50 protein-coding genes and 3 pseudogenes are annotated in these 40,434 nt (G+C 68.9%); 15 read left to right on the top strand and 38 right to left on the bottom strand.

The genetic code is table 11. The annotated features are described in order from the left end of the window. The coding region (locus ACWF79_RS30660; protein WP_453731434.1) for a hypothetical protein at positions 1-302 on the top strand (302 nt) is incomplete at its 5' end. An 889-nt stretch (positions 303-1,191) separates the two neighbouring features. On the opposite strand, the gene ACWF79_RS30655 is transcribed toward ACWF79_RS30660, so the two are convergent. Together ACWF79_RS30655 and ACWF79_RS30650 are read right to left on the bottom strand one after the other, a co-directional pair. Next, positions 1,192-1,425 (bottom strand): hypothetical protein, encoded by a 234-nt coding sequence (locus ACWF79_RS30655; RefSeq protein ID WP_453731433.1) that lies wholly within the window; start codon positions 1,423-1,425, stop codon positions 1,192-1,194. 295 nt (positions 1,426-1,720) lie between these two features. After that, on the bottom strand, positions 1,721-2,056 hold the full coding sequence (locus ACWF79_RS30650) for a lysine transporter LysE (RefSeq protein ID WP_453731432.1): 336 nt from the start codon (positions 2,054-2,056) through the stop codon (positions 1,721-1,723). Between the two features lie 150 nt (positions 2,057-2,206). Here ACWF79_RS30650 and ACWF79_RS30645 point away from each other — a divergent pair, with 150 nt between their 5' ends. Continuing rightward, entirely contained in the window at positions 2,207-2,896 is a 690-nt protein-coding gene (locus tag ACWF79_RS30645; RefSeq protein ID WP_453731431.1) for an SMI1/KNR4 family protein, read from the top strand. Here the strand turns inward: ACWF79_RS30645 and ACWF79_RS30640 are convergent. The 17 genes and pseudogenes from ACWF79_RS30640 to ACWF79_RS30560 all read right to left on the bottom strand — a co-directional run bounded on the left by ACWF79_RS30640 (position 2,866) and on the right by ACWF79_RS30560 (position 16,792). After that, positions 2,866-3,303 (bottom strand): transposase, encoded by a 438-nt coding sequence (locus tag ACWF79_RS30640; protein ID WP_453731430.1) that lies wholly within the window; start codon positions 3,301-3,303, stop codon positions 2,866-2,868. The genes ACWF79_RS30645 and ACWF79_RS30640 overlap by 31 nt on opposite strands. A gap of 274 nt (positions 3,304-3,577) precedes the next feature. Then, a complete protein-coding gene (locus tag ACWF79_RS30635) occupies positions 3,578-3,865 on the bottom strand; it encodes a hypothetical protein (protein WP_453731429.1) in 288 nt (95 codons plus the stop codon). A gap of 420 nt (positions 3,866-4,285) precedes the next feature. After that, positions 4,286-4,996 carry a mucin-2 gene (locus tag ACWF79_RS30630; RefSeq protein ID WP_453731428.1) on the bottom strand — a complete coding sequence of 237 codons (711 nt, stop codon included), beginning with the start codon at positions 4,994-4,996 and terminating at the stop codon, positions 4,286-4,288. A 14-nt stretch (positions 4,997-5,010) separates the two neighbouring features. Further along, positions 5,011-5,535: a DUF3560 domain-containing protein gene (locus ACWF79_RS30625; RefSeq protein ID WP_453731427.1), complete on the bottom strand. Its 525-nt coding sequence runs from the start codon at positions 5,533-5,535 to the stop codon at positions 5,011-5,013. A gap of 211 nt (positions 5,536-5,746) precedes the next feature. Then, positions 5,747-5,944 (bottom strand): hypothetical protein, encoded by a 198-nt coding sequence (locus ACWF79_RS30620; protein WP_453731426.1) that lies wholly within the window; start codon positions 5,942-5,944, stop codon positions 5,747-5,749. A gap of 305 nt (positions 5,945-6,249) precedes the next feature. After that, positions 6,250-6,627, bottom strand: a pseudogene (locus tag ACWF79_RS30615) (single-stranded DNA-binding protein); the annotation flags it as partial. Beyond that, positions 6,627-7,034, bottom strand: coding sequence for a hypothetical protein (locus ACWF79_RS30610; RefSeq protein WP_453731425.1), 408 nt, complete (start codon positions 7,032-7,034; stop codon positions 6,627-6,629). The gene ACWF79_RS30610 and the pseudogene ACWF79_RS30615, both read right to left, overlap by 1 nt. 11 nt (positions 7,035-7,045) lie before the next feature. Further along, positions 7,046-7,306, bottom strand: coding sequence for a hypothetical protein (locus tag ACWF79_RS30605; RefSeq protein WP_453731424.1), 261 nt, complete (start codon positions 7,304-7,306; stop codon positions 7,046-7,048). A 339-nt stretch (positions 7,307-7,645) separates the two neighbouring features. After that, positions 7,646-8,905: a ParB/RepB/Spo0J family partition protein gene (locus ACWF79_RS30600; RefSeq protein WP_453731423.1), complete on the bottom strand. Its 1,260-nt coding sequence runs from the start codon at positions 8,903-8,905 to the stop codon at positions 7,646-7,648. Further along, entirely contained in the window at positions 8,902-10,143 is a 1,242-nt protein-coding gene (locus ACWF79_RS30595) for a ParA family protein (RefSeq protein ID WP_453731422.1), read from the bottom strand. The genes ACWF79_RS30600 and ACWF79_RS30595 overlap by 4 nt, the downstream gene beginning before the upstream one ends. Before the next feature lie 172 nt (positions 10,144-10,315). Continuing rightward, a complete protein-coding gene (locus tag ACWF79_RS30590; RefSeq protein ID WP_453731421.1) occupies positions 10,316-10,573 on the bottom strand; it encodes a hypothetical protein in 258 nt (85 codons plus the stop codon). A 139-nt stretch (positions 10,574-10,712) separates the two neighbouring features. After that, complete coding sequence (locus ACWF79_RS30585) at positions 10,713-11,507, bottom strand: DciA family protein (protein WP_453731420.1); 795 nt, start codon at positions 11,505-11,507, stop codon at positions 10,713-10,715. Further along, the gene (locus tag ACWF79_RS30580) at positions 11,500-12,852 is read right to left on the bottom strand and encodes a helix-turn-helix domain-containing protein (RefSeq protein WP_453731419.1); all 1,353 of its coding nucleotides are present in this window, start codon (positions 12,850-12,852) and stop codon (positions 11,500-11,502) included. Before ACWF79_RS30580 ends, ACWF79_RS30585 begins: the two co-directional genes overlap by 8 nt. A gap of 890 nt (positions 12,853-13,742) precedes the next feature. Beyond that, positions 13,743-14,531, bottom strand: a complete 789-nt coding sequence (locus ACWF79_RS30575) for a hypothetical protein (RefSeq protein ID WP_453731418.1) — start codon at positions 14,529-14,531, stop codon at positions 13,743-13,745. Continuing rightward, on the bottom strand, positions 14,531-15,199 hold the full coding sequence (locus ACWF79_RS30570; protein ID WP_453731417.1) for a DNA cytosine methyltransferase: 669 nt from the start codon (positions 15,197-15,199) through the stop codon (positions 14,531-14,533). Before ACWF79_RS30570 ends, ACWF79_RS30575 begins: the two co-directional genes overlap by 1 nt. Continuing rightward, the gene (locus tag ACWF79_RS30565; protein WP_453731416.1) at positions 15,199-16,218 is read right to left on the bottom strand and encodes an ERF family protein; all 1,020 of its coding nucleotides are present in this window, start codon (positions 16,216-16,218) and stop codon (positions 15,199-15,201) included. The genes ACWF79_RS30570 and ACWF79_RS30565 overlap by 1 nt, the downstream gene beginning before the upstream one ends. 79 nt (positions 16,219-16,297) lie before the next feature. Next, complete coding sequence (locus tag ACWF79_RS30560) at positions 16,298-16,792, bottom strand: hypothetical protein (RefSeq protein WP_453731415.1); 495 nt, start codon at positions 16,790-16,792, stop codon at positions 16,298-16,300. 231 nt (positions 16,793-17,023) lie between these two features. On the opposite strand from ACWF79_RS30560, the gene ACWF79_RS30555 reads away from it, so the two are divergent. The 3 genes from ACWF79_RS30555 to ACWF79_RS30545 all read left to right on the top strand — a co-directional run bounded on the left by ACWF79_RS30555 (position 17,024) and on the right by ACWF79_RS30545 (position 18,752). Beyond that, positions 17,024-17,473, top strand: coding sequence for a hypothetical protein (locus ACWF79_RS30555; protein ID WP_453731414.1), 450 nt, complete (start codon positions 17,024-17,026; stop codon positions 17,471-17,473). Between the two features lie 131 nt (positions 17,474-17,604). Then, a complete protein-coding gene (locus ACWF79_RS30550) occupies positions 17,605-18,537 on the top strand; it encodes a hypothetical protein (RefSeq protein WP_453731413.1) in 933 nt (310 codons plus the stop codon). Positions 18,538-18,554: 17 nt separating this feature from the next. Next, a complete protein-coding gene (locus ACWF79_RS30545) occupies positions 18,555-18,752 on the top strand; it encodes a DUF6011 domain-containing protein (protein WP_453731412.1) in 198 nt (65 codons plus the stop codon). 152 nt (positions 18,753-18,904) lie between these two features. Here ACWF79_RS30545 and ACWF79_RS30540 read toward each other — a convergent pair whose 3' ends face one another. Then, complete coding sequence (locus ACWF79_RS30540; protein ID WP_453731411.1) at positions 18,905-20,071, bottom strand: hypothetical protein; 1,167 nt, start codon at positions 20,069-20,071, stop codon at positions 18,905-18,907. Positions 20,072-20,158: 87 nt separating this feature from the next. On the opposite strand from ACWF79_RS30540, the gene ACWF79_RS30535 reads away from it, so the two are divergent. Continuing rightward, complete coding sequence (locus tag ACWF79_RS30535) at positions 20,159-20,752, top strand: hypothetical protein (RefSeq protein WP_453731410.1); 594 nt, start codon at positions 20,159-20,161, stop codon at positions 20,750-20,752. A 10-nt stretch (positions 20,753-20,762) separates the two neighbouring features. Here the strand turns inward: ACWF79_RS30535 and ACWF79_RS30530 are convergent, their stop codons facing one another. Together ACWF79_RS30530 and ACWF79_RS30525 are read right to left on the bottom strand one after the other, a co-directional pair. Continuing rightward, entirely contained in the window at positions 20,763-21,800 is a 1,038-nt protein-coding gene (locus ACWF79_RS30530) for a site-specific integrase (protein ID WP_453731409.1), read from the bottom strand. Between the two features lie 2 nt (positions 21,801-21,802). After that, positions 21,803-22,042 (bottom strand): hypothetical protein, encoded by a 240-nt coding sequence (locus tag ACWF79_RS30525; protein WP_453731408.1) that lies wholly within the window; start codon positions 22,040-22,042, stop codon positions 21,803-21,805. Between the two features lie 937 nt (positions 22,043-22,979). Between ACWF79_RS30525 and ACWF79_RS30520 the strand changes: the two genes are divergently transcribed. Beyond that, the gene (locus ACWF79_RS30520) at positions 22,980-23,177 is read left to right on the top strand and encodes a hypothetical protein (protein ID WP_453731407.1); all 198 of its coding nucleotides are present in this window, start codon (positions 22,980-22,982) and stop codon (positions 23,175-23,177) included. Positions 23,178-23,377: 200 nt separating this feature from the next. On the opposite strand, the gene ACWF79_RS30515 is transcribed toward ACWF79_RS30520, so the two are convergent. Further along, entirely contained in the window at positions 23,378-23,671 is a 294-nt protein-coding gene (locus tag ACWF79_RS30515; RefSeq protein ID WP_453731406.1) for a hypothetical protein, read from the bottom strand. A 104-nt stretch (positions 23,672-23,775) separates the two neighbouring features. On the opposite strand from ACWF79_RS30515, the pseudogene ACWF79_RS30510 reads away from it, so the two are divergent. After that, a pseudogene (locus tag ACWF79_RS30510) lies at positions 23,776-24,126 on the top strand (transposase); the annotation flags it as partial. Here the strand turns inward: ACWF79_RS30510 and ACWF79_RS30505 are convergent. Beyond that, the gene (locus ACWF79_RS30505; protein ID WP_453731405.1) at positions 24,116-24,472 is read right to left on the bottom strand and encodes a hypothetical protein; all 357 of its coding nucleotides are present in this window, start codon (positions 24,470-24,472) and stop codon (positions 24,116-24,118) included. The pseudogene ACWF79_RS30510 and the gene ACWF79_RS30505 sit on opposite strands and share 11 nt — an antisense overlap. Before the next feature lie 122 nt (positions 24,473-24,594). Here ACWF79_RS30505 and ACWF79_RS30500 point away from each other — a divergent pair, with 122 nt between their 5' ends. Further along, positions 24,595-25,077 (top strand): hypothetical protein, encoded by a 483-nt coding sequence (locus ACWF79_RS30500; protein WP_453731404.1) that lies wholly within the window; start codon positions 24,595-24,597, stop codon positions 25,075-25,077. Positions 25,078-25,325: 248 nt separating this feature from the next. Here the strand turns inward: ACWF79_RS30500 and ACWF79_RS30495 are convergent, their stop codons facing one another. The 3 genes from ACWF79_RS30495 to ACWF79_RS30485 form a co-directional block, all read right to left on the bottom strand. After that, a complete protein-coding gene (locus ACWF79_RS30495; RefSeq protein ID WP_453731403.1) occupies positions 25,326-25,952 on the bottom strand; it encodes a hypothetical protein in 627 nt (208 codons plus the stop codon). 4 nt (positions 25,953-25,956) lie between these two features. After that, complete coding sequence (locus ACWF79_RS30490) at positions 25,957-26,238, bottom strand: hypothetical protein (RefSeq protein ID WP_453731402.1); 282 nt, start codon at positions 26,236-26,238, stop codon at positions 25,957-25,959. A 344-nt stretch (positions 26,239-26,582) separates the two neighbouring features. Continuing rightward, a complete protein-coding gene (locus ACWF79_RS30485; RefSeq protein WP_453731401.1) occupies positions 26,583-26,813 on the bottom strand; it encodes a hypothetical protein in 231 nt (76 codons plus the stop codon). 750 nt (positions 26,814-27,563) lie between these two features. Here ACWF79_RS30485 and ACWF79_RS30480 point away from each other — a divergent pair. Next, a pseudogene (locus tag ACWF79_RS30480) lies at positions 27,564-27,918 on the top strand (restriction endonuclease); the annotation flags it as partial. 170 nt (positions 27,919-28,088) lie between these two features. Here the strand turns inward: ACWF79_RS30480 and ACWF79_RS30475 are convergent. The 3 genes from ACWF79_RS30475 to ACWF79_RS30465 form a co-directional block, all read right to left on the bottom strand. Then, the gene (locus ACWF79_RS30475; protein ID WP_453731400.1) at positions 28,089-28,604 is read right to left on the bottom strand and encodes an NUDIX domain-containing protein; all 516 of its coding nucleotides are present in this window, start codon (positions 28,602-28,604) and stop codon (positions 28,089-28,091) included. 143 nt (positions 28,605-28,747) lie between these two features. After that, entirely contained in the window at positions 28,748-29,005 is a 258-nt protein-coding gene (locus ACWF79_RS30470; protein ID WP_453731435.1) for a DUF6225 family protein, read from the bottom strand. Between the two features lie 275 nt (positions 29,006-29,280). Then, a complete protein-coding gene (locus tag ACWF79_RS30465; protein WP_453731399.1) occupies positions 29,281-30,393 on the bottom strand; it encodes an NAD-dependent epimerase/dehydratase family protein in 1,113 nt (370 codons plus the stop codon). 323 nt (positions 30,394-30,716) lie between these two features. Between ACWF79_RS30465 and ACWF79_RS30460 the strand changes: the two genes are divergently transcribed. Beyond that, positions 30,717-30,842: a hypothetical protein gene (locus ACWF79_RS30460; protein WP_453731398.1), complete on the top strand. Its 126-nt coding sequence runs from the start codon at positions 30,717-30,719 to the stop codon at positions 30,840-30,842. A 76-nt stretch (positions 30,843-30,918) separates the two neighbouring features. Here ACWF79_RS30460 and ACWF79_RS30455 read toward each other — a convergent pair whose 3' ends face one another. Together ACWF79_RS30455 and ACWF79_RS30450 are read right to left on the bottom strand one after the other, a co-directional pair. Beyond that, on the bottom strand, positions 30,919-32,235 hold the full coding sequence (locus ACWF79_RS30455; RefSeq protein ID WP_453731397.1) for a hypothetical protein: 1,317 nt from the start codon (positions 32,233-32,235) through the stop codon (positions 30,919-30,921). Next, on the bottom strand, positions 32,236-32,700 hold the full coding sequence (locus ACWF79_RS30450) for a hypothetical protein (RefSeq protein ID WP_453731396.1): 465 nt from the start codon (positions 32,698-32,700) through the stop codon (positions 32,236-32,238). It abuts the gene before it with no gap. Between the two features lie 347 nt (positions 32,701-33,047). Between ACWF79_RS30450 and ACWF79_RS30445 the strand changes: the two genes are divergently transcribed. After that, entirely contained in the window at positions 33,048-33,461 is a 414-nt protein-coding gene (locus ACWF79_RS30445; protein ID WP_453731395.1) for an HIT domain-containing protein, read from the top strand. Between the two features lie 226 nt (positions 33,462-33,687). On the opposite strand, the gene ACWF79_RS30440 is transcribed toward ACWF79_RS30445, so the two are convergent. The 3 genes from ACWF79_RS30440 to ACWF79_RS30430 form a co-directional block, all read right to left on the bottom strand. Beyond that, positions 33,688-33,855: a hypothetical protein gene (locus ACWF79_RS30440; protein WP_453731394.1), complete on the bottom strand. Its 168-nt coding sequence runs from the start codon at positions 33,853-33,855 to the stop codon at positions 33,688-33,690. Positions 33,856-33,872: 17 nt separating this feature from the next. Further along, positions 33,873-34,304 carry a hypothetical protein gene (locus tag ACWF79_RS30435; protein ID WP_453731393.1) on the bottom strand — a complete coding sequence of 144 codons (432 nt, stop codon included), beginning with the start codon at positions 34,302-34,304 and terminating at the stop codon, positions 33,873-33,875. A 199-nt stretch (positions 34,305-34,503) separates the two neighbouring features. Then, positions 34,504-35,193 (bottom strand): transferase, encoded by a 690-nt coding sequence (locus tag ACWF79_RS30430; RefSeq protein ID WP_453731392.1) that lies wholly within the window; start codon positions 35,191-35,193, stop codon positions 34,504-34,506. 92 nt (positions 35,194-35,285) lie between these two features. Here ACWF79_RS30430 and ACWF79_RS30425 point away from each other — a divergent pair, with 92 nt between their 5' ends. After that, entirely contained in the window at positions 35,286-36,164 is an 879-nt protein-coding gene (locus tag ACWF79_RS30425) for a glycosyltransferase family 2 protein (RefSeq protein ID WP_453731391.1), read from the top strand. On the opposite strand, the gene ACWF79_RS30420 is transcribed toward ACWF79_RS30425, so the two are convergent. The 3 genes from ACWF79_RS30420 to ACWF79_RS30410 form a co-directional block, all read right to left on the bottom strand. Continuing rightward, positions 36,161-37,258: an NAD-dependent epimerase/dehydratase family protein gene (locus ACWF79_RS30420; RefSeq protein ID WP_453731390.1), complete on the bottom strand. Its 1,098-nt coding sequence runs from the start codon at positions 37,256-37,258 to the stop codon at positions 36,161-36,163. The genes ACWF79_RS30425 and ACWF79_RS30420 overlap by 4 nt on opposite strands. Before the next feature lie 79 nt (positions 37,259-37,337). After that, positions 37,338-37,868: a hypothetical protein gene (locus tag ACWF79_RS30415; RefSeq protein WP_453731389.1), complete on the bottom strand. Its 531-nt coding sequence runs from the start codon at positions 37,866-37,868 to the stop codon at positions 37,338-37,340. Further along, positions 37,865-38,263: a hypothetical protein gene (locus ACWF79_RS30410; RefSeq protein WP_453731388.1), complete on the bottom strand. Its 399-nt coding sequence runs from the start codon at positions 38,261-38,263 to the stop codon at positions 37,865-37,867. The genes ACWF79_RS30415 and ACWF79_RS30410 overlap by 4 nt, the downstream gene beginning before the upstream one ends. Before the next feature lie 160 nt (positions 38,264-38,423). Between ACWF79_RS30410 and ACWF79_RS30405 the strand changes: the two genes are divergently transcribed. Both ACWF79_RS30405 and ACWF79_RS30400 read left to right on the top strand, forming a co-directional pair. Further along, the gene (locus tag ACWF79_RS30405) at positions 38,424-39,695 is read left to right on the top strand and encodes an XRE family transcriptional regulator (protein WP_453731387.1); all 1,272 of its coding nucleotides are present in this window, start codon (positions 38,424-38,426) and stop codon (positions 39,693-39,695) included. Beyond that, positions 39,692-40,222: an N-acetyltransferase family protein gene (locus ACWF79_RS30400; protein ID WP_453731386.1), complete on the top strand. Its 531-nt coding sequence runs from the start codon at positions 39,692-39,694 to the stop codon at positions 40,220-40,222. Before ACWF79_RS30405 ends, ACWF79_RS30400 begins: the two co-directional genes overlap by 4 nt. Positions 40,223-40,434: the final 212 nt, after the last annotated feature.

Raw genomic sequence — 40,434 nt, 5'->3', positions numbered from 1 at the left:
CGATCTCCCTCCCCCTGGCCGGCCAGGCGTGCTCGGTCGCCCTCTCCCTCCCCGTCACCGAACACCACCGGCTTCTGGACGCCGCGCAGGCCCTCCGCGACCGTTCCACCGGCCTCCTCCTCGCCCTGGTCCTCGCCACCAACCCAACCTCCAGCACCATGCCCACGCCTGGGCCACCATCCGAGCCCGAAGCCCCGCGGCCGAGCGCGCTATGGACACCCAGCCCTGCCCTGGCAGCGCCCCCCTCCCTCGGCCTGCATCGCGTCGGCTACGTCCCACACCTGATCATCACCAGCCGCTAGGCGGCGGGGTGATAGGCGCGAACCCGCACCGAACACCAGCTCATCTCCCCAGGACAACAGACAACCGAACAGGAAAGCCGACATGATCAACGGCCTCGGGAGCAAACCCCGATCGCCCAACGACCCACCTCCGCCGCCCTCCATCAGCGACGCCATAACCAGCTGGCTGGTACCTGCGCTTCTCGTCTTGGAAATCATCGGACGGGCCGTGGCCATCTTGGACGGCTGATACCGGTGGACCAGTACGTGTCCCTCGCCGCGATACTCTGCCGGAAAGCCGTGCAGCTCTTCGGTGATCTGCTCGCCATCCACGACTCACTGTGCGCCGCCCACACCTAGCCCACGCGACCGAGCCGACGGCGGCTCCGCCAGATGCCTGGTCAGGTCACACGCCCGGCTCGAGCAAGCCCGCACCGCAGGCCTCTCCGGGCACCGCGACGTTTGGTCGGAGCACGGCATCCGACAAGACGGAGCCCGAAGGACCGGACGCCCGCAGACACGCCCCGAGCGCGGGTGGCCGGTGCGGCGCGCCACCGGATACCCGCGGCAGCCGATGCGCGGCCAGCGCCTGGTGGAAGCCGGGTGATGCCATGGCGCGGGTCCTCACCGGCGCCTCGGGCACGGCTGCAGGCACCGGGACCGCGGGCGGCTCACGAAGTGCCGGGCCCGCCTTGCCGACGAGCAGGACGCGCATGGTGCCGCACCGCGACGAGGCCGACCGCGTCGTTCGCCGCGGCGACGACCCGGGCGCCGAGCAGCCGGAGCTGGGGCGTACGCGGGCGAGTCCGGGCGCAGGTCCAGCTGCCCGGACTTGCGGGCCTGGTGCAGCGCGACCCGGGCGAGGTCGACGCCGGACAGTTCCCCGGCCGGCGCCGCCTGGTCCTGCTGCTTACGGGTGCCCGAGGGTCATCAGCGAACTGCGGATGCCGTTCGCAAGGCGAATTGCGCGCTGCACCAGGTCAGCGCCGTAGATCCGCTCAGCGGCCAGCAGCCCATAGGCCTCGACCGTGGACGTGACGAGCGCCGTCTCGCCGTGCATGAACTCGCTGCGGGCCTGCTCCCGCAGAATGGCCCGCTCCTCAGCGCTGAGGTCGTCAACGCCCATCACGGCATCGGCGGCCACGACGTCGCCACCGTCTTCGTACGGCTGCTGCGGGCGGGGAGCGAAGGCTTCGGCAACAAGGCGGCGGACCGACTCGCTGCGCGGGGCCTGCCAGTCGCCCTCCCACTCCTGGTGGCGTGCCTGCTCCGCGCGGCGGGAATCCCGGTACGCCTGGACGGCGCGCGCCCGGGCCTCAGCGGGCGGGCTGGTCGGGCATGTAGGTCTCCTGGGTCAGAGCGTGTTTTTGAAGGCTGGCCTGCCTTTCTTCGTAGCCCACTCCGCGGCCAGTTGAGCGCGGGTGGGAGCCAAGACGGCCTCACAAGCAGCCGCAGCCTGTGGCGTAGAGCAGGAGGAGGAGGGCGGTCATGCCGACCAGAGTGAAGCTGGCAGCGGTCAGGGCGGCGAGGCCCCGACGGTGCCCCTTCGCGGGTGTGCGGAAGGTCTGCCAGGCGCCGTGGGCGAGGAAGAGGCTGAGCAGGCCGGCCCCCGCGATGGTCAAGCGCGGGCTGAAAGACCAGCTCAGGTAGGCGATCAGAGCCAGGCAGCCGAGCAGGGCGCAGGTGAGCAGGCTGAGGATCACCTCGGCGACGGCTTCTCCTACTGTCTCGATGAGGAAGTCGCCGACGCCTTTCGCTGCGCTGCGGACCCCCATGGCGACTCTCCATCCTCGCGTCCGATGGCCCCGAACGGCGCCTGGTATGAAGGACCCCTGCCGAGCTGGAATGGTTGCCGAGGTGCTCAGGAGTGGCCGACTACCGCGCACAGTCACATCGGCCATGCTGGTCGCGCATAGGCTCGGCTCATGGATGACTCGATATGGGTGGGGGTGCGGGGGCGGGTGCAGGCTCTCATCGCCGCGCGAGCCGGCGACCGCGTCTTTGGCGCGATAGGGCACAAGTTCTTCCTCGAGGACCCTTTGACCCCGGCGGAACTGGCGGACCTCGAAGGTCAGATGGGTGTGTCGCTGCCCGGGGAGTACCGCGACTTCCTCCTCCACGTCGGCGCTGGCGGTGCCGGGCCCTCATATGGGGTGTATCCGGTACGACTCATTCAGGGTCGCTGGCGGTGGGAGGGCGACGGAGCCGACCTGGCTGACCTGTCCCGGCTGGCCGAGCCGTTCCCACGTGAAGGCGCCGATCCTCAAGCTGTCCAGCTGCTGCTGTCCGAGCGCCCGGAAGAGGAAGACTTCGAGGAGATCGAGGACTTCGATGACGCCATTGAGGCGTGGGAAGAGCGCTGGGAACTCGTGATGTGGTCGGAGGACCGCACGGTCGGCGCGGTCGTGATCTCAACGCTGGGTTGTGCCGCCCGCGAGTGGCTGATCATCAGCGGCCCGGAGCGTGGGCGCATCTGGTCCGACAACAGGGTGGATGACGAGGACCTAAAGCCCCTCCTCGACGACAGCGGCGCGCCGATGACCTTCACGCGCTGGTATCTGACGTGGCTTGAGAAGGCTGAACGTCAGCTGGCATCGGTCCCAGCGGCAGACTGAGTTGCGCTCTCGGTAGAACTCACCCTGGGCTTCCTTGTCCAGCTGTCGGTGCGAGGGCCTTTGCGGGTCAGACGCCTGGTCATGACGGTGATGAGCGTCCAGTTGATATGGGCTTCGCCGTGTTGGGGCAGCCGCTCGTAGTCGCGGACATTACGGCGGGCATTCATGATCCAGCCGATAGTGCGTTCGACACGCCAGCGCCGCGGCAGGACGACGAAACCCTTCGCGTCCTTGGGACGGGAGACGGTCCGGAGGGTGATGCCGAGGAAGCTGCGGGCCCAGTCGACGAGCTGGCCAGCGTAGGCGGAGTCGGCCCAGACCTGGGTGATCTCAGGATGGGTAAGGCGGAGGCGGAAGAGCATCTCGCGGGCGGCATCACGGTCGGTCATATCGGCCGGGGTCACCATGATGACGCTCCACCCCCACCGTCCAACACCGCCCACACACCGGACATACGGCTTGCTCGCCCCGCTGGATCGCCACCACCCGCAGCCGAGTCCGGCGCAGCCGCCGCCACCGCCTTGACCTGCACCGACCCGAGCAGAACACCGCCTCCGCCACCATCGACGACGGCAGCGGACCGCCACACTCCCGGCAGTACCGCCGGACCACCCCATCCGAGCCCACAACCCGGATCATCCAGGCCTACAGACTCCCAGGCCAGCCATCAAAAACACGCTCTCAGGCGGCGGGGGTGTGGGCGGGTGCGTCGGTGACGGGGTGGCCGTTGAGGGTGACGTCTGGTGCGACCCGGCGGGCGATGGCGAGGGCGGCGTCCAAGTCGGCGTGCACGGGCGCGTCTTCGAACGTGGCGCGCTGGCCGTCCGGGCCGTAGGTGCTGTCGGAGTCGTGCACCATCCAGCCGTCCGGGGTGCGGGCGACGATCGCGGACCAATAGCGGCGGTCCGGGTGGGTGTCGGGCAGGACGGACACCACGTACTGGGTGGCCGTGACGGTGGGCTCGGGCATTCAGGTCTCCTTCAGGCGGCGGGGAAGGCGAGTTGCTCGTCAGGTAGGTGGACGTCGGTGACCGGTCGTGCAGTGGGCCGGCTCTGCTGTGGAAGGCTTGCCCGGGGGTGGCGCCTCGTTCGCCACAGGCGTCTCAGCGAAGTCGCAGACAGCGACCTCCACCCGCGGGGAGACACCCCGCCACTTGCCCCGGTAGATCGCCGTGTCGAAGCCGACCCCGGGACCGAGGCGGATGCCCGTCTCTTCCTCGAACCGGGCGCATTCGCGGTCGGGCTCCTCGCGGTAGTAGCGCTCACCGCTGTACCGGAACGGTGCGCTGTTCTGCGGGACGATTTGGCGGCTTCCTTGCTGAGGCGTGCCATGCGGTACTCCCCTTCAGGCCGTGGGGATGTCGGCGATGAGGACGGTGGCGTTGTCGGCTTACGGATCGTTCGGGGACGCGGCGCGGGAGACCTTCACGGCGCCGTCGGCGAACCGGCGGGCGACCGTGCGCAGCGACGTCCCATCGAGGAGCGGGGCTAGGGCGTGTCCGGCGTCCTCGTACGGCTCGTAGGCGCCGTCGGAGGCGAGGAGCAGCCGAACAGGGCCGCACTGGAGGGTGTGGGTCTCGATGGCGGGGTGGTTGACGGCGGCCATGGCCTCAGCGTCGGTGTAGGTCGCCCCGAGGTAGGAGGTGATCCGGTTACGGCTGCCGCCGGGTGAACCGTCCCGGGCAGGGAAGACGCGGCGGAGGTTGTGGTCGCGGGTGAGGCAGGTGGCAGTGCCGTCGGTGAGGGCGTAGGCGCGGGAGTCACCACACCAGGCAATGGTGGTCGGCTTGCCGGGGGTGACGACGGCGACGATGGCGGCGGCCGTGCCGCGGTCTTCGCGGTAGTACGGGTTGGCACGGTCGGGCTCGGCGGCGTACTGGGCGTAGAGGGCGCGGAGGCCGGTCTCGGCGTCGCCGTGGCGGGCGGCAGCCCGGGCGAGGCGGCGCGCGGCGGCGCCGGTCCACTTCTGGATGGCGGGGGTGGAGCCGATGCCGTCGAGGAGGGCGTAGGCGGTGACGCCGTCGGGGGTGGTGTGAACGGCGGTTGCGTCGCACTGGTGGCTGCGGTCGCCGAGGTTCTGGGCGGTGGCGTACGTGCGCACGAGGCGGCTCCTGGTCAGTCGAGGTCGGACGGGTTGGTGACGGTGACGCCGTCGCGGGTGCGGGAGAGAACCCGGTCGTACTCGCGCTTCGGGTCGCCGTAGCCGCCGCCAGGGCCTTCGAGGGTCAGGGTCTTCGCGTTGACGCGCTTGACCCGGTAGGTGTCCGTGCAGGTGTGGAAGGTGCGGACCTCGACGATGTCGCCGGGCTGGAAGTCGGATCGCTGCCAGGCGCGGTCGCGGGCTGCGAGACGCTCCGCCATGTCGGCCTCGTGCTTCGCCTTGTTGGCCTTGCCCTGAGCGCGTTCGGCGTCCTTACGGGCCTCGATGGCGCGGCGGGTGGCGTTGTCGGCACGGGTCCGGTCGCGGACGGCGGACCGGTAGGAGTGGTGGCCGACGAGGAGGGGCTGTCCGCCGGCGAACCGGTTGTAGAGCGCCGAGGCGCGCCCGGTGCGGGCGTCGGCTTCGGCAGCGAGGCGGTCGGCCTGCTTCTGGGCGTCCTCGGCGCGGCGGCGGGCGGCGTTCGGGTCGTTCTCAGGCATGGCGAAGCCTCCGTGCGGTGGTTGGTGGGGCCGCGCGCCCCGGGAAGGGGGTGTCGGGGCGCGCGGCCGGGGTGGGCGGCTCTCGGCGGACAGGGGCGGCACGGAAGGGGGCTCGTGCGCCGGGTCCGGGTGCCTGCCCGGGGTGCCGCCCCCGGGTGGGGGGTTGGGGGGCGGCGGGGCTCCCCGGGGGCCGGGGAGCCGTCTGGGGTGCCTACAGGGCGGAGGCGATGTCCTCGGCGAGCCGCTCGACGGTGAGGGCTTCGGAGGCGTGGCCGTCGTGGGGGCGGGAGATGGACCGCTCGTGGACGGCGTCGATGAACCGGTCGTACAGGCCGTCGTCCTTCGCGAGGAGGGCGATGACGTCGGCGAGGGTGTCGGCGGTGAGGCGGTTGTAGGTGGCGGCTGCCATTGGTTTCCCCTTCCATCCCTGGGCTTTCGCCCGGTTGGGTCGTTGTCGGCTCTGCCACTCTAACCCATAACCTATTGCGAGCGCAATGGGTTATGGCTCTCGTTCGGCCCACGCAAAAGGGCCCGATCCCACCCGGGACCGGACCCCAACACACCAACACCCACCTCAGAACGGAGGCTCGTCCTGCCCTCCCCCACCCCACGACCCGCCACCCTGCCCGCCGGCGCCCTGCGTACCCGGCGTCGACGACGACCACGGATCCTCCGCCGACACCGCACCCTGCTCCCGACGCGCCGACTGGTACGCATCCTGCCCCCGCCCGCCGGCCTTCGTCACCCGCGCCGTAGCCGACTTCAACGACGGGCCGATCTCTTCGACGTCCAGCTCGTACACCGTGCGCTTCACACCCTCACGGTCCTCGTACGACCGCTGCTTCAGCCGGCCCTGCACGATCACCCGCATCCCCTTCTGCAGCGACTCCGCGACGTTCTCCGCCGCCTGCCGCCACACCGCACACGACAGGAACAGCCCCTCCCCGTCCTTCCACTCGTTCGTCGCCTTGTCGAAGACGCGCGGCGTCGACGCGATGCGGAACTTCGCTACAGCGGCCCCACCGGGGTTAACCGCAGTTCCGGGTCGTCCACCAGGTTGCCCACCACAGTGATTACGGTCTCTCCAGCCATCACGCAGCCCTCTCCATGTCGTCCTGCCTCATCTGCTTCTGCTGCTCCGTCGTCGGCATCGTCAGCTGCAAGTACGCCTTGCGTACGCCCTCCCGGTTCAGCCCCAACTGCTCGGCCACCTGGCGCAGCGGCGTGCCGCCCCCGTGGAGGGCGAGAATCCGGCTCCCCGCGATCTCGATGACATCCTGAACCGTCAGGCCCACCCGGGACTCACGGCGCACCCGCGTCTCGGCGGCCTGGAGCCGCTTCACCGCATCCTCGATGCCCTTGCGGGACACCCGGCTCAGAGCGGCATCACGCTGCTGGAGCACGCGCAGGCCAGCGCTCACCACGTTCTGCGACGTCCCCAGGGATCGAGCGATCTCCTCGTGGGACCGGCCCATCCGCTCCAGCGTCCGCAAGGTCAAGGAGGACTCGCTCAGGACTCGCTCGATAGCGGACGGCTGGTGTTCCCGCTCCTGCGCCGGGCGACCCAGTCGCCGTGGGCGACGAGCAGGTCCGAGTACGACACGTAGACGACGCCGTCGTACCGGGCTACGGAGAGGCGCTTGTCCCGGACCCATCGCCTCATGGTGGACTCAGAGACCTCGTGGTCGGTCTCGGCGAAGAGCTTCCGCGCCTCCTTGTAGGTCACCAGGTCCTGGTCGAGCGGGTAGGGCTGGATGGTGCTGACGGCCATTTGGACGGCTCTTCGTAGCCGTCTCCACAATTCACGCACACGATTCGGTCAGTTCTACTGATGCCTTCCGACCCGAAGACGGGCAAGACCGAACACCGGGAAAAGAGCGACCCCCGCAGCGCGTGGGGACGGAGTTTTGCCGACAACGACCACAGCGCCCTACGGGGGCCAGAGACCTCACGAGCGCGTGCCCGTCAGATAACGGTGATTGTAGTGACCGAGCTCGCCAGCCGGGTAGAGGCATCCCCCGTCTGGATGCCCGATCTACCCCCTCAAGACGAAAGCGGCCCCGCTCCTCCCAAGGTTCGGGAGGGACGGGGCCGCAGAGGGATGCCAGGTTCAGTCCTGCTTCAGGAGGTCCGCCACCTTGGCCAAGACGCTGGCAAGCTCCTCGCGCTTGGCCTGGTCGCAGCTCTCGCGCAGGGCCCTCGCGAGTGTGTCCGGGTCGCCGGCCTCGAAGTATCGGCTCACCAGGCGGCCGCGTTGGTGTTCGTCCATCGCCCGCGTGGCGATGTCCATCACCGCGCGGCCGTCCCCCCACGGCATGACCGGTACGGCGCTAGCCGCTGGCGCGGAGTCTCGCCCGGCTCCGGGGCTGGCCGCTTCGTCAGCGACAGGGCTGTTCGGCTCGGGCTCGGTGCTCGGACGGGGATCGGGCAGCGTGAGAGTCCCCTCCAGACCAGACCCGCCGCTGCTGACCGCCGGGTTCCCGGTCAGTGCGCCGACTTGGCCAGTGGCCTCAGAGGGACCGGGCTCGTGGGAGCTGATGGACTCGGCGGAGGAGGGGTCAGCAGGAGGCTGCCCGTCGTTCTTCGTAGTCGCCGGGCCGGTTCCGTCGCCCGGTTTCGTGGAGACCTCTGAGGGCTGCACCCTCTCTTTGCGGGAGGTGGCGGCCTCCCGTTGCTGCTTCAGCTTGGCGAGGTGCTCCTCTTGCTGTTCCGGCTTCTTGTTGCCGACCTTCCGAAGGAGGTCCGCCGATTCCTCACCGCTCTCGAGGCGGTGCTGCAGCTCCGGGGTGAGCTTCAGCAGGGCGAGACGTCCCGACACCCACGGCTGGGACCGGTGGAGCCGGGCAGCGAGGGCCTCCTGCGTTCCGTGGATCTTCAGGAGCTGTTCCAGGGCGCGGGCCTCGTCCAGGTGGTCGAGGTCGTTGCGGTGGATGTTGGCGACGAGCGCGGATTCCAGGATCTCGTCAGAGTTGCTGCCCAGGCCGTCGTCGACCATCACCTTGATGGTTTGCAGCCCCGCTTCGCGCGCCGCAGCGAGCCGGGAGTTGCCGTCGATGACGACGTACCGGGTCCCGGGCTCGAGGTCTGCCTCTCGGCCAGGGTTGCCTTCCAGGTAGGCGAACCGGCTCATGATGCTGATCGCGGTCTTCTGGCCGTGGTCGCGCATGCTGTTGCCGAGGTCGGTCAAGTCGCCCAGGTTCCTGCGCGGGTTGTCAGGGTTCAGGCTGATGGCGCTGACGGGAAGTTCCTGCGGCGGGATCGCGCCCTCGGTCGGGGCGGCGGTGGAGGCCTCGATGGCGGCGCGTCGTGCGCTTACGGGCCTGGCCTGCTGGAACGAGGCGCCCATGCCGAGCTTAGTGGCCTTGTTCATGAGATCTCCCGTGCGAGCGCGCGCATACCGATGGCCTGGCTGCACCGGGGGGCGTACTCGAGAAGCGGCTGCTTGGCGCGGACGGCTTCCTTCTGCTCCTTCAGGTCGCCGATGACGCCCACAACTCTCGGATCCTTTATGTCCATCCACGCTTGGAGCGAAGACGTGGCGATGAAGCCCCGTCGGGCGTCGTAGTGGTTGACCACGATGCCGAGGTAGTCGAGCTCGAGATGCATGTCACTGCGGAGGTCCTCGATCTGCGTGGTGAGGAGACCGTAGGCGTCGGCGGAGCTGTCCTCGGCCTGGACGACGACGAGGATGCCGGAGTTGCCGGGCGCTTCCTCGGGTCGGCGACGCCCGAAGTAGGCGGCTGCGTCCATGGAGAGGCCGAGGCTGGGCGGGCAGTCGACGACGATGACGTCGTAGTCGGACTCGATCGGTCCTAGTGCCCGCTCGAGGGCGGCTTCCCGTGCACGGACGCCGGACAGCTTCACGTCCAGGAGGAAGGCGTCGTTGCACGCCGGGAGTAGGTGAAGCCTGTCGCCGAAGCGCTCTCCTTCAACAGGGACGATCAGGTCCCGGAGGGCGCCCTTGGGCTCGCCGGCCATGTGCTTGGTGAGGCTGTCGCCATCGATCGGGAGGGTCTCGTGACCAAGCTGGTTGGTCATGTGGCCCTGGGGGTCGAAGTCGACGAGGAGCACGTTGAGGCCGAGACCGGGAAGGTCCTCGAGGTCGAGGGGGGAGTCGGCCGCTTCGTCCTCGTTGAGTGCTGCGGCGAAGTGCTTGGAGATCCGCACGGGGTACAGCTGGTCCGGGTCCTCCGCAAACCCCTGGCCGACGCCAGCGCCGACAGCCGTCTTGCCGACCCCACCCTTCTGGTTGCAGGTGATGATGCGCCGTGGGTGCTTGGGGCGGACCAGGGCCGGGGCGGGGTTCTTCTCCAGCCACACCTGCACGGACTGCGAGAGGCCCTGGACGATGGACACCCCCCTGGCCGTGCAGTCGCTGCGGAAGTCCTCCCAGTGGCCACCGGGCAGGAACGTGGAGAACGACCGCGCGCCCGAGGTGTCGATGGGAGGGAGATTGGAGCCCAACCCGCGCCAGGCCGTGATGCCGGCTTCGACGGCGTGCTGGATGTCGATGCCGTGTTGCGCAGTGCGGATCTTCAGATCCTTCTGCAGCCCGGCCGGGAGCTTCGAGACGACCTTGTCGCGGTCGCCGGAGTTGGGCGATGTCATGGGCGACACCTTACTAACGCGCAAGATCAAAGTATGCATCGACACGCTACTTCTTAGTCGCGCGAAGGAGGGTGAGAGACCTTCAGCGGCCAGACTCCGGAGTATTACGTCGTAATACTCGTCGACCGGACGGCTGAGGCGCGGCCCACCCTCGGGAGCGCCTCCCCCGGTATTACGACGTAATACCGGGGGGCGCCGCCACGTCCTGAGGGCGTCGGTTCTCCCGTGCGTGCCGGTCGAGCATCTGCCGCTCGACGGCGGCCTGGTAGGCGTCTCGGGCGGCCATCTGGTCGAGGTGGTCGTGTGCGAAGTACCAGTCGACGGTGGCGCCCCAGCACTCGGACGCCATGGGGTGGAAGTCGCCGTGCAGGATGCACGCGGCGGGTGGGAAGGCGGCGAGCCTGGGCGCGGCGGCGGCAAGCGTGTCCAAGGGGCTCCGTTCGACGGCTGGAGGTGGTGTCCACGCTCCCGCAGATCTCGCCGGGCATTCCCCCTGCTCGGTCTACCGGCGTAAACCCGACGGCCAGCTGGCTGGGGATTATTACGGCGTAATACCGGAGCGGTCGCGGTCAGGCGGTCCGGAACACCGGCTGTGGTTCACGGCTTCCGCTGCTGTGCTTGTAGCGCAGGGCGGCCTGGATGCTCCCGGCCAGCTGGTCGATGCTCTGGTCCTCGTGCTGGCGTTCCAGCTCGTCCAGGTAGGCGCTGTGCGCGTCGTCGGGGAGCCGGCAGGCGATGAGGGCGGCGTCCTGTCGGGCGCGTGCCGCTGCGACCGCCCGGGCGAAGGGCGTCTCGTCTGCGGCCGTGCGGCGGTGCTCGCGGTGGACGGCGCGGGCGCGGTGGTAGCCGTCGGAGGCGGTCTCCCGCGTCCGCACCGGACCGCTCTCCGGGGAAGGCGACGTGTCGGGCGCCGGGGCGGCGGGGGCGGGGAGGGCTCCGACGGGCAGGATCCGGATGGAGCGGACGGTGTCGCTGCCGAGCTTGCCGTTGATCTGCCGGGCGAGCTGGCCGCCAAGAAGGCGCAGCTGCGCGGCGTACGCGTCCGATCCGGGGCGCAGGTCGAGTCGGCCGCGATCCGGGTCGAACGCTACGGCCTGCACGCGCCCTTCGAACTGTGGGCACAGCTCGGCCCAGCGGTCCAGGATGCTGCCGCCGCGTACGCCCTGGGCCCAGCCCTGCTCGGCGCCGAGCTGGCCGAGGAGGGCGGCGAAGCCGACCGGGTCGCGGCCGCCGTCGCGCGCCACGCGCGGGCGCTTCGCGCGGCGGGCTCCCGGCGGCCCAGTGGTCGGCCGGTTGGCCTTGTAGGCGGCGAGTGCCTGGCGGGCGAGGTCCTGCCCGGAGGCCTTCGGCTGAGGGTCAGACATGGGCGGGGACCTTCCTCGTGCGCAGGACTCGGTCGACGAGCTGGTTGGTGTAGAGGCGGCGGGCGTCGCGCTCGCTCATGCCGGTCTCGAGCGCGGCGGTGATGAGGGCCGGGTCGGCTTGCGCCGCCGCGCGCATGTCGATGACCAGGTGGCGGGGGAGGTCCTCGAGGACGAGCTCGCTGGTGGCGTCGACGACGGTGGCGGCGGTCTCGTCGATGAGGGAGGCCTCGACCGTGGCGACCGCTTCGGTGAACAGCCTTCGTGCAGCCGACGAGGCCGGGCCCGGCTGCTCTACCTGCCACTCGACGTGCCGTTCGGCGGTCGCCGTACGGCAGTCCCTCCACGCCTCCACGGCGGCCGCGCGCTTGGCGGGGGTGTCCCAGAGCAGGTGGGCGCCCTTCAGCCGGTGTGCGAGCAGCGCGGAGGGTCGGCGGGCCGAGGGCTCGGCGGCCAGGGCGAGGAATGCGCGGACGTCGTCCACGGTCCAGTCGGCGTCGGCAACGTGCCGGGCCACCCAGGCGATCCGCGGCGCGGCGGCGTTGGCCAGCCACGGCACCTGGGAGATCAGTTCACGGGCGAGCTGGTGGCGGCGCCCGACTCGGTTAAGCTTCCGGGCCTTTGGCTTCTGCTGCTTGGGGGTGGGGGAGACCTTCTTCCCGCTTGCGAGCTTGCTCTCAGAGGGAAGCGTGAGATCACCGGTAGTAGAGACAGTTGAGGTACCACCCTGCATTGGGGTGCAATCCAGTCCCGCCGACTTCGAGGCCCGCGAGCGCTTCCGGCGCACCTTCCGGGCGGCCTTCTTCGCGAGCTTCCCGATGAGCTTGCGGCCCTCCTCGGCGATCCCGACCGGCACCCGCGTGTAGGGCGGCGCGGTGTCGTCGCGCTGCACGGTTCGGATGCCAAGGGCCTTGTCGAACTCGACTGGGATGACCCGCTCGTAGACGGAGGCCTGCCGGATGCGGCCTGCGAGCCGGGTGCCCTTGGAGCGGTACACCAACAGCCCGGCCTCGCGGAGCATGTCCAGGTGGTACTGCACGGTGCGCTCGGTGACGCCCACCTTCCGCGCGAGGTAGTCCACGCCCGGCCGGCACTCGGTGAGCGCGGACATCTCCTGCGCGATCTGTACGGTCGTCGGGCCCCACTTCGGGCCGTGAGTCCGGGACGGCTCGTAGAGCCCGGAGCCGCCGACCCAGTGCACGGCCTGCATCCACGAGTATGCGTCGGACGCGACCCGTCCGGCCGTCTCGGCGATCCACTGGCGCGGAACGGGGACGCGGAGCGCGCGCGTCGAAGGGGTCTGAGTGCCGGTCTTCTGGCACGGGATGTCACCCGAGGGGGCGGACATAGGTCGCGAATCGCCCGTGCGGGCGCGCGGAAGCTGACAAGTAGGTGCGGCGTACTGCACTATGTACCCGTCCTTCTCTTCTGGGGACGGCAAAAAGCGGCCCCCTGCGGGTGGGTCGGACTGCTGCGGAGCAGTGATCGCTCGAACGCTCGGACCTCGTCGCCAAACGGGATCTGAACCTCGGGCCTTAGCTCGGTCGCCAAACCGAGCCGTAGGAAGTGGCCGCGCACGGTGCGCCAACACCAGCGGCCGGCGGTTGAGGATGTGCCCCCGCCAAGGGGCCCAGGGACCTCCCGCCTTGCAGGAGTTACGTCACGATCGCTCCCTCATGAGTCGCTGATGGGTCCCCGGCCTTCGACGCATGAGCGCGTACGGGCCAGGTGGTTGTGGTCTTGATGCACGGACGGCCCGAGGCGGGGGAGTGCACGGCGCAGGGCAGCGTTCCGTCGGACACGGCGGTGGATCCGCCGGCCGGAGTCATCGTGTGCTGTGGGTAGACGTGGCGTGGCCCGCGTTCGACGCCGGTGTGATGTTCACGGCGGAGCGCTGGGTCCCACTGTTCGCTTCCCCGGGTGCCCGGGTACTCTTCGGCATAGCGGCCACGCTTTCACTTGTCTCGAAACCTGTGTGTGTGGTCCAGCCCCGCTCCTCGGTGTTCGCGCACCGGGGGTTGCAGCGGGGCTTTTCCTTTGCCTGGGTGGCTCCGTCGGACCGGCCTTCATCTGAGTGGTCGTCTGGCGCCAGGCGCAGCCTATCGGTTGAGCTCACCACTGCACCACCTTCCTTCCCAACGTGTCGTACGAGCCGACTTGTCATCAGATATCCAGGTCATCGGACAGCCGTACGGATCCCGGGCGGTGTCCTATAACCTTTCACAAGAAATAACGTGGTCAGGCGGCGTGCTGCTCTGTCCAGGACGAAAGACGGGGCAGCAAAAAGGAAGTGGGGGACTGAAGGGCGGGGGCTGGCTGTTCGTCCGCACCGCCCTGTTCGGCTCGGCGCCGGGCCCGGCCCTTGGTGGCGGCCGCGCGGCACTTCGGGCATCGGTAGCGGTGGTTGTTGTATCGCGACTCGTCGTGCGAGGTGTGGAGGACGGCGCGGAGGCGTTCCCCGATCCCAGGCCGCAGAAGCGGCCTGACAACGTACTTGCGGAAGTTGACGTCGAATCCGCAGCCGCGGCCGATCTCGGGGGCGGACATCATGCGGTAGAAGCACTCCTCGAACGGCACCTGCGACAGCGCGGGCCCCCACCGTGCGGTGAGGAGCGCTGTGGTGTCGCGGGAGGTGAGCGTGCCGAGCGGGCCAGTGACCGGGTGGGCCGCGGTCTCTGTGCCGGTGGGCCCGTTCTGCTTGAACCAGCCGGCCGCGGTGAGCACGCCGGGGATCTGTTCCGCGGTGAACGTCGACATGGGTTCCGTGTGCACGGCGGGCACAGTGTTCTTCCGGTACGGGATGACCCCGGAGGAAACGACGGCGAGGGTCTCGGACCCGACCTGGGTGGGCAGCGGGTCGCTCGCGCCGCGCGGGGCGCCCTGGTAGTTGTCGACGGCGAGCGCGAGCGCCGCCTCCTCCCACAGCCCCGGGCCGGTGGACAGGAGAGCCGCCTCCTGCTGGCTCGTCTGCGTCGCCAGCGGCTGCAGCAGCAGCCGCTCCGAGCCGTGCACGCCCTTCGCGGGCATCAGGATCGCCGGAAAGTGCGGGACTGCGGAACCCCGAAGAACTGGGAGTTCAGGAACAGCACCCGGTGGTTGTAGCCGAGCAGGTCGAACTGCGTGAGCCACCACCGGTAGGTGCTGCCGTCGCCGATCTTCTTGCTGCCCGGCAGGAGCGGCCCCCACGACTGGAGCTCGGTGGTGCACTCCACGAGGATCAGCCGCGGGCGGTGCGTCTGTGCGTAGTGCAGCACGCAGTTCGCGGTCGCCCGGTCCCGCTCGGAGCGGGTCACCCGGTCCTCGTAGTCGGGGTCATCCATGCTGAACAGGGACAGCCCCTGCGCGTACGCTTTGGTCGTGTTGGCCTGCGAGTGGTTCACGCAGCTGACCCCGGCGACCAGTAGGTCCGCAGGAGGAAGGTCGCGGGCGGAGTGGTAGTCCGCCGCCTCGGGGTCGACCAGGTCGGCGATCCAGTGCTCGGCCTCGGGATGGTTCGCCTCGTGGACCTTGACCTTGTACGAGTTGTGGTTCGCCGCCATGATCGTGGTGAAACCGGCTCGCTTGATGCCTTCGGTGAGGCCCCCGAAGCCGGAGAAGAGGTCGACGGCGACGTACTCGTCGTGACGGAACCGCCGGCGCTTCGTGGCTGGCCGGTGGGTGGCGGTGCGGGTCTTGGCCTTCGACTTGACGGGCATCAGGCGACGCTCCTTTCGTTCCGTTCCTCGGCGGCCTGCTCCAACTCGGCGATCCGGACGGTGACCAGGGTCCGCATGGGCAGCCACGCGCCGTGCGGGCCCTGCACCTGCTCGTCGAAGACGTGGTGGGCTTCGGCGTCACCCTTGATCTGTCGCAAGGCGTCGGGGCTGTTCCAGCAGGCGGCGTCGGCGACCCGGCCCATGAGCCGCTGGACGTGCGCGTCACGGTCCTCCTTGGTGGGCGCGTCAGCACGGTCGTGCGTTGCGGCGACGCCCTGTTCGGCCGCCACCTGAGCGGCGACCTGCGGTGCTTCCTTCGCCCTGAGCTCCTCGCGCTGCGCGGCTTCGGCCTTCAGCTCCTTGCCCCGCGCTACCAGGAGGTCCCCGAGCTGGATGTCGCCGTCGGGACCAGACACCGTGGAGTTGAGCAGGCCGTCGGCCTTGGCCTCGGCGTGCAAACCGAGCAGCGCGTTGACGTTGCTCCAGACGGCGGGCTTCCGCAGCCGCTCCATGTAGGCATCGGCCGGGGACCGCTGGCCCACAGGGTGGTCGCGGTCGCCGTCGTCCAGCGCCCCAGCGTCGACCGGGATCATGAAGGTCTGGAGAAGCGCGTACTTCAGCGCGGCCGACATGGCCTTGTTGGACGCCTTGTCGGCCACGTCCGATGCCTCGCCGAGGGTGATCGCCGTGACCCTGTCACCAGCCGGACCGATGAAGTGGAAGGCGACGCGCATGTGGACGGCGTTCATCTTCCCTCGGACAGAGGGCTGGAAGTCGAGGACCTCGGGCAACATGACCACCCCGTGTTCGCGGAGCGGCTGCGCGAGGGCGCCGATGAAGTCGTCGACCCCGCGGAAGTTGTAGTTCTGGGAGGCGTTCCGCCCGTTCTTGGCGACGTTCTTCACGTCCGCCATGACGCGAGACATCAGGACGTACACGCTGGGGTGGTCCTGGTTCGGGACGTGCTGGGTCGGGCCCTCCGCCGTCATGCTGGCAGGGGCCTCGGTGGCCGGGGCCATGAGGTCTCCTATGGGGTTGTGGCTGTACTACGGCGGTGGGGCCCGGTTGTCGGCGTCCAGGCCCGCTACCGCGGCCGGGCTACGCCTCGGCGAGCTTCTCGGCCGGTGCGATGTCGTACTTCTCGATCAGCCAGGCCTTCGCGACGTGGCTGAGTGCCGGCCGGTAGCCGAGCTCGCTCTCGCGGGTCTCGACGGCGTCGAGGAACCGGGCCTTGAGGCCTGCGTCGACGCGGACGTTGAGGTTGCCGGTCTCCAGGCCGGTATTGCGGCGGGCCCGGTGCGCTCCGGCGGCCGGGGAGAACGTCCCGTCGATGAACGCCTCCAGGCCCTCGGCGACGTCCTTCGCCACGGAGCTGCTGGCGTTCTGGATCGCGGCCCGGGTGACGAGCGGCATGTGGATGGGCACGTTGGGCGCCGCGACGCTTTCCTCAGTGGCGCGCCGCAGTCGGCTCCATCCGCCCGGGGCGAGGATCTCGTCGACGGCGGTGGCCAGTTCGGGGGCGCCGGCGTCGGTGAGGCGCTTGGAGGCGGCGCGGAGGTTGGTCACGAGCTCGGTGTCCTTCTTGGAGGGCACGGTTCGGGGTCCCTTCGGGGGGCGCCCGGTGTTCCGGCGGGGGCTGCCGGCGGGCGGGTACGGGCATGCGTCATGCCAGTCTCCCTTCAATTCCATTGCGCACGCAATGGGACATGGTTGCGGTGTGTCGGGACCGGGTGCGGCCTGACATGGAGAACCCTACCCATAACCTATTGCGCGCGCAATAGGTTATGGGTAGGGTGGGGGCACACCACAACGACGGGGGACACCGTGAAGCACACCAACCGCCAGACCATCACCGCCACCCTCGCCGACCTCTACCGCGCCATCGACCGCAAGCACGCCGTCACCGTCACCTACCTGAAGCCCGGCGAGACCGAGCCCACCGTCCGCACCATCGAGATCCTCGAAATGCGCACCACGGACGTCGAGATCACCGAGACCGGCGAGGTGATCGGCGGCGACATCGTCATCATCGCCATGTGCCGCCTGCGCGGAGAGGAACGCCAGTTCCACCTCAGCGGCATCCAGGCCTACACCCTCCACCGCATCCCGAACGCGCTGCACCGACCCGCCCCGAAGGTCTACGAGCACCCCACCCCGGCACCCGCCAACGACGCGACCGCCCTCGTCTACTTCGAGCTGGAGCGCGACCGCGACGACGCCGACTACCGCCCGCGCCGCCGCCTCACCCAGACCGACACCGACCTCGCCGCCTGACCAGAAACGACGAAGGCCACCGTCCCGAACCCGGGAGGTGGCCAGACGCACAGTCATCGCGCAAGCGCAGTCTAGCCTCGGACCTCGCCACCGCGCCAGACCCTGCTATTGAACTGGGAGAACACCTGATCATGCAGCAGTTCGCCGTCAACTGCGGATGCGGCCGCTCCATGAACCCGTACGGCCGCGCCGGCCGTCACGCCTTTCGCTGCGGATGTGGTTCGCGCGTCCAGGTAGTGGCGTCGCCCGTCACCACCCGGCTCTGCTCGTTCGGGGACTGCCGCATGCTGGCCACCACAAAGGAGCCGTTGCGCTTCTGTCTCGACCACGAGGAACAAGCGTCAGTCCTTCTGGCCCACACCGCTGGAGTCGCCAAGGTGCGCGAGCTGGAGACGAGCCTGACTCGGTCCGTGACGACATGGACTCGCAGGTACGGGTACAGAGCCCACCCGGTCCCGCAGAACACGCAGCACACCCCGATCGTCTACTTCGCCCGCCGGGAACGCCTCATCAAGATCGGAACCACGACCAACCTTCCTCAGCGGATGATGTCCCTGCACGCGCGCGACCTGGCAACAGAGCCTGGCGACATCGTCCGGGAACGACAACTGCACCGGCGATTCGAGCACTTGCGTGCACCAGGCCGAGGCCGCGAATGGTTCCAGCCGGGGACCGACCTGATCGGCTACATCAACGAACTCCGTGCCGCGTCCGGGATCCAGCCGCTCGGCAGCCCGGCGCCGCCTGTAGGCCACTGCGTAGAGCTGGATGTCTACTTGGCGGAGACCACCGAATATGACGCCCCCCGGACACTCACCCAGGACGGAGAAACCCTGGGCGGGCGCGTGAAACCGGAGAAGTTCGCCCGCTCCCCCCGTCGCCAGCAAGTGCACGCAGCCGTCACAGGCACCTGGCCGACCCGTAGGACTTCCGTGGCAGCCTGCTTTCCATCCAAGGAGATCGGTTCCGGAGCAGGAGGACTAGTGCCCGCCTCCAGGGTGCCCGGCGAAGACCGGTGCAACCGGCCGCCTTGTCGTGCACGCTGGGCAACACTGGACGGTTGACCGAGAACACTGGAGTCATGGCCCGAGAGCAGCAGGAACCCCTGACGGACATCCCCGTGCCGCGCCTGCCCCGCCGCTGGTGCCGCAAGTGCGGCGCGGCGCTCCGTGACCCTGTCTCGCGTTCGCGTCTCCTCGGCCCCGAATGCGATCCCGAACGCCGCACCAGCCACCACCGGCGCCACGACGTCGACCAAGACCCGATCCCCGGCCTGTAGCGCACCCTGGAAGAGAAGCGGCCCCGCGCCGTGCGAAGTACGCGGGGCCACCCGACAACCCGCCGCCCATCGGAAGGCGGCGTCCCCGCGACCGTACGAGCCACCAGAACCCGCGGCCCGTCGGGCGCCCGCATCCGGGTGACGGGCGGGGCTCAGGCCGTGGTGAACTCCCGCCCCGAATCAGCCGGCAGCGGCTCCGCCTCGACCGCGCGCCGCATCTGCTCCATCGTCACCGGCAACGGCGACCACCCGTACCGGCCCGCCATCACGAAGTTCAGCGCCGTCACCCCCTTCGCGTACGCCTGCCGCACCCCCTGCGGCCGCAGCGTCACACCCGGCGGCCCGGCCTTCGACGCCCGCAACGTCACCCACACCGCCGACCGGCCGCCTTCCAACGGCAGCGCCTCCACCACCTGCTCCCGCACCTGAAGCCACCGGCGCAGCGCCACCCGCGTCCCGTCCCGCAGCGGATACCACTCGACCTCCGGCAACGGCTCCAGCTCGCGGATCGCGGCCAGCACCCGCTGCCGTACGGCCTCCGACCGCTGATGCACATGCCCCGAACGGATCGCCGCCACCGCAGATGGATGCACCTCGGCGAGCGCTGCGATCTCCTCCACGCGCCCGGGCGGCGCCTTCTGCGGCCGCCGCCGGATCCCCACCGCCCGCTCCCCGCCCGCCACATCGGCCAGGCGCAGCGCGGCCAACTCACCCGACCGGCACCCCGAATCCAGAACGATCCCCACCATCGCGAGCAGCCGGGCCCGCTCCGCCCCAGACATGCCGATCCCGTCCCGCTCCAGCGGCCCCGCCGGCGCCATGTCCGCCAAGCCCCGGTACAGCGCCGCCCGGTCCCGCGCCGGCACCGTCTCCTTCAACTCCGACTGCTCCACGACCGGCAGCCACACCGTCTTCTCCGGAACCACCAGGCCGGCCAGGATCCCCAGGCAGTCCCGCACGATCCGCAGCGTCGCCACCGGCAACGGCTTCCCCACATCCCGGGCGAGGTGCCGCAGCTCTCCGTCCTTGGCCAGCGCCCAGAACGCGCGCAGCGATGGCCTCGTGAACAGCTGGGCCGCCGTCCGGCGGGCCCTGTTCGGTACCTCGTCCCGGACGACCGCCCGGTCCCACATCCCGACCAGCATCCACAGCTGCCGGCCCCGCTCCTCCGACACTTGGATCGGCACACCACCGGCGCCGGACACTCGCGCACGGCCGTCCCACGCCGCCCGGTCCCGCGGCGCGACCTCGTCCACCACCGCGGCGAGCTGCCGCACCGACGCCGCCCCGTACCTCTGTTGCTCCTTGCTACTGGTCACAGTCAGGGATTGTCCGCCCCATGTCGTGTCAGGCCAACCAGGGCTCAATGGGATGATCCGCAGAACGCAAAGAGCTAGGGGGGCGACATGGATGCAGGCGACTGGATCGCCAGCGTTGCGGTTGCTGTTTCGGTGGCCGCGGCTGGTATCAGCACTCACCAAGCCAGGACTGCCAGGAGTGCTGCGATAGCAGCCGAGGAGCAGGTGAGGGCCGCAAAGGAAGCCAATCTGCTGACCCGCCAGCAGATGGATCGGCAGGACGAGCAAGCACGTCAGCAGCAAGCTGAAGCTGATGCCGCGGCCATCAGAGAGGCCGAGAAGGTCCACATCGACATCGGAGGAGGCGGAGGGTCGATTCGGGTGACCGTGACGAACCACGGGACCCGCCCCATCGCCAATCTGCGCATCATGGACGTTCGAGCCGCAGAACCAGGGCCCTGGGTCTCTTGGGGCCCGAATCGGAATGTTGGCGGAACCTACCGCTGGACGGTCCAGGCGCTGCTGCACCCTACGCAGAAGGCCACTCAGGCGGTCTGGCTCCTCAACGACGATGGCCAGCAGGTTGCGAACTTGCCGAGTTCTGTTGCGGTGGAGGCCCGCTTCAGGGATGACGACGGGGGCTGGTGGCTTGTGAGCACCGAGTCTGATCCGCAGAGAATCGACGAGCCGGATCAGCCCTGACAACGCAGTCCTACAGGCCGATGCCGATCAGCGCGTTGTCTTCCTCGTCCCAACGGTCGACGATCTGCATGTACCCGTGGAGCACGCTGCTGTTCGGCTTGTGCCCGGTGATCTGGGCGATCGCCTTCGGGTCCTTCCCGGCCCGGCGGGCCTCCGTGGCCATGCCGGAGCGTACCGAGTGCCCGGTGAACAGGACCGGGATTCGGGCGCGGGCGCCAGCGGCCGTGATGATGTCCCCGACCCGCTGCGGAGTCAGGCCCTTGGGCTGGACGGAACCGGTGGCGTGGACGGAGCGGAATGCGTGTCGGTCCGGGTCGGCGATCTGCGCGCGCTCGACCCAGGCGTGCCACGCGAGGACCGGGCACGTCTGGGGGTTCTCGCCGTACGGCACCGGCACCGTACGGGGATCCGTCTTGGAAACGCGGACGTCGACCAGGAGCCCGTTGCCGTCTGGGTCCTCGGTGATGTTCCGCAGGCGCAGGCCGGCGAGTTCGGCGCGCCGCGCGGCGATCGCGAAGCCGAGGAGCAGCATCGCGCGGTCCCGCACGCCGAAGATGTCGTCGGAGCACTTCTGAACGATCTGGCGCAGGGCGTCGACGCGCATGGCCGGCGCCTTCCCGCGACCGCGCTCGGGCTCCTCGTTCTCGGCGGCCTGGCGCTTGTAGTCCTTCAGCAGCTCCCGGGCCGACCGAGTGGCTTCCGGGTCGACGACGACGCCGAACCGCTGGCGCAGGGTGACCGATACCCCGGCGAGCTTGCGGTCGATGGTGGTCGCGGCGCGGTGCTCCCGATTCCAGAGGACGTCGACGAACGCCCGGAGCGTGCCTCGGGTCGCCGCGGTGGGAGGGATCTGCAGCTGCTCGCAGAACGCGGTCCACGTCTTCCAGTCCGCGCGGTACGCGAGGGTGGTGTTGTCGGGCCGGTGGTCCTGGGCGTGGGTGTCGGAGGCTGCGTCGAGGGCGGCCAGCCGCTGGCGGAGCTCGTCGTCGAACTCGGCTGGCAGCAGGGGCCCCTCGGCCATGGCGGGTGTGGGGAGGCGTTCGGCCATGGCTAGTTGCTGTGCGGGTCCGAGTAGGTGATCGCCCCGGCCGCGATGGCGCAGGGCCACGGGGTGCCGCCGCACGCCGTGCACGTCGGGTCCGTGCGATCGCTCGGCGCGTGCTCCTTCAGGTGCCGGCCTGCCACGCTCCGGACGGTGCGCTCGTCGCGGCTCATGCCCTTGTAGGTCTCGCCGCAACGGACCACCGCGGCGTCGTACTTGATGAGGTCCTGCTGCAAGTTCTGGTTCACGATATGTGAGGTTATCGCGCATCAGAAGCCATGATCCCCCCGACGCGGCAGCCATCGGGGAGAGTTGTCGAACAGTTCGATCATCGTTCCGTTGCGGACGACTTCTGTGAAAACGATCCTAAGGATCGGCACCTTCGTGCTTCGATCTCGCCGACGCGCCAAGAGCTTCTGCCAACCCACGTCCTTGACCGCGTCGTGGCTGCAGGGGATTGGACGCCGTACGCACGCTTGACCTTGGTCAACTGGCTCCTCGGCCATGGTGTCCTAGCCCAGACACCAAGCCGCAAAGTAGGTCGCAGGCTCGCGCGTTCAACTCGCTAGGGGTGAGGGTGGGTGGCGGAGCCGCGGCATTCAGCCAACCTCGCCCGCGGACGCCTTTCCGCAGCTAGCGGGAGTTAGTCAGAGTTCGCGGTTGGTTGATTCTCCGGGTTGCCTGGACACGGCTTTCCCTTACCTGGACAGCGACGATGCCCCGACTGGCGGCTTCTGGCGGGCAGCCCAGCAGTGCGAGGCAGACGCCCACTACTGTCGAATTCCAGACGGTGAAGCGCCTCGCTCGCGGATTCCTGAGGGGGATGCCTCTCTCCCGCTCCGGCGGGCTGAACCACCATCGTCCGATGTTCCGAAGGGCACGTGTTCAGTACCAGAAGGAGAGAGGCATGACGGTCGGGGGGAATGTGGTGCGCATCACAAGGATGCGTTTCCTGGTGTGTCTATGTGTTCCTACTGGTTCCGATCGAGGGTCGATCTGTTCCCGAACACCCCCTGACGGCACCCCATTTACAGTCGGCAGAATCGGATTGCCCGAGGCCCCCGGATAAACTCGCAGTGACGCACAGAAGGAGCCCTGCAACCCCGACAACGGTTACCAGGCCACTGGTCGGGAGGGCTCCCTGCGCGGTACCCCAGCACGCCACAAGACGAGAGGGAGACCTGCATGCAGAGTAACAAGAGCGCGGACAGCGGCGACAGCGGACCGGTGGACAACTGGGTCGCGCGTAGGGCCCGCAGCCTGCGGAAATGCCTCCACCTACGTGGACATCGCGTCCACCATCAGTTCATCCTCGGCGCCAGCTACAGCCTCGGCAGTGGCGCCGTCAGCCTGATCATCCTCTGGATGCAGAGCCGCTTCTGACGTTCTGAACCTGGTGCGGGCCCCTGGATACCGACGCCAGGGGCCCGTGTCGTTTCGTTGGGGCACACGTAGCCCCTGCTCTAGTTCAACCCGTAGATGGACTACAACGACGAGAACATCGTCCTCAACAACTCGGCGAAGCAGTCGCAGCCTGGCATGAAGATCGGCTCACTGTTCGGGGCTGAGTGCTTTGCGACGCGTCAGGAGTCGGGCGGTCGCGCAGACATCAGCAGGCGGTCGATCTTGTCCGCCAGTTCCTCGAATTCGCCGGCCACCGTCATCAGCGTCACCGGATCGAGCTGGACGTCTCCCACGGCTGGAGAGTTCGGCAGGCCACCCAGCGCTGCGCCTTCGCTCCAGTGCTGGGCGAACCCTCGCAGGATCCGCAGGAGATCCGAGGCGGGGATCAGCAGACGGCCGTCCTGCCCGTACACGACCCCGGAGATCCACTGGCTTGCGCTGTTGCCGTCGTTCCTGCCTGCCTCGTCGCTCATGGCGCTGCCCCTAGCCTCTGTTGCTGGAGGGCGATCGTACACACGGACGGTGCTCTGCGGCGTAGCCCGCGCGGCGAGCGTGATCCCGTTATTTGGTGTGAGTTAGCCAGGGGCTGGAGCAGCTCGTGCGCGGCATCCCGCCCATCCGGTCCCGCCGCGGCCCCAGCCGCCGGCGCCCTGCGAAACTGCATGCGGACAAGGGCTACGACTACGACCACCTGCGCCGATGGCTCCGCAAGCGTGGGATCCGCCACCGCATCGCCCGCAAGGGCGTCGAGTCCTCACAGCGCCTGGGCCGTCATCGCTGGGTGGTCGAGAGAACCGTGTCCTGGCTGGCTGGCTGCCGCCGACTACACCGGCGGTACGAACGCAAGGCCGAGCACTTCCTCGCCTTCGTCGGCATAGCCGCAGCTCTGATTGGCTACCGGCGATTGGCCACGCCGCTCAGGGCCTGAGTCGGTCCTGCTGTACGTCGAAACAGATCAGCCCCATCTTGTCCGCCAGGTCTGCCGCGTAGGCCGATGCTTCCTCGGCCATGCTCCAGCCCATCCCGAAATAGAGGAGCGGACCGCTTGCACCGCTGATCAGCGGCCCGACCGACCAGGGCGAGGTTCCTTCCTCGTCCTCGGTGATATCGCACCACCGCTCAAGAAGCGCGGTCACGTAGGCCGTGATGAGTTCGGACGGAGACTCCAGGTCCTCACCGTCGAGGTAGCGGTCGTACAAGTCGCTCAAGACCCGGCGGGCAGCCCTGTCACTCGCTGGCTGCTCCCCTTCCCAGACAGCAAGGTCGTAGCTCATGCCCCGGAGGCTCTCATACCCCACTGACAGACCTCCGGGCTGGTGTCAGCACATACAGCCAAAAGAAACGACGTCTAGCAGGAAAGGCCCTCCGCGGCCGGAAGGTTCTGTAGCCTCGCATCATGAGACGCGTTGTGATCGATTCGAACGTGGTCGACACCGTGGCCAACACGCCTGGAGCTTTCGAAGCGCTCCAGAGCGCTTCCCACGATGGCTTGCTCGACATCCTCTACACACATGTCACCATCGACGAACTCGTCGCGATCCCCGGCATCGAACGACGCGGCTGGCTCGTCACCCTGCTCGCATCCCTCGGCCGCATCGTGCCCACCGGCGATGCCGTCGTGGGTGTCTCTCGACTCGACTTCTGCCAGCTCGGGCCCGACGACTCCATGGCCTTCGAAGGTCTCAGGTCCGGAAACGTCCGCCACAGCAAGGATGCCCTCATCGCCTCCACAGCGGCGGTCGGCTCTTGCGCGCTGGCCACGAATGACCGGCGGCTGGCAAGCCGGGCACGGGAACAAGGCGTGGAAGTCATAACAGCAGCGGACCTGCTCACCGAGTTCGGAATCCCTCGGCAGGGTGCAATTCCGCCGCCCAAGTAGCTGTAGCCGCTAGGATCCTGCCTAGAGTTGGCCGTCCGTCCTAGGCGGCGGTGCAACAAGCAGTCGCGGGCGAGTACACGCTCCCCGTCGACTTGAGAGGCCCCCAGGCGTGTACCTGGGGGCCTCTCCTGATTCGACAGTGCTCGCTAGCTACCTCACGACGATCCGGCATTCCGGGGCGCTGGCACGCGACGCCGACTGAGCCCACATCGCCTCCACTAGGACCCCTGAGGCGGAGTCTGCTGCTGTCACTCCCCCTGAACGAACGTGGTGGCGGCGACATGGAGCAAAGGCCCCCCAGCCGCGAGGAGACCAGCCACTGCTGCCGCCATAGCAGTACTGGCTTCTGCGCCCGAACCGACGGCCATGAGTACGGCAGTAGCTACAAGGACCGCACCGGCAACGAACACAATGGCTGCTCGCATGTGTTTTGAGAGGTCGCCCGGGGGCAAGTTCCCCTCCTTCTCGAGTACCGAGACCTTTCTTCGCAGCTCGACAGCCTCTTCGGCGCCATGGGTGGCGATATGGTCGATCGCCTTGCGTGCACGCTCGATCATCCCTGACATGGAGTAATGCGGCAGGCCAGATTCGAACTGCTCCCGATTCTCATGGAGCCAGGGGTTCACGGTCTCGGCTTTGTCCCATACGTCTTCGCATCGCTGGAAGATTCCACGCGCCTTGCCTTGCTCGCGTTGCAGCCAGTCAAGGCGGAGGGCCATTTGGTTACCAAGGTCTTCCAGGGCAAGCCTGTCGAAAGGCCCCATTCGCTCTGTCCCATCGGCCAGCGAGCCTGTCCAAACCGCATCCATGTTGACGATCTCAAAGCACCGGCTGGCGAAAGAAACTGACCGCACATGGTCTTCAACGTCCGACATGCCTTCATGGTAGGAACGGGATCGAGCTACCCTTCCGCAACGCGCGGATGGCTCCGCTCAACGGCCCCTTTCGTTCGGAGCAGTGGCCCTCACCCTCGTGGGGTGAAATTGGAAGAAGGCCGTACCGGCCTCCGACGTCGTTGCCCCTTGGCCCACATGACGTACGGGCGGCGAACCAGGAGCCCGTGCCGGCCGCCAGGATGGTGCCGAGGAAGTTGACCATGACGTCGCTGGTGAAGGCGGTGACGGCGTCCACGACCTCGGCGGCCGAGAGTCCCTTACTCATCTGTTCCCTTGGGCGCGCCCGCGGGGCCGATCAGCGCGCCGTACCCGTCCTGGGCTGCGGTCTGCTGGTCCGGCTCGGCCCTACCGGACCGTTGCAGCTCGCTGTAGGCCAAACCCCTCGGGCCAGGACGGCGGACCGGTTCGAGAGGCTTCTCATCCTTCTTCTTCGACGCCTGTTCACGTCTTTGCAGCAGCCGAGCTACCTGGCACTTGTCGCGGGGAACCGGGCCTCTTCGTACCGGAGTTGCGTGAGCCGAGCCTGCTGCGGTAGAGCGCTGGCGCGTATCACGGTGGCCCCGCACGGATGCGCGGGGCCACTGAAGTGGAGGCTCACCTCGGGGAGGGTCAGACCTTCACGGGGACGAACAGCGGGGCCGACAGCAGGGTGCCGAGGGCCGCGGCGAGCTCGTACTGGCCGGCCGTGATGGCCACGGTGAACAGCACGATGATGACGACCGCGGGCATGTGCGCGGGGGGCATTTCGGGGGGGATGCCGGGCAGCAGCCGACGGTACGGAAGTCCGGGGAAGGTTCCGGGGACGATCGGCGTTCCGGTAGTGTCGTAGACGTACGTCATCGACGGGTACCTCTTCTTTCACTGGTCGTGAAGGTGGGCGCCTCAACGACGTCGCGACGGAGAGCCCCACGGCCAGCTTCCTAGGGCATGGGCCGTTGGGGCCTCTCCGGCATCTCTGCCGTTGAGGACGGTAATCACCTTAGCCGATCAGGCACCTCTCAACAGACCGGACACCACTAGATGTTGTGTCCAAGCCCAATCCAACCACTAGATATTGTGGTTCTTCCTGACGTGCCGTCAGCTTCCTGAGCTTGTTTCCGCAGGTCACGGCAGGGCCCGGACGAACAGTGTCCGGGCCCTTCTGCTTATCTGCGTCACAAGACGCCATGCAGGGCGTTTTCCTTGAATCCGTCGTCGGCCTCGCGGTAGCGGCGCATGACGGGTGAGCCGGGGGCTCATCCGCCCTGGCGCTCCATGACGGCGTCGGGGTTGCCGGCGCGGGAGGACTCGGTGACCAGTCCGCGGCGGGGGCTGTGGCCGGTGGGGCGGATGTCGGCGCGGGCGCCGATGCGGGTGAGGATGTCGCCGACGGTCTCGGGGCCTATGCCGGACTGCAGGACGGTCGCCTATCGGTTGTGCAGGGCCCGAAAGGCGAAGCTGTCGGGGTCGGCGTTGTCACCGAGTTCCTGTTCCTCAGCGGGTGGACCAGGAGGAGGGGCTCGTGGACGTGTCCTGAGACGGGGCACGAGCGGTCGTCCGGTCGTCGCACCGTCTCTGGGGTAGGGCGGTCGCGGCGGCAGCGGCATGATGGGGTGCGCGGATGCGGCGACCGGCGGCCTCGGCGATATGGGCGTGGACGTGAAAGCGACGGGACCCGTTCGGGCGGCGCTGGGTGGTCCAGTGCAAACAACGCAGGCCCGGTCTGGCCGGCTCCCCGGTGGGCGTCCCCGAGCTGAAGGCCCTCAGCGGCACCGGCCGGCCGGTCCACAAGGGCGATGTCGTCGTACTCGTCACCAACGGCAAAATCTCCAGGCTTGCGCGCGAATTCGCCCGCTCGCAACAGTTGCACGTGGTCGACCGAACGGTACTGGGCGAGTGGGCGGGCGGATCCAGGCCACTGTGGGATCTGCTGCAGGCCGGTCCGCCGCCCGCCGGTCGACGCTGAACCCCTCGCATCGACGCGGACCGCTCCGTCCCTGGCTTTGTTCACGACGTCCGGCTGTGCCCCGCCCGGGTGCGTCCCCGCCATGCGCAGCTGCGCATGGCGCGACTCAACCCTGCCCGGGCCCTGCCGTGTCGTTCACATGCCCCGCCGCCGCGGCTGTTGGGGCAGAGTCAGATCCAGTGGTAGTTGGAGTCGTCGAGACCCGGCAGGAGAGCGGCTCCGGCGTCCAGGCCGACGGCCGGAGCTGCGAGGTCGGCCACGGGCAAGGGCGGGAAAAGCGCCTTGTCCTTGGTCTCCTGCCACCGGATCCAGAACAGTTCGCCGGCGCCGGCGGTGTCGTCGTACTCCACCGGGCTCAGGGCCTCGCGGACGGCGTCGCTGATGCTCAGACGGAAGACCATGTGGAGTTTGCGGGGCGGGGTACTCCCGGGGCGGCTGACCATGGCGTCGATCAGCCATGTGAAGCGGGGGGCAGCGTCGGCCCGCTCGACGTCCAGGTCGAGTTCCTCCCTCAGCTCACGGGCGAGGGCCGCCGGGACGGGTTCACCCGGATCGACGTTCCCGCCGGGCACGGTGTACTGCTCGGTGCCGTTCTTGACCCGTTTGATGAGGGCGACCTCGTCGCCGTTGAAGATGAGTGCGGCGACACGGATCTTGATGCGGTGGAACGGTGGTTCGGCGTTCACGAGGTGGCCTGTCCTTCTTCGGTGTTAGCGATCTCGGATGCGCGGGTGGTGGCGGCGCCGCCGAGGGCAATCAAATCGTCACATCGGTCACGCCCGACCAGCGAACCTCAACAAGATCGCGTTACGAGCTCTATGGAATGGGCCTACCTATCAGTGTGGTAGAAGGCGCTGTCGGGATAGGCCACACCGATCTGGAATTCGCGACTGGGTTGCGGACCGCGGCCGTCGCCAGTGTCTAGTGAACCGAATCCTGCCGTAACGATGATGTAGTCCTGGACGGCATCGGAACCCGGCGCTGCTGGCCCGTACGCCAGCAGTGGGGTGTCAGCGGGGAGGTTCTCCAGCGCTTGGCGGAGTTCTCCAACGGTCCAAGCTCGACTGGAGGTCTCTTTGTTAAACATAGTCGATTTGGTTTCCAATCAGGTTGTCTGAGCTGTGTAGATGGACGAGGCAACGCTGGGGTGCGGTTCCCGCAGTGGACTGCACGGCGACGCCGAGCCCATGGGACTTCGGGTGAACAGACCCTGGCGGGCTAACGCGCCGTCACACCTGCTCCCTACCTCGACACCGGCGGAACGTGGGACAGCCTGTCACCCGTCTCCTTCGCTTGCGCGGTGGTCGGCGCCGGTGGTCGGCCCCGTTTCGGAGCAGCATCACGGATACCACCGCACCGTCATCACCGGCCGCGACCGCGCTGTTGTCGTGGCGGCGTCGTTCCTGGAACCCCAGGTGCGGTTCCAGGGTCGGTGGGCGGCCTGCGTCGTGGGCCATCAGGTGTGGTGGTGGATCGTGAACGGGCGAGATTGGCGGAGATTCTGGGTGTCCGTTCCTGCTGAGCCGCTTCGCCAGCTGACCGTGAGCCTGAAGCCTGGGCGGCGGACTCGGCGGAGATTAGGTGGTTGTGGACTTGGTGGACGCCTTGAGCGACGGTCCAGCCCGGCATGTAGCTGAGGCTATTGAGTAATTTCTCACCTGAGACGGCATAGTCGCGTCGATCGTCCACCGTCGCTCGATAGTTGATGCGGACGGGACCCGTATGAGCCGCCGAGGCCAGAGCCGCCACCTGCTTAAGTTGCAGGTTTTCGGTGACGACGTTGAAGATCTGCTGGCCTGCTTTGCCGGGATCGGCCAGAACGCTGTCCACTGCTTGTGCGACGTCCTCAACATGGACATAAGGGCGCCATGCTTCTGGGCCCATGACGGTAACCTCACCACGAGCGATGGCCTCGTGAACGTATTGGTTGACGATGAGATCAAGTCGCATTTTTGGGGATACACCGTAGGCGGTGGCTAGCCGCAGGACGGTGACGTTGATGTCACCGCCCTGATTAAGGAGATAGTCTTCCGCCTCAACCTTGGTTTCGCCATAAAGGGAGACTGGGTTTACAGGCGTGGTTTCGGTGGCGACGCCCCCGGTGTGACGGCCGTACACGCTGCAGGTTGAGCCGAAGACGAGGTGGTTGACGCCCGATCGGTCAGCAACGTCAAGGAGTACCTTGGTCGCCTCGACATTCACTTGGCGGGCGAGGTCCGGCTCACGTGCGCTGGCCGGGTCGCCGACGATGGCGGCGAAGTGGACGATCGCGTCGACCCCTTTGACTGCCTCGGCGAGCGTCTGAGCATCACGGAGGTCTCCCTGATGGAAGGTGAAACCACCCATGCCTTCCAGCCTCTGGGTTAGTTCGCTGGGACGGCTTGCCAGTCCCCGAACTTGGACCCCGGCATCCATGAGCCTGGAGGCAACGAGCAAACCGGTGTAACCGGTCGCTCCTGTCAGGAGTACATGCATGTAGATTCCTTCAAATCTGGGCCGAAGACGGACGGCTGGGTCGCTTCGCGCTGGCGTCATCGGCCACCGCCCTGATTGTGATGCGCGCTAGAAAGAGTGGCCCGCCCGTGCCGTGAGCGGGCCATTCAGCGGTCAGCGTTTCCGGCCCGTGTTGCTGCTGGGGCCGCTGGGGTCGGTTCCCGCAGTGGACTGCACGGCGACACCGAGCCCATGGGACTTCGGGTGAACAGGTCCTGGCGGACTAACGCACCGTCACACCTGCTCCCTACCTCGGCACCGGCGGAACGTGGGACGGTCTGTCCCCCGTTTCCTTCGCTCGCGCGGTGGCAGCCGCGGTGGCCGTCGTCATCGTCGCTGCCCTCGGCATGACACTGCTGCCAGCGGCCGGATCCGGCGGGGCCGCCTTCCTCGGCATGAGGGTGCTCGGATATCTCGCCCCAGACGCGTGACCCCCGGCCTGTGACCGGGGGCGCCCCGGTCACAGGCGCTCGGGGGCGTCCTCGATGCCCCTGCCCGCTGGGCGCTTCACCGTCCGTGGCCGCGGGCGCGTTCCTGCTGAGGCGACGCACCCGGCGCGGGTGGAGGTGTGGCGCCACCACCGGAGGGCCTGTGCCGCGGGCCGTCGGGGGTGGTGGTGGAGCGGGAGCGGGCGGCCTTTGCGGATACGCCGGGCGCTCGGGTGGTTTCGGAGGTGGTCTGCCTGTGCTGGAGCCTCCAGCCCTGGCCTGGTACCCAGGTGCTGCCGGCCGGTGCTGCGGCCAGGCTGTCCATGAAGGCACCCAGCGTTTCGCGCATCCCGTCCCAGCCGGGGTACTGATGCAGCTGCGGCGAGCCTGCGCGCAGCGCGTCCAGCCCCTCCTTCCAGGGCACGACCGGTTCCGGGCCGTTGCTGTCCTGCCCGTAGAAGCGGTAGGGCACGGGCACGCGGTCCATGCCCATCGGTCCCAGGTTCCAGTTGTTCTTCACCGCCTCACGCATATGGTCAGCGTCGATCCGGCAGGTGCGCAGCATGAAGTACGCGTCGTAGACGTCCTTGTAGCGGTGCCATGGCCGGTCTCCCTCGCCCCGCAGGCCTCGGGGCTTGCCGGTCAGCAGCGTGAGCTTGTCGGCCAGCTGGTTGACCGCAGGGTTCAGCGGAGGCTGGAACGGGGTGAATCCCGGCAGGTCAATGGGCGTTACCGGGCGGTGCGCTGTGTCAGGTCCGCCGGTGACCGCCACCTTGGCCGGCGGCTTGATGTCGATCTCGATGGGGATTGGGTCATCGACGGTCGGTGTGTGGCGCGGTCCGAAGCGCGGGTCGACGGGCGTGGCGGTCACGATGCCCATGACCTGGCCGTTGGGGAAGATGTTGAGTTCGCCGGCCGTGTAGCGCACAAGGCCGCCCATCCCGATGCCGTGTGCGCTGCCGGCGTGGCCGGGCGGTGCGGTGACGCGGCGGACTGCTCCTTCCACTGCGTCCCGATACAGGTCAGCGGCCCGGCCGGGGTCGGCATCCGTGACGGCGCTGGCGCACAGGTCGAGGTCAAAGGCGCTGCGCGGCATCACGTACTGCTGGGGGATGTCTGGGATGCCCGGCACGCCGAAGTCGGCGGGCCAGTCGCCCTCCGCAGGGCGGGCAGGCAGGGCCAGCGAGCCGATCAGCAGCCAGCCGAGGCCTTGGTCTGCGGTGATGCGGTGTGCCAGGTCCGACATCAGCACCTGCTGCAGAGCGCGCCGTTCGGTGAACTCCGGATAGCGCGCTCGCGCGGCCACAGCCTGGCGGAATTGCTGCCATTGAGGGAACGCCTCCCGGAAGGCGCCCCCAAGATGCTCTGCAGTGTCCAGCCCCCCGAAGTCGGACATCTACGCGTCCTCTCCGGAGTTCGCGGCCGTCTCGACACCGTCCACGCTGGCCAGCAGGTAGGACAGCCGGCCGGCGCCGGTACCGGTAGTGCCGGGCAGTTCCAGAGCCTCCAGGGCCTGCGCGAGTTCGGCCTGGGTGGCCAGCCGCTGCTGCAGAAGGTTCGTGGCGATACGCCCCAGTCCTTCCAGATCGGTGCTGCCAGCGACCGCGATGTCCGCGAGCGTGCGGCCCGGCGAGGTCACCGGCAGGCCTGCTACCTCGCGGTAGTCCTGCGGCCCCAGCTCGGCGCGGTGGATGAGGACGTCCTGGAAGGACGTGGCGGCGTGGTTGGGCGGGACGGTGAACTCTGCTGCCGGGCCGGGCAGGTTGCCGACGGCGTAGACGCGCACGGCGGCCCCGTGCGACACGACACCGGCAGCAGGCAGCGGCCGCTCCCAAGCGGGCTCGTCCGGGGCTAGCAACAACCAGTGTGCGTACAACTGTGGGAATGGGGGCCGCGTCCCTCCGCGCAGCCGCACGACCCCGGGTAAAACGGTCTCGATGACACGGCCTTCAAGGAGCTCGTGGAGGACGGCGGGACTGGCTCCGCATGCGGCCGCCTGCCGTTCAGTTACCAGGCCCGCCTGCCCCTCGGCCACATCGGCGATACTTCCGACGATCTTCAACATACCGGAAGCCTATCGGCGCCCTCCGACATCGCTCGCGGGGCTTTCCGGGTCAACTGGCTGATATCTATGGGGGTATGGAGCACTGGAAGAGTGATCGTGTGGCAGCCGCCGGGCGGGGCGAGAATCCCACCGTTCTGGCACGGATGAGAACCGGATGGGCCGTCATCGGTGACACCCAGCATCTCCCCGGCTACTGCCTGCTGTTGTATGCCGGCCGCGCGAATCATCTGACCGACCTGCCGCGCGCCGAACGAGCCCTCTTCCTCCTCGACCTCTCTCTGCTCGGCGAAGCCGTGCAGATGGCGTGCGGCAAGCACGACGAGGAATTCCGCCGGCTGAACTACGAGGTACTGGGGAACTCCTGGGAGCACCTGCACGGCCACGTCCATCCGCGCTACGGCTGGGAGCCTCCGCGGCTGCTGAAGGGTCCCGTATGGCGCTACGGGGAGGAGCGCACCGCCCCGGAGCACGCCCTCGGGCCCCGGCACGACGACCTGCGGGAGGACATCACCCAGGCGCTGACGCGCGTTCTCGCTGATGCGTACAACCACGAATGACGCTCGTCGAACTGATGCAGGTGCGACCGACCCGGAACCGGGCCGTGCAGGAGTGGACGTACGCACCGACCACCTGACGCGCGTGCTCCAGGCTGCTTCAGGCCCGGCGCCCGTTCTCTGAGCGAGGGGTCGTGGGGCGTCCCGAGAGACCGGTGACGAGCACCAACAAGGCTCTGGCCGACCTCGCGTACTGGCTGCGGGAGCAGCGCGCGAGGTCGTGCCGGAACTACCGGGAGCTTCCGCCCTCGCCGCGCACCGCCGGGCCATGGCCGTCCGCGAAGGCCTTCGGCTCGCTGGAGCCGCCCCCCGAGGTCTTCGCCGCGGCCCGGACGGAGTCCCACGCCACCCGCTCCGCCGTCGAGGCGCCGATGGTCACGGTCTCCATCCTGATCATGGACCGCAGTGGCGCCGTCAGGCCATGGCGTCCACCGCGGCCGCCTCCCCGACGACAGCCAGCGCCTCATCCAGCACCACAATCCACTGCCCGAAGTCCTTGTCCCCCAGCCCAGCACGCACCGCTTCAAGCGCCCGGCCCGCCCACTCCTCGCCCACCGGCCTGTCCCTGGGATAGACACCAGGCCCCAGCGCCCGGAACACGAACGCCAGGTACCCCTCGTGGGACCAGTCGTGCGAGGCGCACTCCTCGTAGGCCCGGCGCGCCGCCCGTACCAACTCCCCGGCCCGGTCAGCCCCGTAGATCCGCCACGCCACCTCCGACAGCGACCACGCCGCCTCCCAGCGCCCCTCAAGACGCGGCTCTTCCGCCCCCTCCGGCACCACACCGAGCCGCGCGGCCAGTTCACGGCACACCCGCGCGCGATCAATCACGTCACTGAGATCCATGCAGACAGCCATACAGCAGCACGCCACCTTCACAGCTTGGACGTGCCGACACCCGTCCCAGCCTTCACCCCTCCGACCGCCACAAGGGAACGCCGCACAGCACTGCGCCGCCCCGACACTCTCTTGCGAGGAAACCGTCGCCCACCGCGAGGGAAGTGAGTTGACCCGCGGTGCCCAAGGTTCCAGACCCACGTCCCGTCTACCTACTTCGGCGCGGGCGGATCCGCGTCTCGGCGACGTGGGGCGCGCTGAGGACGCTGGAGGCGGGGGTGGAGCGGGCGGCGAGGGTGATGCCGCTGTCGAGGCGGCTGTGTCGGCCGATGGCGATGCCGGGGCCGAGGGCGATGTTGTGGCCGGTCTGGGTGCCGTCGCCGATGAGGCCGCCGAAGCGGGGGGTTCCGCAGCGGTAGAGGCCGTCAGGAACGCGCATGAGGACTTCTCGGTCGGGTTTGGTCATGTCGTCGCAGAGGTTGATGGCGGCGACGGTGACGGACGAGGAGAGGTGGGCCTCGGCGCCGACGAGGGTGCGGTTGATGCCGATGCGGTGCCCGAGGACGGCTCGCTCGCCGACGTAGGCGTGGGTGACTTCGCAGTTGAAGCCGACTGATGCGCCGGCGGCCAGGACGGCGCGATGGCGGATGGTGGTGAACTCGTTGACCTTCACGTGGGGGCCGATGATGACGTCCTCGCCGATGATCGCGCTGGGATGGATCTGGGCGGTGGGATCGATGCGCCGGTCCCCCAGTGCGACCACCGCGGCCGCGTGCAGGTCGGGCCACTGGGCCAGGAAGCCGGCGAGCTCGTATCCGGCGAGGTCCCCGTAGGGGGTGTTGGCCAGCAGCCCGCGGGTGGCACTGCGGATGTAGTCGCCGACGTGGACGGAAACCATAGCGAGGGTTCCTTTCGCGTGAACGTCAAGGGTCACGATGCGGCTAACATCGCGGGCTTCGGGTGTTATCGAGCCGGTGAACGGAGTGGGTTGTGGCGCGACCGCGTCTGGGTGTGGCGGTGCTGACAATGGGCACCCGGCCGGCTGAGCTGCGGGCATTGCTCGAGTCGGTGGCCAAGCAGGACGAACCGGCCGTCCGCGTGGTCGTGGTCGGTAACGGCGCCGGGTCGCTTCCCGAGTTGCCGGAGGGCGTGGCCGGGGTCGAGTTGCCGGAGAACCGGGGAGTGTCGGGCGGGCGGAATGTGGCGATCGAGTCGCTCCGCGGGTTCGGAGATGTCGATGTTCTGGTGGATCTGGACGACGACGGGCTGCTCGTCGATGCGGACGTGTTCCGACGGCTTGCCGACCTGTATGAGGGGGACGAGAAGCTGGGCATCGTCTCCTTCCGGATCGCCGACGAGAGCGGCGAGACCCAGCGTCGCCATGTGCCCAGGCTGCGATCGAGGGACCCGTTGCGCCGGGGCGAGGTGACGACGTTCCTCGGCGGCGGGCATGGCCTGTCGATGCGGATGCTGGACGAGATCGGCGGCTGGCCGGAGGAGTTCTTCTTCACCCATGAGGAGACCGATCTCGCCTGGCGTGCCCTTGATGCCGACTGGAGGGTGCTGTACGAGCCGGAGTTGCTCCTCCAGCACCCGAAGACCAGCCCGGCCCGCCACGCCGTCTACTACCGGATGACCGCCCGGAACCGGGTCTGGATGGCCAAGCGGAACCTGCCGGCCCCGCTCGTCCCCGTCTACCTAGGCGTGTGGACCCTCCTCACCGTGGCCCGCACGCGGTCGCTTCCGGGCTTGAGGGCGTGGGCGGGAGGGTTCGCAGAGGGGGTACGTCGGCCGTGCGGGGCGAGGCGGCCCATGCGCTGGGGCACGGTGTGGCGCATGACCCGCCTCGGTCGCCCGCCGGTGATCTAGGCCGCTGCGCTCTCCTCCATCCACTCCGGCAGGGCGGCGGGGTGCTTGCGCAGCCAGGCGACGTACCGGGCGACGCCGTCGGCCAGGGAGACGGTGGGAGTCCAGCCGAGCATGGCCTTCATCCTGCGGGTGGAGGCGTATCCGCCGAGCGGGTCGCCGGGCGGCATCGGGGTCTCCATGAACTGGGCGTTGGGGTAGTGATCGCGGACGAGTTCGGCGACCTGGCGGACGCTGGTCGGCTGCCCGGTGCCGATGTTGAGGGTCTCTGTGTGGGTCTGTGGCGAGACGAGTGCCCGCAGGGTCGCCTCGGCGACATCGTCCACGTGGATCAGGTCGCGGACTTGATGGCCGCCGCCGTTGAGGTGCAGCGGCAGGCCGAGCGCGGCCCGCGCGGCGAACCAGGCGACCATCCAGGAGTGGGAGCCCTGCTTGATCGTCTGCGGCTCGCCGTAGACGCTGAAGTAGCGCACGACGGTGTAGGAGGCGCCGACCGCGCCCAGGGTGAGCGCGGTCTGAGTCTCGCCCCATGCCTTGGTGTTCGCGTAGACGGACACCGGCCGTACCGGGCTGGTCTGCTCGTGGAACTGCGGCGCGATCCGCCCGTACACCGACTCCAGTAACTGCCGCATGGTGAGCAGTTCGGGGCCCTGCGCCTCGTCCGGGTTGCCGTCCCCGTAGACGCTGGCCGAGGAGACGTACACCAGGCGGCGGACGCGTTCGGTGGCGGCGACCGCGTCCAGGAGGACCTGGGTGCCGGTGATGTTGGTGCCGATGGCGGCGCGCGGGTTGCGGGTGCAGGCGGCGACGTCGGCGAGCGCGGCCGCGTGGATGACGTAGTCGCATTCGCCGACGACCCGGCTGATCAGCTTCGCGTCGCGGACGTCGCCGGCGATGACGTCGGGGGTGGTGGTGTCGATGCCGAACAGGTCCCGGTAGACGGAGGGCGGGTAGGCGTCCAGCGTGCACAGTGCGATCGGGCGGGCCCCGAGTTCCCGCAGGCGGGAGGTGATGCGGGAGCCGATGAGCCCGGCTCCGCCTGTGACCAGGACGGTGCGGCCCTGGAGCTGGGCGAAGGGTGAGCGGGTGTCGTGCACGGTGCCTCCAGGCAGATCAGAAGGGTGTGCTCGTGATCACAGCGTCGTTTCGTGTGGCATGGGTGGTTGCAGCGGATCGTCACGACGGGGAGAGCGGGGGCCGGTCGCCGGGAAGCGCTCGGTGACGAGCCGGAACAGGAAGCGTTGTCGGCGATGCTGTCCGCGACCGCGTAGTCGTCTTACGGTCCCGGTACGGGGCGGGCAGTTCGGCGAGGGTGCGATCGAGCGCGCTGTGTAGGGCGTCCACGAGCCGGGCCCGGGATTGGGCCTGCTTCAGGGGGTCGCCGAGGCGGATCGCGGGCGCCCGAAGCCGTCGGATCGCTTCGGCAAGTGTGATCCCGGTCCGGGCGTGCATGTCCGCAGCGGGTGTCGGAAGTCCCTGCTCCCCCGGCAGGCGTTCCATGGCCGCGCGGATCGCGCGGACCAGGAACTCGGCGTAGCCGGAGAGCTGGAGGGCGGCCTGCTCGATGTCGGCTGGGGGCGGGACGGTGCCATCGCCCCGCCTCCAGCCGAGCACGGTGGCGGCAAGCCGTTCGTTGACTTCGCGGTCGAGTGGGAGGTCTGCGTCCCAGGAGCCGGTGGGGTCGTGGACGCTGCTGCCGTATGTCACCTGGTCGGTCCCGTCAGGACGGCGTCGAGCATGGGTTCGACGGAGGCGATGGACACCCCGTGGCGGCGCAGGAAGCGCTGTTCGGCCTGCCAGACCGACCAGGTGAACCCGATGTGCCCGAGCGCCGGGACGACGACGACGCTGATCTGGCGTTGCTCGGCGAGGCCGCGAAGGCGGGCCCAGCCCGGCCGGGACTGTGGCACCTGCGTCAGCAGGCAGTCGTCGGCGATCGTGCCGCCCTTTGCGACCGTCCAGTTGTGACCGGCCGCGACGGCGGCCGCGGCCGCGAGCATCCCCCGTACGGCGTCAGGGTCAGGGTCGGATGCGTACAGGGCGACCGTTGTGGCGGTCTCGCGATGAGTGAGGCCGGTCGGGTTCAGATGGGTGTCGGGCACGGTCGCCTCCCGAAGGCGGTGTGTCGGCGTCTCGTTCCAGGCAACCGCGTGCGGGCCCGGACGGTGCATATCGAAGTGGCTTTCCTTGCCCGCGAGTTGCGTAGCGAATTGACTGTCCCTTGACCTTCGCGGCGGTGCCGCTCACGTCTACCGTGGGGGGATGCCCCATGTGCGGAACGAGGTGTTCATCGCCTGGATGGCGAGTAACGACTGGACGGCGCTCGAACTCGCCAAGGCCCTGAACACGGTCATCCGGGACGTCACGCAGAGGACCTCGATGCGCGGCGAGCTGTCCGAGGTGACGGTCCGTAAGTGGCGCTCGGGCGAGACGACGTGGCCGCAGACGAAAGCCAGAATGGCTCTGGAGCAGGTCAGTGGGCGTTCGGCGCCGGAATTAGGGTTCGTTCCGCCCGACCGCCACAAGAGCCGTGCCGCCCCGGAGGACCCGTTGCGCCGCCGTACGTTCTTCACCGTCGCCTCCGCCGCCGGCGCTGTCGTCCTGTCCGGTGCCGCCCCGTCCGTCGGCAGTAGCGACGTCCTACGCCTGCGGCAGCAGCTCGACACCGTCAATGCCCTCGACGATCAGCGCGGCGGTCACGACCGGGTGGAGAAGGCCGCGCTGGCCGGCGCGCAGGAGGCCGTCGCGCTCCAGGCCCGGGCCGGCACCCAGCGGACCCGGCAGAGGCTGTTCGCGCTTGCCGCCGACTTCACCGCGACCGCCGCCTGGTCGTGCGTGGATGCTCGCGAACGCGCCCGGGCCCGTCAGCACCTTGACCGGGCCCTGCATCTGGCCGGACTCGCCCAGGACCCGGCCCTGACCTTGAGGGTCTGGAACTCTGTGTCGATGCTCGCCCACCAGCAGGGCGATCACGCCGAGGCGCTCGCCGCGGGCCAGGCCGCGAAGGCAACGACGGCCACCCGGCGCGATCCGCTGTATGCGAGCCTGGCGCACGCCCGTACCGCAATCGCCCACGCGCACCTGAACGAGGGCCACAGCGCCCTGCGCGCGCTCGACCTCGCCGCCGCCTCGCTCGACAAGGCGGATATGGGGCTGCCTCGGCCGAGCTGGATCGCCTTCTACGGGGCGGCCGAGCTCTTCGCGCTCACCGCGATCGTCCGTGACCGGCTCGGCGACGCCGCCGACGCGGAGGCCGCCTCGTTCCGGGCCCTAGCCGTGCTGCCGGACGCCTTCCGCCGCAACCGGGCCCTCACCACCGCCCGCCTCGCCCTCGCCCAGCTTCATCAGGGGGACATCGAGCAGGCCACCGCCACCACGGCGCGGGTCTTCGACGAGATGCGCGGTGCCCCGCTGCCCGGCCGCATGCGCTCGCTGCTCGGCGACTTCCACCGCGATCTGATCACGCTCGCCCCCGGCTCGGCGATCGCACTGAACTGGTCCGACCGCTACCGCACCGAATGGAGCCGCCCGTGACCCCCGCCTACACCCTCCGCCGCTATGGACAGGCCGCGGCGGCCGAGATCCGGCAGATACTCCTCGATGTCCACGCCGAGGCCTTCGCCGCCGAGATGGACGACCCCTTCCACGACCAGAACCGCTTCGCCTGGTTCGTCGACCACTGGAGCGGCCTGCCCGGCTTCGACTGCGTCATCGCCTACGACGGTGACGAACCCGCCGGCTACGCCTACGGCGCCCCTGCCGTCCACGAGCGCGAATGGTGGCGCGACTATCTCTCCCCCGCCCCCGACACCACCGCGACGTTCTCCCTGTCGGAGCTGATGGTCCGCCCGAAATGGCGCGCGACAGGCCTGTCTGCCCAGCTGCACGCCGAGCTCGTCGACAACCGCCCCGAGCCCCTGGCCGTCCTCCTGGTGGACACCACCCACCCCCGCGTACAGGCCCTCTACGAGACCTGGGGCTACCGGAAGGTCGGCGAACGCCAGCCCTTCGCCGACTCCCCGCTCTACGCGGTCATGCTCCGCGGACTCCCCGAGGCATAGCCACCTCTTCCTCCAGTCACGGCAGCGTAGGGCCAGTTTGGCGCTTCCAGCGCAGGCTGGGCTGGGCTCATGTCTGACGGCTCCAGGCGGGGATCGTGTCATCCGTCGTGGTGTGTGAATCAGGCGCCCGAGGGCAGCCTGTCTCCTTCGAGACGGGCGCCCTGAGCTTGGCGAGCTGGCCCATGGCCTTCGTCCAGCTCGCCAAGCTCAGG

The organism is Streptomyces sp. NPDC054975 (assembly GCF_053609105.1).
This window is presented reverse-complemented; position numbering and strand designations above follow the sequence as displayed.

What these genes read in the sequence shown, in the direction of transcription:
- ACWF79_RS30405 (WP_453731387.1), top strand. Translation starts at nt 38,424, where the DNA reads ATGCCCCATGTGCGGAACGAGGTGTTCATCGCCTGGATGGCGAGTAAC.
- ACWF79_RS30535 (WP_453731410.1), top strand. Translation starts at nt 20,159, where the DNA reads ATGGATGCAGGCGACTGGATCGCCAGCGTTGCGGTTGCTGTTTCGGTG.
- ACWF79_RS30505 (WP_453731405.1), bottom strand. Translation starts at nt 24,472, where the DNA reads ATGAGCTACGACCTTGCTGTCTGGGAAGGGGAGCAGCCAGCGAGTGAC.
- ACWF79_RS30585 (WP_453731420.1), bottom strand. Translation starts at nt 11,507, where the DNA reads ATGTCTGACCCTCAGCCGAAGGCCTCCGGGCAGGACCTCGCCCGCCAG.
- ACWF79_RS30520 (WP_453731407.1), top strand. Translation starts at nt 22,980, where the DNA reads ATGCAGAGTAACAAGAGCGCGGACAGCGGCGACAGCGGACCGGTGGAC.
- ACWF79_RS30640 (WP_453731430.1), bottom strand. Translation starts at nt 3,303, where the DNA reads ATGGTGACCCCGGCCGATATGACCGACCGTGATGCCGCCCGCGAGATG.
- ACWF79_RS30605 (WP_453731424.1), bottom strand. Translation starts at nt 7,306, where the DNA reads ATGGCCGTCAGCACCATCCAGCCCTACCCGCTCGACCAGGACCTGGTG.
- ACWF79_RS30600 (WP_453731423.1), bottom strand. Translation starts at nt 8,905, where the DNA reads ATGAACAAGGCCACTAAGCTCGGCATGGGCGCCTCGTTCCAGCAGGCC.
- ACWF79_RS30435 (WP_453731393.1), bottom strand. Translation starts at nt 34,304, where the DNA reads ATGGATCTCAGTGACGTGATTGATCGCGCGCGGGTGTGCCGTGAACTG.
- ACWF79_RS30545 (WP_453731412.1), top strand. Translation starts at nt 18,555, where the DNA reads ATGGCCCGAGAGCAGCAGGAACCCCTGACGGACATCCCCGTGCCGCGC.
- ACWF79_RS30485 (WP_453731401.1), bottom strand. Translation starts at nt 26,813, where the DNA reads ATGACGTACGTCTACGACACTACCGGAACGCCGATCGTCCCCGGAACC.
- ACWF79_RS30550 (WP_453731413.1), top strand. Translation starts at nt 17,605, where the DNA reads ATGCAGCAGTTCGCCGTCAACTGCGGATGCGGCCGCTCCATGAACCCG.
- ACWF79_RS30620 (WP_453731426.1), bottom strand. Translation starts at nt 5,944, where the DNA reads ATGGCAGCCGCCACCTACAACCGCCTCACCGCCGACACCCTCGCCGAC.
- ACWF79_RS30515 (WP_453731406.1), bottom strand. Translation starts at nt 23,671, where the DNA reads ATGAGCGACGAGGCAGGCAGGAACGACGGCAACAGCGCAAGCCAGTGG.
- ACWF79_RS30470 (WP_453731435.1), bottom strand. Translation starts at nt 29,005, where the DNA reads ATGTTTAACAAAGAGACCTCCAGTCGAGCTTGGACCGTTGGAGAACTC.
- ACWF79_RS30595 (WP_453731422.1), bottom strand. Translation starts at nt 10,143, where the DNA reads ATGACATCGCCCAACTCCGGCGACCGCGACAAGGTCGTCTCGAAGCTC.
- ACWF79_RS30455 (WP_453731397.1), bottom strand. Translation starts at nt 32,235, where the DNA reads ATGTCCGACTTCGGGGGGCTGGACACTGCAGAGCATCTTGGGGGCGCC.
- ACWF79_RS30430 (WP_453731392.1), bottom strand. Translation starts at nt 35,193, where the DNA reads ATGGTTTCCGTCCACGTCGGCGACTACATCCGCAGTGCCACCCGCGGG.
- ACWF79_RS30440 (WP_453731394.1), bottom strand. Translation starts at nt 33,855, where the DNA reads ATGATCAGGATGGAGACCGTGACCATCGGCGCCTCGACGGCGGAGCGG.
- ACWF79_RS30625 (WP_453731427.1), bottom strand. Translation starts at nt 5,535, where the DNA reads ATGCCTGAGAACGACCCGAACGCCGCCCGCCGCCGCGCCGAGGACGCC.
- ACWF79_RS30495 (WP_453731403.1), bottom strand. Translation starts at nt 25,952, where the DNA reads ATGTCGGACGTTGAAGACCATGTGCGGTCAGTTTCTTTCGCCAGCCGG.
- ACWF79_RS30575 (WP_453731418.1), bottom strand. Translation starts at nt 14,531, where the DNA reads ATGCCCGCGAAGGGCGTGCACGGCTCGGAGCGGCTGCTGCTGCAGCCG.
- ACWF79_RS30500 (WP_453731404.1), top strand. Translation starts at nt 24,595, where the DNA reads ATGAGACGCGTTGTGATCGATTCGAACGTGGTCGACACCGTGGCCAAC.
- ACWF79_RS30530 (WP_453731409.1), bottom strand. Translation starts at nt 21,800, where the DNA reads ATGGCCGAACGCCTCCCCACACCCGCCATGGCCGAGGGGCCCCTGCTG.
- ACWF79_RS30645 (WP_453731431.1), top strand. Translation starts at nt 2,207, where the DNA reads ATGGATGACTCGATATGGGTGGGGGTGCGGGGGCGGGTGCAGGCTCTC.
- ACWF79_RS30570 (WP_453731417.1), bottom strand. Translation starts at nt 15,199, where the DNA reads ATGCCCGTCAAGTCGAAGGCCAAGACCCGCACCGCCACCCACCGGCCA.
- ACWF79_RS30635 (WP_453731429.1), bottom strand. Translation starts at nt 3,865, where the DNA reads ATGCCCGAGCCCACCGTCACGGCCACCCAGTACGTGGTGTCCGTCCTG.
- ACWF79_RS30445 (WP_453731395.1), top strand. Translation starts at nt 33,048, where the DNA reads ATGAGAACCGGATGGGCCGTCATCGGTGACACCCAGCATCTCCCCGGC.
- ACWF79_RS30580 (WP_453731419.1), bottom strand. Translation starts at nt 12,852, where the DNA reads ATGTCCGCCCCCTCGGGTGACATCCCGTGCCAGAAGACCGGCACTCAG.
- ACWF79_RS30490 (WP_453731402.1), bottom strand. Translation starts at nt 26,238, where the DNA reads ATGAGTAAGGGACTCTCGGCCGCCGAGGTCGTGGACGCCGTCACCGCC.
- ACWF79_RS30650 (WP_453731432.1), bottom strand. Translation starts at nt 2,056, where the DNA reads ATGGGGGTCCGCAGCGCAGCGAAAGGCGTCGGCGACTTCCTCATCGAG.
- ACWF79_RS30465 (WP_453731399.1), bottom strand. Translation starts at nt 30,393, where the DNA reads ATGCATGTACTCCTGACAGGAGCGACCGGTTACACCGGTTTGCTCGTT.
- ACWF79_RS30565 (WP_453731416.1), bottom strand. Translation starts at nt 16,218, where the DNA reads ATGGCCCCGGCCACCGAGGCCCCTGCCAGCATGACGGCGGAGGGCCCG.